A 57,671-nucleotide genomic window follows, 5' to 3' on the forward strand; every position below is an offset into this window, starting at 1 on the left:
CGGCTTGAGGCCGAGCTGCGTGCAATTCCCTGGCATGTGGTGGTTCTGGATGAAGCCCACAAGCTTCGTAATGCACATCGTCAGAGCAACCGCACCGGCCAGGCCCTGCGCCGGGCGCTGGAGGGCCGCAAGAAGTTGCTGCTTACAGCGACGCCGATGCAGAACTCACTTATGGAGTTGTACGGCCTGTCCACGCTCATCGATGAGCATCTGTTTGGTGATGAAAAAGCCTTTCGAAAGCAATACCTGAACAATCCCGCGGGATTGGAGGAGTTGCGAGGACGCCTTAAAGGTTTCACTCAACGCACTTTGCGAAAGGATGTGTTGGAGTACATCCAGTACACCGAACGCAAGGCTATAACCCAACCATTCAGCCCCACAGATGACGAGCAAGCGCTTTATGACCAGGTCTCAACCTTCCTGCTGCGCGAGCATTCTTTTGCCTTGCCCAAAAGTCAGCGCCATCTCACTGGTCTGATTCTGCGCAAACTGCTCGCCTCCAGTACTCCGGCCATTGTCGCCACGCTGATTACTGTCCGGGCTCGGCTGGAGCAGATGCTGGTAGACGAGGCCTCGGCAGAGCAGATCAACCTGCTGGAGCAATGGGTAGAAGAGGATGACCTCGAAACGGACTATCTGGAAGAAGAGCCCGGCTCGGATGACCTGCCGCCTTCAGAGCTGGTTGTTCAAAAACCGGAGCATAAAAAACAGTTTATCCAGACAGAGATAGATGAGCTGACCGGCATCATTGATCGCGCACATGGGCTGCGTAGTGATACCAAAGCTCAGTCCCTGCTCACTGCTTTGCAACTGGGCTTTACCAGCATGGCTGAGCTTGGGGCCTCGCGTAAGGCGATCATATTCACCGAATCAAAACGTACTCAGGAGTATCTGCATCAGTTTCTGTCTGCCAACGGTTATGACGGCAGGCTGGTGTTGTTCAGTGGCACGAATAATCATCCCGATTCCACTGTTATCTACCAGCAGTGGCTGGCTACACATAAAGGTACTGATCGGGTAACCGGCTCCCCCCAGGTGGACCGCCGTACCGCGCTGATCGACCACTTTCGCCAGGGTGATGGCAGTGGTGCAGAAATCATGATTGCCACAGAGGCTGCTGCTGAAGGTGTGAACCTGCAGTTCTGTGCTTTGCTGATTAACTACGATCTCCCGTGGAATCCTCAGCGAGTCGAGCAGCGCATAGGCCGTTGCCATCGCTATGGCCAAAAGTTTGATGTGGTGGTGATCAACTTCCTCAATACCCGCAATCAGGCAGACCAGCGCGTACTGGAATTGCTGACTGAAAAATTCAGCCTGTTTTCCGGTGTGTTCGGTGCAAGTGATGAAGTGCTGGGCAGCATCGAAGGTGGCCTGGATTTCGAGAAACGCATTCTGCAGATCTACAACACGTGTCGTCAGCCGGAACAGATTGAAGCCGCCTTCAATGCGCTGCAAATGGAGCTGGAAGAAGCGATCAATGACCGCATCAAAGACACGCAGTCCCAGCTACTGGAGAACTTTGATGAGGATGTTCACGACCGGCTCAAGTTACGACTGGATGAAGCCGAAGCCCGGCTCGACAGGGTTGGGCGCTGGTTCTGGGGCGTGACCCGCTATGCCTTGAACGACCGCGCGCAATTCGACGAGCAGTCCTACGCCTTCTCCCTGAACCGCCCGCCGAATAGTATTGCGACAGGCCGCTACCAACTCATTCGTGGCGCTGCGCAGCCGGACATGCTGGCGCACGCCTACCGTCTCAGCCACCCGCTAGGGGAATGGAGCATTGATGCCAGCCTGAGCGCTGCTACGCCCATCGCTACATTGACGCTGGACTACGGCAAACATGGTTTACGCGTTTCCGTAGTGGAGAATCTGTGCGGCAAATCCGGCTGGCTCATGCTGACGCGGCTACAAGTCACTGCCTTTGAAACCACAGAGGTGCTGTTGCTCTCTGGCCTTACGGACGATGGCCAAGTGTTGGATCAGGAAATTTGCGAAAAGCTGTTAAGCATCCCCGCGGCGGGTAAGCCTTCCTTGCTGCACGCAGCTGTGCCAGAAGCTCTAGCTGCCAACAATCAGCGCGCAGTCGAAGCTACCATTGTCCATATGCTGGAAGCCAACCAAAGTCTGTTCAACGAGGAGCGCGACAAGCTCGAACGGTGGGCCGACGACAAGCTGCTGGCCGCCGAGGAAGCCTTGAAAAACACCAAGGCGCGCATTGCACAGTTGAAGCGTGACGCCCGCAAGGCTGCCACCTTGCAGGAACAGGACGACATTCAGCGTGAACTGTCAGAGCTGGAGCGTAAGCAGCGCCGTCTGCGGCAGGAGATATTTGCTGTCGAAGACGAAATCATCGCCAAGCGCGATGAGCTGATAGCAGCACTCCAGACAAGATTAAATAGTAAGTCAAGTCATGAAGTTCTTTTTGCATTTCACTGGCAAATGTCATCTAGTATTTGAGAGGGGTTCCCGTAATGGCGGATTTTTTTGCTAAAGCAATAAGTAAGGATGAAACTTCCGATGCTATCGTGGTTTCATTTGGACGTCAGTGGTTAAAAAAAATAAAGGAAAAAGAAGTTTCGTTGGTGCTTAGGAGGAGAGCTCCGGTTAAAATTGAGCCGCGCTTGATGTACATGCATTTCAATTATCCATACGGTGCTATATGTGCACGAGCAAAAATAGATTCTTTAGAAAAAATATCGTTAAATACGGCTCTAGAAAATGCAGAGCAATTATCTTTGACCAAAGAAGAAATATCCCAATATTTTGGGGCTCTTGATGATATGTACTGCTATAAGGTTTCTGATATTGTCTTTTCTGAGAAGCCAATAACTTCTAGTGATTTTAACTTGCGACTTAAATACCATCCCCCGCAAAGTTTTATAGTCCTTTCCATTAAGGCGACGATGATTTTAAATGAAATGTGGGCGGGTGTAGACGCCAAAGCCGACCTTTAGAGAGATTGATGTATATATGCGATATTTCATAGCGTTTTCTGAAAAGATAAAAGAAATTTTTCAAATTAACAAGCCGGAGCTCGACTTCGGAGTTTACCGTATCCTCAATGCCCGGGCAGGGGAGATCAAAAACTACCTGGAGCACCGGCTATTAGAAAAAATGCAGTCGGCTCTAGCGTTAGATGCGGCTGCCAGCGTCCAACAGTTACAAACAGACCTGCAAGAGGCCGAGAAAAATGCCAGAGCGCTCGGCGTAAGCCCAGATGGCGTGCCTAAAGTGCAAGAGTTACGGGCCAAACTGGTAGAAGCTACAGCCGGTAACTCCGAGCAGGAAAATGCGGTATTTTCACATTTACTGACATTCTTCTCCCGCTATTACGATAGTGGCGATTTCATCAGTCAGCGCCGCTACAAGGGCGATACCTACGCTATCCCCTACGCGGGCGAGGAGGTAATGCTGCACTGGGCCAACAAGGATCAGTATTACACTAAGAGCGGCGAGAATTTCAGCAATTACAGCTTTAAGCTGGAGGACGGTCGTACAGTCCATATCCGCCTCTCCACTGCCGACACCGCTAAGGATAACCGCAAGGACAACGACAAGGAGCGCCGCTTTGCGTTGTCCCAACCGAAGACCGTTAACCGTGTGGACGAGAACGGCGAGGAGTACGAAGAGGACATCCTGCCGGTGAGTGAAGTGGACGGCACAGACGGTACGAAGGAACTCATCGTCCGCTTCGAATACACCGCACAGCCGAAAGGCACCAAGCAGGAGACGCTGGTCACGAAGGCGGTTGAGGCCGTGCTGGCAGACGCCGCCGTCAAAGGACGGTGGCTGGCGCTTGGTAACCGTGCACCGACAGAGAAGAGCCCGCAGCGCACGCTGCTGGAAAAACACCTGACGGATTACACAACCAAAAACACGGCAGACTACTTTATCCACAAGGACCTGGGCGGGTTCCTGCGTCGTGAGCTGGACTTCTACATCAAGAACGAAGTTATGCATCTGGACGATGTGCAGAACGCTGGCGTGTTCGCGGATATCGAGAAGAACCTGCGCATGATCCAATGTCTACGTGCCATCGCGCTAGAGCTGATCGCCTTCCTCGCGCAGTTGGAGGACTTTCAGAAGAAGCTGTGGCTGAAGAAGAAGTTCGTGGTCTCCAGTCACTACTGCATCACGATGGATCGGGTACCTGAAGCTTTATATACCGACATTGTTGCCAATAAACTGCAGTGGGCGCAGTGGAAAACGCTGGGTGTGTGGTCGGGCGATACGCCGGGGACGGTGGAGGACTTGAAAGCCGCGCCGTATCGGATGGTGGATACCAGTCTGTTCGATGTTGAGGTCGTGCATAAGCTGGTGGCGAGCATCGAGGACATTGATACAAGCGTGAATGGCTTGCTCATTAATGGCGACAATTTTCAGGGACTTTCTTTGTTGCAGGAGAAGTATCGTGACCGTGTGAATTGTATTTACATTGATCCGCCGTATAACACGGATGCTTCCGCCATTATTTACAAGAATGGATACAAAGACTCCTCCTGGCTTTCTTTGATTCAGACTAGGCTTGATCCAGCAAAACGTCTTATGCAAGAAGATGCGCTGATTAGCGTCGCCATTGATGACCAAGAAGCGTCTCCGCTAGTTCAAATTCTTAACTCGACATTTGAGAAGCAAATTGGTGTTGCTGTTGTTAAGTCAAACCCTCAAAGTCGAAAGACGAAGGGTAAATTTTCCCCTGTTCATGAATATGCGTTCTTTTATGGGAAAAGTGGTAAGTCTCTGCCGTATACAATTGGATATAGCGCAAGTAAGGCTGCTCGATACCCGTTGGAAGACGAACAAGGACGATACTCATGGATGAATTTTATTCGTGCCGGAAGCAATGATAGGCGTATTGATCGCCCTAAACTTTATTATCCAATCGCTGTTAATAAACAAAATGAAATAAGAATTTTGGGTATGGAGTGGAGTGACGAGGCGCAAGAATATCTATTGCTTGAGTCGCCATTAGAGGACGAGGTCCTAGTTTACCCAAATAAAAATATAGACGGCCGGATTGTCGAAAAAAACTGGCAAAGAGGACATAAGCGAGTATCCGGAGAGTACGCGGAGCACAGGGTTCGTCGAGGGAGTAATGGTGAAATTTCTGTTGACTTTAAGACGCGGATGGATGATGAGGCACCGCCAGTCACCTGGTGGGATAAGGGCGAATACGCTTCTGCTAACTATGGTACTTCTGAATTAAAGGATTTCTTTGGCGAAAAGCCATTTGACTTCCCGAAAGCAAAGAAGCTTGTCGAGGACGCTATTCGCTCATGTGGTGCAGCAGAACCTGAAAGTATCACGTTGGACTTCTTTGCAGGTTCAGGTACCACTGGGGAAGCCGTACTTCGAATTGGGCGAGAAACAAAAGCAGCGCATCGCTTTATTCTTGTTGAGCAAGGAAGCTATTTTGATACGGTCGTCAAACCGCGAATGCTGAAGGTTGTGTATTCCGCCGATTGGAAAGACGGCAAGCCGACTGCGCCTGATACCGGGGTTTCTCACTGCTTCAAGGTTATCAAACTCGAAAGCTACGAAGACACGCTGAACAACCTGCAACTGCGCCGGGGCGCCAAGCAGGGCGAAACGCTGTCCCTGTTGAATCAGCAGGCCCAGGACGACTATTTGCTGAACTATATGCTGGATGTGGAGAGCCGCGACTCATTGCTTTCCGTGCAGGATTTCAACAAGCCCTTCGACTACACCCTGAACGTGGCGGTCGATTCGGCGGGCGCGTTTGAGCCGAGCAAGATCGATTTGGTCGAAACCTTCAACTATCTGATCGGGCTGCGAGTCAGGCATATCGATGCGCAACCAGCGCGTGGATTTGTCACCGTCACTGGCACGCTGCCCAGCGGCGAGAGCTGCCTGGTGCTGTGGCGTGACTGCGAGATGCTGAATTACGAAGGCGTGAGCAAACTCTGCGACCGGCTTGCCATTAACCCGGCAGATAACGAGTTCGATGTTGTCTACATCAACGGCGACCACAACATCCCGACCGTATTGATGCAGAATGTCGAGGAAGGCGGCGCTATTCGCAGGCTCAAGCTGCTCCAGATAGAACCGGAGTTTCTGCAGCGCATGTTCTCGGTGGAGGACATCTGATGGCGCGTCCCCGTAAGACCATGGCCACTGCAAGCGCAAGAAATGGCGGTAAAAAGCGCAGCTTTCACCAGGAGCTGGTACTCAATCGCTGGATGATGGGGTTCTTCAAGGGCGGTAACCTCGGTGCTTTAAAGTTGCGACTGATCGATGACCGACATGAAGGTATCGATGAGGACGGCCAAACTAAATTCTTCCACGAGCTGACTCGCAATCTGTTCGAGGTAGATCGAGTATCGGAAGCTGACTTGCGGCGATATGACCTGAGCATTGTTGGTCACTGGCAAGCCATTACCGCTCAGCGTAATAAGCTGGAAGGCCATGAATTGCAGATGAAGTACTTTCAGTATCTGTCGCTGCTGTTCACCGAGATCTATCTGGACTGGTATTTCAACAAACGTCAAGCCCTGCTGGATGGCCTGAATGAGGAGATGCTGCGCTACCGTGCGGAGTCGGGTGCGGAACAATTCAAAGCATTCGAGGCGGACGATCTAAACAAGATCGCCTTCTGGAACGCTACAGGTAGTGGTAAGACGCTGCTGCTGCACGTCAACATCAGGCAATACCTGCACTATTTTCAGGCTGGCCAGCGTGAGCACTATCCGAGCAAGATCATTCTGCTTACGCCCAATGAGGGCTTGTCACGTCAGCATCTGGAAGAGCTGCACCTGTCAGGCTTCGGTTTTGCGCAGTTCTTCAATAAGGCGCAGAGCCCTGCACGTGGAACCATTGAGATCATCGACATCAACAAGCTTGGTGACGAGATGGGGGATAAGGTTGTTGCTGTGGATGCATTCGAAGGCAACAACCTGGTACTGGTGGACGAAGGCCATTCCGGGACAGGTAAGGCAGGTGGCGCTTGGATGAGCCGGCGCGATGCGCTGGTGCGCGGAGGCTTTGCCTTCGAGTACTCGGCTACTTTCGGGCAGGCTGTAGCCAAAGGAATGACCGTGGCTGCGGCGGAAGAAGACGTCCAGAAAAAGAAATCCAAGATGCTGTTCGAGACAACCAGCTTGAAGAAGTTGGACGACAGCCAGTTGGCGCAGATTGCTCTGAGCGGCGAGGAAAAACGCCAGGCACGTATCTCTGCCACCCGTGAAATCTATGCCAAGTGCATCCTGTTTGATTACTCCTACAAGTTCTTCTACGAAGACGGCTACGGCAAGGAGTCGTTGATTCTGAATATGAGCGGCGAGGCCTACGAGCAGGCGGACTACGCCCAAAAATACTTCACTGCCTGCCTGTTAGCGTTCTATCAGCAGCTCTGGCTGTGGAATACACACCGCGACAAGCTGACCGATTTCAACATCGAAAAGCCGCTGTGGGTGTTCGTGGGCAACAGGGTATCCGGTGAGGAGTCGGACATTCTGGAGGTAGTGAATTTTCTTGCCTACTTCCTGAACAACGATGCGCAGATCAAGACCTGGTTGGCCGATCTGATTGCTGACCGGGCGCAAATTCTTGATGCGAAGGGCAACAATATCTTCAAGGGGCGTTTTACTCCGCTCATGAGCTTCGTTGGAAAGCCAGAAGATTTGTATGCCGAAATTTTGCAGCGAGTGTTCAATGCGCAGGCCAAGCAGCGGCTGAAGCTGGTCAATATCAAGAGCAGCAAAGGTGAGCTGGCCTTGCGGGTGGGTGATGCTGAACCTTTCGGCCTTATCAATATCGGTGACGATGCGGGTTTTTTTGGCCTAGCAGAGAATGTCGATGATTTCGATACTGAACGCGACGATTTCGGCGGCGCACTCTTTGGCACTCTGAACAACAAGGACAGTCAGCTCAACATGCTGATTGGCTCGCGTAAGTTCACAGAAGGCTGGAGCAGTTGGCGTGTCTCCACCATGGGCCTGCTCAATATGGGGCAGGGGGAAGGCTCGCAGATCATTCAGTTGTTCGGGCGCGGCGTGCGCCTTAAGGGCATGGGCTTTTCGCTCAAGCGGAGCTTGCCAAACGAGCGGCCAAAAGGTGTGCATTTGGACAAGCTTGAAACGCTGAATATTTTCGGAGTGCGCGCCAGCTATATGGCTACCTTCAAAGATTATCTGCGCGAAGAAGGTATTACCCCCAGTGACGAAATCCTGCACCTGGAGTTCGAAACCAGGCCGAACCTGCCCGCTTGTACGCTCAAGACGCTGACATTGAAGGATGGCTACAAGGACAACCAAAAGTTGGGATTCAAGCGTACTCACTTCCCTCTGCTGTACGAGATTCCCGAAGCGTTTAAGGACAAGATCAAAGATCCGCATGTGGTACTTGATCTATATCCACGAGTTGAAGCGCTGTCCACGCAGGATAAAGCTGTGGTGGCCACCGCTGAAGCACGCCATAAGGGCAAGATAAACGCGTCGCTATTCACGCTCTTCGACTGGGATCGCATCTATCTAGCCTTACAGGATTACAAGCTGCAACGCAGTTGGAGCAATCTGCGGCTGGATCGACATAAACTGATCGATTTCTGCGCGAGCTCATCTGACTGGTACACGCTATACATTCCTGCGGCGGAGTTGTCGGTGGCGGGATTCAATGACATTCGTAAGCAGGAGGACATCCTGATTCGTCTGCTTACGGATTACACTGATCGCTTTTACAAGGCGCTGAAAACCGGTTATGAGGGGCAGTTTTACGATGTGATCCGTATGGATGAAGACCACGGATCAATGCTGAAACTCTACCAGTTCGAGATCGAGAACACGGATGACGGTCTGGAATACCAGGAAAGGCTGGAAGTGCTGAAAAAGCTGGTTGCTGACGGCAAGATTGGTGAGGCCAGCAAGTGGAATGCCCCGCACATGGTTGCTATTAGTTTTGATCGCCATCTGTACTATCCGCTGTTATCACTGGAGGATAAAGACGCGGTACCGTTGAAGATGCGCCCTCTGGCTTTTGATGCGCCAAGCGAATGGGATTTTGTTCGGGATCTGGAGGAGTTTTACAGTTCGCCCAAGGGCCAAGCTGCCATCGGAGCACGCAGTCTTTATTTGCTGCGCAATGCTGATAGTGAAGCGAAGGGGCTGGGCTTTGCGCTGGCTGGCAACTTCTATCCGGACTTCTTACTTTGGCTGGTGGACGATGACACGGGCAAGCAATGGCTGAGCTTTGTAGATCCTAAAGGCCTACGTAACCTTGACCTGTCGCATCCAAAGCTTGGACTTTACAAGGAAGTGAAGAAGCTTGAGGCGACCCTGGCGGCCCAGGCTAAACCGGGTGAACCTCCCTTGGTCTTGAATGCTTTTGTTCTGTCTCCAACGAAGTTCTCTGATCTGCTTAATGTCGCTGACCCAACGAAGAAGGCTGAACTGGAGGATCGCCACGTGTTGTTCATGGAAGACGGGCGTGACAGCTATTTGAGTAGCATGTTTGCACGAATTGTCTGAAATGACCGATAGCTCACTGGCTTTCAGGAATTACAGCCAGTGAGCAGGGGGCTCAATCGCATAGTTTTTTGCAACCGTGTTCAGCGTGGCGATGATCTCGGCATGCCGTGCCAGGTCGGCAGACTGCCAGTTAGCACGGCGTTCCAGTAGACCCTTCAGCTCGCTCAAATTGTACATGCCAAGGCGGTGGAAATTACCCCAGCTCGGAATGCCGAACAGGTTATAGATAACTACAGTGGCATCACGCTCACTGGCGAGGCGCTTCTCGCCTGTTAGCTTCTCGGCGGCTTCTTCAGCTTCGTCGCGGTCGTCGTAGGTGTTGAGTAGTTTCATCGTCGTACAAAATGGTTTGCGGGTGTGTATGTTACCAAAGCCAGAGCGTCAAGCATTCTATCGTTACCGATTTTAGGTTTACCCTGACACGAGACGTAGTTCAAAGTTTTTGCTCCGTGATTGTAAGCTGCGGTTATAGATGAACGGCCTTGTGGAGGATTAGGTAGTGAGGTGGTGAAAAAAGAAGAAGGCTATTCCCGGCGTGAGCAGCCATTCGGCCGCCCACGCTGGTTTATGTCGTCCATTGGGATGGTTGATCTGTGCGGCTTTGTAGCCACCAGTAAATCCAGCATGCCACCACCACCGCAATCAGCAGCGGCGGAAAGCGCACCATGAGGATCAACAGCAGTAGCGCTATCATGCAGCCGGCTAGGATGCTGGCGAAAATGAACACCGCAACGAGATCCGTAGCAGTTGCTTCAAACTCACTTCCTTATAGGTACCCCCGCTCAGCCCACGATACACAGCCCTCATCCCCCACGACAACATGATCCAATATCCGGGTGCCGATCATATTGAGGGCGTTCTTGAGAGTTCTGCTCAGCGTGTGATCGGCTTGGCTAGGCTCCGGCGACCCGGAGGGATGGTCATGTACCTTATGTACCAGGATCACGGCCGCAGCGTTGTGTTCCAGGGCAATCTTGACCACTTCCCGTGGGTACACGCTGGCCCCGTCCAGGGCGCCTCTGAATAACTCTCGGAAACCTATCACCCGGTGCTGGGTATCGAGCAGCAGCAATGCGAAGACTTCATGCTCGTGATACTGCATCAGTGTTTGCAGATGGCTGAATGCCTGCTGAGGGTCAGTCAGAGCCCGGCCTTTCGACAAACGACTCATCGCCAGTTGTTGCGCCATCTGCAGGATGTCAGCTTCGGTGACGGGTGATTCCATGATGTAGGTGCCAATCGTTTCACTGGCTATGAGCTTGTGATATTTCATGACGGTCTTCCTGTACGAATGCGTAAGAACGGAGGGGAATTGAGGCGGGCGGTTACTGGAAGCTGGGTCTAGCGTGCCGGCTGGCTTGGGATTCCAGTTTTTGGGCCAGTGACGTTTTTGCAGGCGTTGCCGGTTGGAGTTCTCCGTGGCTATGTATGGTCTCAGTGGCGGGAAGGAACTCTTCGACAATGACGCCGGTGTCTTCCTCACTGTCTTCAAACGCGCCGTTGTTGAAGCCCTGCCGCGCGGCGTTATCCAGGGCGGTTTGGTCAAAGCCAGCGGCCTGCCGTGTTACATCTAGGCGCTTGGCTTCCTGTAAGGCGTCTTCTAGGCTCAGACCACTGCGTACCGTGATGTCTACGTAAAAAATCGGTGTGCCATGGCTCTGCCGGGTGGATTTTCCGCGCAGGCGCAACTCCAATGGCAGGCAGGCCAGACGGTTGCCTGAGATGGCTCGGAAGTACTGCAAACGTGCCGCGAGGGTCCGGATGCTGTTGAACCCGTTGGAACGGAAGACAAAGCTGCCCAGCGGGTCATCCTCGCCAATCACCACGTTCAACCGACCATAGGGCTTGCAGGCATTACCCTGAGCCAGTGAACAGCCATCGGGTGAAGGGCAAGGCAATGTCTTGATACCGTCTTCACACTGTCGCTTGCAGGTCTCTCCATTGCCGACGCACAGCGGCCTGCCGGTGGTGCGGTTGAACAGGCTGTAGTCGGCACGAAAATTTAGATCGGGCTCGTTGAATAGCAAACGGACCGGAATGCTGCGCAATTTGCCGTCCTGGCCATTACGCAGTTCCTCATTGAGCGGGTGCAGCAGCCAGCCATCGCGGTTTTGTACCTGCGAGGTGATGGTGAATTGATCGTTTTTTTCCGGCAGGCGTTTGCCGTTTTTCTCGACGACCTTGCCGATGGAAATACGCCCGAGCATCGGTGGGGTTATGGCTAAACCTTTGAGCATGGCGGTTCTCCTTGATCTGAAAATAAAAAAGCCACCGGGACGAGAGGAGTCCGGGTGGCTTGGGGGGAGGGGGATGATTCAGCCGATTAGAAATCGGCGACTGCCTTCGCGGGTCTTGCTGTAGCGGGCCTGCAGGTAAGGTTTGTCCTTGAGCATCCGTTCGACATCCAGCCCGGTGCTGTCCTTGGACTTCTTCCAGCTGATGTAGCCCTCGGCAAACTCAGCGCGGCTGGCTGCGCCCATGGCCTGTTGCAGGACTTGCTTGAGCTGCGCCTCGCGCGTCTCTTGCTGAGCAATGCTCTGGCGAACAGCCTTGAGCTCCAGATAGGTGGCGGCCAGCTCCGTGTGCTGGCTGAGGTCCAGGGTCTGACCGTTGTGCTCGGGGTAGAGGCAGCGCAACGCGGCTTCCGCTGAGTCCGTACCATCGGCCGGTGGCGGGGTATCACTGACCACGTAATCCCAGAACAGCCGCTCAAGGTCGACCAGCCGAGCAATCATCGATTCGTCCCGTTCGATGCGATGGATCTCTAGGTGCTGGCCGCCCAGCAGTACCGCCACAACCGCCGCCTGCTTACCGGTCACGGCCAACTGGTGCATCACTTGCAACTGCACGTACTCGGGCACGCCCTCTTTCCAGAGGCGGGCACCGTTTATGCCGGCAGTTTTGCATTCAAGGATCTGTACATCGTTGACGCCGATGACCTCACGGTCGATGTTGGCCAGCATCCAAGGCAGTTTAGGATCCGGATGCTGCAACACGGCATTGACCCGCCGTACCCGATTGCCGGTGCGCTGGCTGTAATGCGCCGCGACAATTGGCTCGAGGATGTTGCCCCAGTAAGCAGGGCTTTCCTCGTCATGTGGATCGAGCTTGGGCAGTGACGTATCACGGCCGGTTTTCTCCAGCCATAGCTCCAACTGGGATTTGTAAGGGTTAAGGCCTATGGCAGCGGCGGCATCCGAGCTGCCGATGCCTTGTTTACGCACAGCCAGCCAGTCTTCTCGGGGAAGTTGTTTGGTCCCCACCAGGCGCAAGGCAGGGCGGGGTTTACTGCAGGATTGGTGCAGCGTTTGCGTTTCCATGATGTTTTCCTATGTGGCATAAAAAACGCCCGGCCAGCAGGAGCTGACCAGGCGTTTTAATAGTTGAGGGGGGAGTGGGGCTAGGCGGCGAGTTGCAGCGCTGCGTTCAGTGCGCGCTCTTTGAGGCTTGCACCGGCTCCGAACCACGCAGAGTCCATTCGGTATTCGGTACTCCTGGCGCGTCGCTCGTGATCGACATACTCCGTCACGGCGTTGAGCAAGCCCCAAGCAGTTCCTTGGGCTGATTCAAGCGTCGCTCCACGACCTTGGCCTTCGTACAGCCCTTGGACTTTGCGCAGTGCTCGCTCATTCGGAAGTATTTCCGGCAGCTTGCTGTTGGGGGCCACATCACACAGCACATTCATGAAGAAGCCCATCGCCTCATGCCACTGCACCTTGCGCTCCGCCAGTGCGCGCATGCGGTACATAAATTCATCCCATTGCGAGACGGCGATGCCCAGTTGTTTCTTCACGGCCTGCGGATCAAAGCGCGTGTTGTGCGGCACCTTGATTGCGCGGGTAGCGCCGTTCAGGGAGATGGTCAGGGTGTTGTTGCAAACTACACGCACGGTGGTCGGGGTCGCGGTGGTGGCCAGCGTGCCATCACAGGAGGTGGCTAACAGAAGATAGCCATTCACCTGATCGTTCCCCTTCAGCACGGTTGTCTGCTCGGTCCTGGCCAGAGCCCAGAACTTACGGCCACCTTTGAGTATCCCAGCTGTTTCCAACTCATAGCCGGAGACTTCAGTCAGATCTCTGTAGAACTCCAGCACCTCACGAGGCTGCACGACCTGATAGCGGTTGGAAACCACCGACAAGGGGGCCTTGGTGTCAGAGCGGTAGAGAACCTTTTGTTCCGGAAAGGAGTGAATCGTGCCTAGGTTGCCGACAGTGTCGGCCTTGAAGTGAACTGGACTTTCCTGAATCTGCCAGTTCATGCCGGCTTCGCGCTGCCAAACTTCCAGCGGTTGTTTTTGCGTCAGGCGGTTACCCAAACCATGCCAAGGGGTAGCGCCAACGTATGCCATTTGTTCGACGAGATGAGCCATGGGAGTAATTCCTTTGGGGGCGTGCCGGCATAAATGCTGCGCACGCGCAGCATTTACCGAAGAATGTTGTAAAAGGATTAGGCTGGTAGGTTGAAGCGATGATTGCAGGCGAGACAAAGGTTGTTGGCGAACACGTGGCGATCGAGTTTTTCGCCAAGCTGAGCACCGAGGGCGCAGCCGCCTGCACCTCCAGCGAGCCCGCCGAGGATGGCACCAGAAACTGTGCCGAGGGTGGTGCCAAGAGGGCCGGCAATAGCGCCGACAGAGGCGCCCATCTGGCCTGCTGCCAGAGCGGCGCTCGCACCACGAGCGGCTCCGCCGACGGTTCCAACAGCTGCGCCAATCTTCATGGCTGTTTGTAAAGATGCGATCTTGGGGGAGTTACACAGAGGACAATGCAATGACATGGGTCTGAGCTCCATGGGGTAGATGTCATGGCAGTGATGTAGGACTGAATTTTTTTTGAGTCGAATCGTAATCGGCCTCCATGACGATTAAGTGCAGCAATCGGCCGATTCTGTTGAAAAGTCGGTTTGCCCAAAATGCTCGAATATTGATGGGTGAAAACATCTCTTTCGCACGCTACAACGTGAAATCCGAGTCCGGAAGCCTCTGCTCAAAGCTAGGGTCTCAATTTCAGGCACGTACTTTTCTGCCGTGAAAACCAAGTCGGATTTATTCAATAGAATCGGCCAGAAGTAGTCATGGAATGACTACAAATTTGAGCGCGATTCAAGGCAGGTACAGCAGACCTTAGTCGGCAGCACCAACTGGAGCTACCGTCTCACGAGCCCTGGGAGATGCAAGGTTGAGGTGGGAGGCTTAATGCCACCGCTGTAGGATGTCCCAGCTGAGGACTTATCGGGAATTGTGAAGGGAATGGCCAAGCCACATGCATCACTGTATACGAGATTCAAGCGCTGGTTCCGCAGGCCTAGTAACTCTGCAGGTAACGTCTATTACGCACGGCTAACCACTCCACAGGGTCTTTTTTACAAAATTGGCTTCACGACCAAGGCTAGCCTGGTCGATCGCATGGCGTATGGTGGTCACGGCGATGAAAAACTTATCGATAAAGTGTTTTTCTTCACGCAGCTCGAGGATGCATGGGATGTTGAGCAAACACTGCTGGACCACCTCAGTAAGCATCGCGCTTTTGGAAAGTACAGCAATAACCCGTCCCAGCCTCTAGGCGGAAGGGGGCAGTCTGAGCTCTTCGCGTCCGACATTCTCGGGCTCGATGCTGCTCTTTATGCTCCTCAGGAAGTGACGACACTTGAGGCATGCGAGTACGACTCAGATCAAGCGGCGGACGGATGTTTGGGAATATTCATCGGAATAGTGCTGGCCCCATTTACGCTGGGGTTTTCACTGTTCTTTATCTTTGGCGGGCTCATGGAGTTCATTGCAGCTACTAAAAAACGAACGGTAGCTGAGAAGAAGGAAATTGTGCGCAGACCCCGGCCTAAGCATCCTGAGGAAATCCAAGTCCTTATTGATTCGCTGAGTGAGTTGAATATTCCAGCTAGCGCACAGGAGAAAACAGAAGCTTGATCCGCTTCCATGCTGCATCGCGGCCTTCGAGAGTGACCGATATTGGCCGATTCTGTTGAAAAAGTAATTACTTCCAGACTGCCCGCATGCTGACGGCTGAAAACGCCTTTTTAGCGCGCAGTTACGCGAAATCTGAGCCGGAGTACTCTGCTCAAAGTAAAAATTTCAATTTCAAGTGCGTACTTTTCTGCCGTGGAGACTATGGCCGACTGTTTTCAACAGAATCGGCCGATTGCTGCCTGTCAGGAAGGGCAGCAAATGGCCAGAAGCAGCAGTTCGCGACGAGCAGCTCTGGTAACCCATAACTACAACAACCCTAACGCTGCGCGCCGAGTGACCCAGGCACCTCCCAGAGCCGATTCCGCCGGTAGGATACAGGTTGGCCCCTATCAACCGTGGCGGACGAGTCGAAGAGTGCGAGCGACTGATTCGGACCGAGAAAATACCGGTCCAACACCGGCACCGCTGAGCAACTGCCCTACTAACGGAACGAGCTCGAACAGATCAGGAGAACAACTCGATGGACCACACACTTTTCGAGCGCTACTCACCTGCCATCTGCAGGCTCGGCACGGCGGGCGTCAACAGTCCCGAGCTCGTGATTGAAAACACAGGCAGAGACATCCTCAGGTACATCCCTTTCGAACAGGTCAACGCTGATGCCAAGTTGGTCATCGTGGGCATCACCCCAGGCCCTAACCAGCTGCGATTGGCGTACGGCGAAGTTCAACGACTAATGGCCGTTGGCATCCCGACTGCAACGCTGCTTCATGATGTGAAAAAACTTGGTGCATTCGGTGGCAGCGCCATGCGCCCAAACTTGCTGCGCTATCTGCGGCACTTCAAGTTCGACAAGATCCTGCGCATTCCAGATGTAGAGTCCCTGTGGGACGAAAACGCCGGCTTGTTCCACGGAACCTCGGTCATACCTCACGCGGCCTTTACAACAACGCCTGAGGGCGGCGAATCCATGTTTGCGGGCTCATTTGCCTACCTGATGGCTTCCCCTTTATTTCGAGGGTGCTTCATGGACTGCTTCGTCTCCACACTCCGCGAAATTAACCCAGACGCCCTGTATATCGGCCTGGGCGATTGTCCCGAAGACGCCTTGCAATGGTGCGTCGATAACGGGTATCTGCACGCCCGGCAGTTTCTGGGTTCTTTTTGCCATCCTTCAACCAGTGGCGGCAGCGCACCGAGTGTGTATATCAGAGATAAAACACTCAGTGACCTGAAGCCAACAGACCCTGTACGTCACAGAGTTGCGAAACTCGATCGGGCCTATGCGCGAATGGCTTACGCAACTGCGTTGCTTCTGGGCGACGCTGCGCCAATGTCGGAACCGCCATGCGCCGTCCCTATACCGGACAGTATCCAAGCTGCCCTTGCCCCACCGCCTCCGGCCAAGCCAGCCCGCAAGACCGTAGCTGTCCTATGCGATGAATTCACCAAAAAGGTGATCAAGCAGATTGAACAGAGCGGATATGTGCTCGTCAGGGAGAGCAAATACCTCGCAGAGTTTTGCGCTGCCGGCCAGACGGTTTATTTATTGAAAGCAAGGACCCGCATCAACAACATCTGTCTGATGGTTCACCCCAATATCATCAGGGGGCACTTGGTAGTTCTGCTGGCGGAAATCGCCGTCAGCACAGGCCATCGACACCACTCAAGCATGTCGAAGTTTCCATCGAAATTGCATAATGGCAAGCAACCCATCACTTATGGCTGGCTTGTGAGCATTGGCGGCCTGGCAGACGTCAGTGCTGTGGTGGAAGGCCTGCTTGAAATTAAACCGGCTACAAGCTGAATTGTCGTTGTCCAAATGAGCCGAAGTTTGCGCTCGGCAGACCCTCAATCTGTTATGGAAGAACACAATGAGCGAACACATCTGCGCGCGTTTCCCTACCCCGAATTTCGACCGACTGCTGGAAATCTTGCGACTCAAAGGCGCGAAGGTATTCAAGACCGGTTCCAGTTCAACTATCTTCGAGACGGGTGACAGTTTGCTGAGGCTAACCCTGCAAGGCAGTGGCCATAACTTCCTGGCGCAACAATCGGCTGCGGGTAACCCAAACGTTGTCAGGGTACTGCACAACTATGGTGCGGTGGCGTTATCGGACACCTACGAGTCTGGTCCTGAGGCAGAGTTCTACTGGCTTGCGCAGGTCGAGCGCCTGGTTGATATTGAAGTGGGCAGCGAGCCTATTATTGAGGCTTGGCTTGCGCGATTCGATGAAGAGGGGCAGCCTGGCTCGAGGGACTTACCCGTTGTTGCACAGCAATGTCGTGAACTGGCGCGCGCTCACAGGCAGTATGCTGGGTTGATGGAAACGCTGGCGCTGGCGGCTGAGTTTCGGGGGATTGAGTCGATGGACCTGCGGCTGAGTAACTGCATGCGACGGCCTTTGACCGGGGAGTTGGTTTGGACGGATCCGTTAGATGATTGTTTCTACGAACCAGACACCAATGTGGAAATTTCACTGGATGTACTCTTCGCGCTTCTCAAATGACGGGTGATCTAATCCATACACACGTTTTCGGGCCACTTCTTGCCAGACCTATGTGACCAACTTTTTAATGAATTTTGGCTCTTCTCAGTGAACATATGCTCAGCTCCATCTGGCACGCTGAATCTCCTCTGATTTTCTAGCTGCTGCGACAGGGAGCTTTGGGTCGTCATTAGCCGGTCGTGGCAGATTGAGATCGACCCAAATGGACGGTAGTTAGGGATTGGGCACCAAGCTTTGCGGGAGCGGGCTTGCACGCGATGGCATCATCCCAGTGGTTCGCAGTGTAATCCTGCTCATGCCGTAGATGCTGAACCGTCGCTCCTGGCTGTGGATTCATCGGGCGACATCGCTGCAGGGTTATCACCCGTCGTTGCGCTTAATGGATAGCGCAGATAACGCTTGCTTCACCGTCACCCTAGTCGATGGTGAAAACCCTTTGATAATGGCATTGCAGTGCCGCCAGCATAGCAGCCTGATGAGCATCGGCCGCGACCTCTCCCCACGTTTCCTTCGAATAGATCAAGTCCATTTTCAGGGAGTCAGGCCGCTTCTCGTACGCCCGCTTGTTGAGGAATCGCTGGCGCTTTTCGTTGTAGGGCAGATTACCGTACTCCGAGTTGATACTGCGCGAGACAAGCGCAAGATTGCCAAAGCGGTCCAGCCAATCCCGCGAGACCGTGTTGGTATCGATCGCCTGTGGGGTCTGCGGCGAAATATGCTCCACCGAGTTCTTCGCGGTGAAACGGAAATTGCCCCAGAACTCATGATCACGTTGCTGTTCATACCAAAGCACGAAGTCCAGTTTATAGAACCAGTAATGCGCAAATCTGACGCCATGGTCCTCCGTCAGCACAGCGTCGAACTGCAGCGCCGAAGCGGTACGCCAGGGATCGTCCATGAACCGGCGGCTACGTACGACCAGCGAAGCATCCGTCACTTCTCCAAGCAGCTGGTTATCCAGATGGCATAGGAAGCCATAGTACCGCTCGATTTCACCGCCACCACCCCGCACGGTGTGCGCATGCTTGTGGATAAAATACAGGAAGGGGGTCAGCCAGTAATGGGTGGTGATTTCCTGCGAGTGATACAGCATGCTCTGCAGCAACGATAGGCCCTGGTGCACGGCATTGTCGCGACTGCGATTGATGTAACGCTTGTCTTCACTGGCGGAAATCGATGTGTGGCAGACCTGATGGATTTCGTCATCGCCCTGATCGACCCACTTGATCACATACTCGTCCCACAGCACACGCATGCGCCAGAGCAGATCAATGAACCCTTGCGCCCTTGCCACACGCTGCGCCGAATCCGCTGGTGTTAGCAAGTGAGCTTCAAACAGGGCGAGCAGCTGCCGATCTAGCACACGCGGCAGATCTGCCTGCCCTTGCTCCTTCAGCCAGATACGCAACACATGCAGCAAGAAGAGTGGAAAGCCGATGATGCTCCGCGCCCAGGGGGCTTCTCCGTCATCCTCGGTGATGGCTGCCGGAGCCGCACCGATATCGGTAACAGAGCAGTCAACGATGGCTTGCAAGGTCAGGCGGTCGTAGCCATCCGTTTGCGCGGAGTTGGTCTTTCGATCGAGCAACCCGTGTACGGCGCCTGCATGGAGCAGTTGCCCCTTGTTATAGAGATCCCCCAGTCGGTGCGCCTCCAGCTGGGTTTCCAGACACAGATTGCGCTCGACAAAGCCACTCATGTCGGCACAGGCATTCCACAATGCCGCGAAACGGAAACGGCTTTCCGCGGGGATGTCCTGCAGCAACCTAGCCTTGAGGATCTCGTGGTGCTGTAGCTGGATACCACGGTTGTTGATGACTTCGAACAGCTTGTTCAGGTCCATCCCCTCAGGCACTTGCGTGAGCACGAGCGATACATTGCGATACACAAAGCTGGCCAGCGCCTTGAGATATTCATCATCAACAGGCCCGCCGTCCGCACGCTTGTAGGTCTGCGCGAAGGAGGCCATCAGTTGCTGAGCCTCTCTCATGCTCTGAGTGTCGATGATTTCGCTGCTCGTCGCTTTCCCCCCCGGCATCATGCTGGCAAGGAAGTCGTTCACCTGCTCCCGGATTGAGAAGTGCAGACGCGGAATCGTCCCTTCCTTCAGCACAACCCTACTGAAGTCCTCCATCACCTGGCTCCATACCGGCACCGTGCTGAGCATCCACAACGTGGTGAAACGCTGCTGGCCGTCGATCAGGTCGAAGCGGCGCATGCCCTGATTGCGATCTTCATCGGTGGTTTTTTCCACCAACAGCGTGCCGCCCAGGAAGAACTGCGTGTCGCCTCGATCGAAAGCATTGGCGATGTCTGTCAGCAGTGTTTTGATCTGCTCATCACCCCACACATACAGGCGCTGGTAGATCGGCACATTGAAACACCACGCAGCGTCTTTCCTGTTGGCCAGCTGTTGCAGAGTGCAGAGGCTGGAATCAATGCTCATGGCGACCTCCATGGGAGGCTTTAAGAAACACCTCAAGCCATTGCGATTTGTCCGCAAGGTTGCGGCATTCAGGATCCGCCTGCACCTTGTAGAACGCCAGAACAGCCCGTTTGTATCGACCTTGCACACCATTCCCCACTTCAATCGTTTCATCGGCATACAACGATGCCACTGCGTGTTGGCGCTTTTGAAGAAAGTCCAGCACCTGTTTAGGATGGTAGCTTTGTGCGATCACATCCAGCAGGTTTAGCTCGGCCAACCTGAAGAAGTTGGCGGCGGTTTCCTGCTTGACCTGTTTTTTCTCCAGGCGAATTGCGCCCAGCAGAAACTCCAGGCGTAAGGCAAACGCGGTCAGTTGCTCGACTTCGAACTGATCCATGTACACCAGGCTGCAGAGCATGAAAATTTCGCGCAGATACTCCTGGTTGTTGCACAGCAGCTGTCGATATATCGCGCGGAAAAAACTCACCTGCGCGCACGGCGCAGTATCGTTCATCAGCCTCTGCAACAGGGCGGCATACTTGTCTGCGTAGAGAAAGAAGCCCACGCCCTCATGAATGGGCTGGCGCAGTGCCATCGGCAAGTTCGCGGGGTTGTGGCTGACGCGCAGTTGACTGCCGTGCAGTACGTGCTCTCCGTCGCCCGTCAGCGTCAACGCAGTTGCCAGCCGATTGTGTCGGGTGGCGTAGAGCGGCACGCTGTCGACGCTGCTGCGGGTGTCCGCAACGTGGTTCCATGTGTCGCACTGGAACTCGGTCAGCAGCGTCTCGTGTCTGCCCGCTGGAGTTTGCGCACCGCGCCAACGCCGCGCACGCCAGAGAAAACGATTGAACAGGTTGGGGGCAAAATCCTGGCCGGGCGACAGTATCGCGGGTTGACGTTGCAGCGCCTCCCAGCGCTCGGCGCATTGCTGCTGCAGGGCTGTCTTCAGATCGCCCTCAGCGTCTGCGTGATCGATCGCACGCAGGTGATAGGCCTTGAGCAGGTCGGTGGCCCGCAGAGGCACGCCGCGATTGTTCTGGGTATCGAAAAAGGTGAAAGCAAGGTCGCTGCTGTCCACCTCGATCACCGTCAGACGAAGCTTTGCGATGATCTCCGGTGCAATCGGCTCTTGCTGCTTCAACGCCTGAATCCCTTCACGGATATGTCGTGCGGACTGCCCCGAATAGCTGAGCACCTGGCCCGCTGGCAGTGCACCGGTCGCTCGGTGATACAGCAGCGACAACGCCGTGATGCGCTGCTGACCATCGATGATGAACCTTCTCGATTGGTGCACATCGCGATGCAGCAATACCGCGCCAATGTAGTAAGGCAAGGTTTTGTCCGGCTGGCCTGCGAACTCTGCGAGATCACTGGTCAGTTGCAACAGCTTGTCCGGGCCCCACACGAAGCCGCGCTGATAACTGTCCAGTGCCAATGGCCAACCTACCTTTAGCAGATCGTCGAATGCCAGGGTTCTGACCCGGACAGGAGATTCATGCGTCATTTATCGGCTCCCCTGCTCAGCTCTCTTCCCAGCGTTTGCGCAACGTCCTGATCCGGGCATCCCCCCGCAGCGCACGCCGATCCGGTCCACAGAGCGCGACCGAACCTTCCGGTAGACCAAAGACTTCCTCGATGGCTGCCCGAATGCTGCTGACCTTCGCATCCGAACGTGCGGCCCGATAGCGCGCCGCCCTTCGCTCGGCAGTGGCCACGGCCTGGTCTGCACCCTGCTCATCCTCGGCATCTGGTTCCTCGACATCCCAGTCCTCGTCCTCTTCATCCCCCTCAGTAAGTTCCGGATCATCATCGGCCTCTTCGGCCTCTTCGGCCTCTTCGGCCTCAGCGGTCAGGTCAGCCAGGCTCTGACCATTGGAATACCAAGTGCAGGCGTCCTCCTGCTCCCATACCAGCCCATCCTCGACATGAAATGTGCGCAGGGCTATGGAGGACGAAACGTAATCGCTGAACCGCGACTTCACCGCTGGCAACCGCTCGAAGCCAGCGCCCAAGGCCAGTAGAACCTTATTAGGGCCGGCAACCAACAGGAATTCAGACCAGCTCTGCTCACGGAAATTGACGCTGGCAGAAGCGTACATGTAAAGGGTTGCGCGAAGTGATGCGTCCTGTTCGGCCAACTGGGTCAGTACCTGCATCACAGTGCGGTAGATACTAAAGCCCGCATTTTCGACGGAGTGCGAGTCGACCTCGACAGTGGGCAATGGCGACCCTTTGTTGACGAACGAGAGCTCCGATACCGATTTCTTGATCATTGCATTCTTTCCTTGAACAGTTCGTGGGCGGGAACGGGCGCAGTTTGCGCCCAAAGTCCCCGCTTTTTCGCAGTCCCTCTGATCGAGGACGAAGATGTCATGCTCGACAGTGGCAAGTTAGGTGATGAGGATGAACAGCCAGCGGAATCACTTCGTTTGTGATCGCGTGATTGGAAAGTCCCACGACCTAAGAAACAACCGGATAACAAGCATCACCCCATAGCGTTTCCGGGTTATCCAGCATCAGCAAAATAATCACCGGCACCAACTTGCCGAGAAGGTTTGAGCAGTCGCGCAGCTGATCCCGGTTCACACTGCTGTTCCAGGTTGCGCCCCCATGCATGACCTGGTTTCGCAATGTATAAATTCGATTGAACAGAACGCCGAGCACTGCTGGGGTATTGCGGTTGGCCAAAGCTTGCTGCGCTGCTCGCCGACCGCTGGCAAAGCGCTCGGTCCACTGTTGCTCGCTGATCTTGCCGTTCTGGTAATCCCAGAAGCTCTGGAACACGTAGGGGTTGTCCAGCAACGCGCGAATGCTGCCGGAGAACGCGGACCAGACCAGATTCTCGATCAGGTTGGCCGTGTCGAGCGCGCAGAGTTTGTCCAGGAACGCCTTGAACGTGGATTGCTCGGAAAGGCGGTACTGCTCGTCAATATCGGTGGCGTAGGCCGAGTTGAAGGCGATCCACAGGAAGATAAAACGCCCATCGACATCGTCAGCTTGCTCGGCACGATTGAGCCAACTCAGCGCCCGATGAACACGCAAGGTGAGGTTGGGATGATGACTTTCACGTTCCTGTCGATGACGGGTCTTGAGTGCTTGATGGTCCATGGGGTGCCGATCCTTGAGGTCATGGGCAGTACGTCAACAGATTGGGAGCGTCTGAAAACTTTACATATTTTTGATTAAACCCAGGCATGGGTAGAGAAGTTTCAATCGAGGGCCAGAGAACCTGCGCCATTTGTTTACCTGTACGGACAAACAACATGGACGGGGGGTGTGGTTTTGCTTAGGGTATGGCCATTCGATATTACCTGCAAGGTGGTCTGCATGAAGCGCGAACAGTTCCTGGCGCAACCTGAAGTTGAGTCCTTCATCGCATGGCTCGCAACGAACTTGCCGACGTTGACGTTCAAGCTGCGCTTCAAGGCGAGCAAATTTGTGCCGGGCGGTTTAACCGCTGATGTCCAGGGTTTCGAGCAGATTCTTGAGCAATACCGCTGGAAAGCAAGCTGGCAAGATACCCATCAAAATTCGGTGGATTCACAAACCTGGGCTGAAACTCAACGCTCTCTCGGTCAACTTCGCGAGTGGCTGACGAGTGCGGTCAACCGGGGGGACGAACAACAAGCGCTTCAGGCGTGTTTGCAGATTCTTCGTTGGGGTGGTGTCCGGGGAGCCATTCCATTTTTGCACCGGCTGGCCGAAAAGGGCGAGCTGTCGAGCTATCTGCGGAAAATGGCCGGGCTCATGTCGCTCGATGGTGACAATGATCTGAATGATCTCGACGCGATCAGTGTCGAGCGTTTCGATGCTGGCCTGACCAAGATTCACGCCTTGCTTGATCCGTCGGGGTCACCCATCTATGACAGTCGCGTCGGCGCAGCGATAGGCATGCTGTATTCATTGTTTCGCCAGCAATGGACGGGGAGCGGCAAACCTCTGCTGGCGTTCCCGTCCGGAGCCGCTCGTGGCAACCAGATCCGCAACCCGGGAGCATTCTTGAACGGCTTGGCGGCGCCGCAATTTTCGGCGATTGATTATGCCGAATGGGCACGTTGGCAGGTGCGGTTGGGCTGGATTATCCGCGCCCTGCTCGAACGTACTGGCTGGTTTGCCGAACAAGGGGCGCTGCCCGCGCGATGCCACGCCTTCGAGGCCAGCCTGTTTATGCTCGGCTATGACCTGCGGTGCTTTGATGTGACGCTGGCGACTGATCCGAAGGCCGCAGTGCCAGCGAGTGATCCGCAGAAAAGTGAACTTGACAGCACTGGATGGGTGCCAACCGGGCATCCCTTCAGTCAGGTCCTAAAGGATTATCTGGCCTTCCGCCACAGCGGTTCGCTCGACAATAAAGCGTCCTTCATTGCCTGGCTGTTGGCCAACCCGCGCAACGAGAACCCGCTCACGCGTGCCACAGCGCAGGGCTACTGTTTCGCGTTTTCCATCGATGAATTCGACCTGTTTGGCCGGTCGCTCGAAGAACTCGAACGTATCGTCGTCGGTGGCAAGGATGGGTTGTGCGCTGCATTGGTGAGCGAGACATTGGAACCATTCACCCTGGGTGATGAACGGGCAAGCGTCTGTTTGGTGGATGTGTTGATCACGGGCAATGCGTATCTGCGGGCGACGACTGAAAAGGCACGCATCGGCTACCTCTTGAGCGCCGGATATGCAGGTACCGAGAACTCTGCCAAGACGCTGATGGCGTTGGGGCGCAACGTGGGCAAGCACTTCGGGCTGCTCGATGCAGAACATTTGCCGACGACGTTGTTCGAGCAGTTTTTCGGCGGATGCTCGCTCGACGCCTGACTCACACAGGATATTGAATCAGCGTGAAGCGTTCCTGGACGCTTCACCGTACTGGAAGCGACCATGCAAAGCCGAAACGGAATTCAGTTGTACTCTGCCTCAGATATCTGCGGTTTTCTTGAGTGCCAGCACCTCACGGCGCTGGACCTTCAGAACCTTGTAAGCCCTATGGAAAAAGCGGCGGCAAGCGAGCAGAACCGTTTGATCCAGGACAAAGGTCTGGCCCATGAAGCGGCCTTTTTCGAACGGCTGAAAAGCCAATACGCCAACGTTGTCGACATTGCCGAGGGCAATCCGAGTTTCGCGCGTCGGGTGGAACTGACCATCCAGGCCATGAAGGCCGGTGCCGATATCATCTTCCAGGCGTCGCTTCAGGAAGGCGCCTTTATTGGCCATGCCGACTTCCTGCGCAAAGTGCCGCGGGCGTCGGCGCTGGGCGACCACAGCTATGAGGTGATCGACACCAAGCTGGCGAAAATGGCGAAGGCCAAGTTCCTTGTGCAGGTTGCGCTTTATTCTCGAATGCTGATCTCGATCCAGGGCATACAACCGCAGTTCATGTACCTCGTACTCGGTGATGCTGCGCGTACCGAGCAGGCATTTCGGGTTGCCGACTACGCCGATTATCTGGAGCATGTGCTACAACGTTTCGAAGCGTTCGTGAACAGTGCCGAGCGACCCGTTACCTACCCGGAGCCATGCGGGCATTGTGGGTTCTGCGCCTGGCGTGATCGCTGCGACGAGCAACGACTGCATGACGATCACCTCTCGGCGGTAGCTGGTATCAGCCGTTCGCAAATCCAGAAGTTACAGAGTGCCGGCGTGACCACATTGCACCAGCTGGCGGACAGTACTGACGACCTGCACATTCCAAAACTGCAGACAGAGTCATTGAGCAAGTTGCGGCATCAGGCGCTTTTGCAGTTCCAGGGGCGTTCCAGCGATGTCCCGCTATTCGAACTGCTTCCCGTGTCGGGTGAGCGACGTGGCTTTTATCGGATGCCCAAGGCGGTCGAGGGCGACCTGTTCTTCGATATGGAGGGCAATCCGCTGGAAGAGGGTGGCCTGGAATACCTCTTCGGTCTTTACATAGACGAGGGTGGGCAGCAAATCTTCAAACCCTTTTGGGCGCATACCCGGGATGAAGAAAAGATCGCCTTCGAGCAGTTTATCGACTGGGTCATCGGCCATCTCAAGCGTTACCCCGACGCGCATATTTACCACTACGCCAGCTACGAAGAAACAGCTATTAAGCGACTGATGAGCCAACACGGGACGCGCGAAGCGCAAGTGGACTGGTTGCTGCGCAACGGCAAACTGATCGATCTGTACAAGGTTGTGCGCGAAGCTATCCGGGTGTCGGAGCCCAGCTACTCAATCAAGAATATCGAGCATTTTTACATGGGCCGGCGCGACGGCGACGTGACCAATGCTGGCGCGAGCATCGTGTTTTATGAGCGATGGAAAGAGACCGGCGAGTCGGCATTGCTTGAGCAAATCGAGCGTTATAACGAAGACGACGTGCTGTCCACTTACCTTTTGCGCAACTGGCTGCTGGAGATCAAGCCGTCAAATGCAGGCGCTTTTCTTGGGACTGAAGCCGAAAGCGAGAAGTCAGTCGTGGAGCAAAAGGAAATCGAGATTCTTCTGGAGAATTATCGCGTTCGTCTGCTGGGTGGTCTGCGAGCTGACGAAGAGGCCATGAGTGACGAGGATCAGGTCACGTTGCTCACCTTCCAGCTACTCGACTTCCACCGCCGTGCCGAGAAGCCAACGTGGTGGCAGCTGTTCAGTCGGCAGGACATGACAACCGAGGAGCTGCTGGAGGATATCGAGAGTCTGGCCGGTTTGCGGCGCACAAACACACCGCCTGAACCGAACAAGAAATCTTTTTTGTATGAGTACAGTTTCGACCCTCAAGAAACCAAAATGCGTACTGGTTCTCAGGGCGTCATTACCGAGTCCCTGGCCAGCGTACAGCTGGTTAATCTGGACCATGACAACGGTCTGGCGACATTCAAGGCTACCGAGAGAAATGCACCGCCTGATTACTTCGACATGATTCCCGGGAGGCCGATCCCGTCTACTTCGCTGCGCAAGGCGTTGTTCCGTTATGCCGACAGCCTCTTGGCCGACGAACAGCGCTTCCAGGCGGTTGCAGACTTTCTACATCGACGCGCTCCGCGGGTGAAGGGCGTCAAGCCGGGTGCGCCACTGCTTGATTCAAGCCTGCCGACGATTGATGCCATCAAGCAGGTGGTGCGAAACCTCGAGCACAGCGTGCTGTTTATTCAGGGGCCGCCAGGTGCAGGCAAGACCTACACCGGCTCGCACGTCATCGTTGATTTGCTCAAGGCGGGCAAGCGCATCGGCGTAACTTCCAATTCGCACCACGCCATCAATAACCTGCTGGCGGCGGTTGAATCTCGTGCGCAAGAAGAGGGATTCACTTTCGCGGGATTAAAAAAGTCCTCGGAGGGCGAAGGCACGGAGTTCACCGGCCGCTGCATCCGTTCCATCGAGGAAAAAAAGGAGTTCATCGATGCCTGGGGGCCGAACATTAACTTGACCGCCGGCACCGCCTGGCTATTTGCCGACCCCGTCTTCACTCAGCAACTGGACTACCTTTTCATCGACGAGGCTGGTCAGGTGAGTGTGGCGAATCTGGTCACGATGGGCCTGGCTGCGCGAAACATCGTCCTGATGGGCGACCAGATGCAATTGTCGCAGCCAGTGCAAGGCGTGCATCCGGGCCGCTCCGGCGATTCCATCCTCGACTATCTGTTGGATGGCACGCCCACAATCGCATCTGATCGTGGGGTGTTCCTGGCGCAAACCTGGCGGATGCACCCCAACGTTTGCTCGTTCATTTCGCAAGCCGTGTACGAAGGGCAGCTGTCTTCGGCACCCGGCACCGAGAGGCGGGTGTTGCTGCTGGATGGTCAGTGCCCGCATATTCCAGGCAGCGGGCTGATGTTTTGCCCTGTGGAACACGATGGCAACAGCCAGAGTTCGGACGAAGAGGCGGCGCAGGTCCAGGCGCTTTATGCGTATTTTTCGCAGCAGCGTTTTATCGATAGCGACGGTGAGGAACACGCGATCGGTGTCGACAACATCCTTGTGGTGGCGCCCTATAACTTGCAGGTTCAAGTGCTCAAACAAGTTCTGCCCGCAGGCGCTCGCGTGGGTACGGTGGATAAATTCCAGGGGCAGGAAGCAGAAATTGTCATCGTGTCGATGGCGACTTCCAACGAAAATTACCTTCCGCGCGACATCGGTTTTCTGTACTCGAAAAACCGTTTGAACGTGGCCGTCAGTCGCGCCAAATCCCTGGCTTGCATCGTCGCCAGTCCAGACCTGACCGCCGTGCGCTGCAAGACGCCACACGAGATGAGCCTGGTCAACGGCTTGTGCATGGCGGTCAGATATGGCACGGTCGATCGCCATGCTTGATCGCCTCGAAGACAGGGCTGAGCTTGGCCTCAGCGACTGGCACCTCTGTGTACTGCTCGATGATGTACAGCCTCTCGATCCGCAGGGGTTGAATCAGCGCGACCTGGCAGGTGACACGCCACTGGACATGGCCTACCGGCTGAACCGCAGCGGCCTGATCGACACGCTGGAGCTACTCGGCGCCCGGGGCAACCCGCAGATTCGAGGCTGGGCCGGCCGGGGCAGCTTTATGCCCCACGACAAGTACATCCACCTGCCTGCGCGATACGGCAATGTCAAAACCCTGCAAGCCCGCTACCGGCTGGGCGCCAGCCTCAATGACCGTGACGGGCTGGGGAACACGCCGCTGCATTGGCTGCTGGTCAACGGCCACTTGAAGGCCGCCCGGTACTTCATTGACCGCTACGTGACGTTCGGCCTTGATCTGGGCGCGAAGAACCACCAGGGCAATACCGTGCGCAATATCGCCCTGCTCAACGGCCATCACTCGCTGGCGCAGCAGCTACTCACGGCTGAAATCGACAACTACATCCGTGCGTTGCGTCTCTGGCGGGAAATGGGCCTCAATCATGCATGAGCCATGGCCTCAGTTCCTTGATGTTGCTGACCACGATCTGCTGAGCCTCAGGGTTGGTGGCCTGGTTTCTTGGGTCGACCTGATAGCGGCGCAATACATACTTAACCAGCGCCTTGCGGCTGGCGACTACCAGTTGTCCATCCGTCATACCGAAATCGGTTTCTATGATTGCCTGCTGCGCTGCGTTCAAGCGGCCATCGGGTGCAAAGATGATGGGCACTTCGGTATTCCAGTCTAGGTCCAGCTCACGTGTGTTCTGCGACTCGTCGAGCAAATCCGGCTCGCCCCGCAGGCGGCTCAACACAAAATCGCGGTACTCGCGGTTTTTCTCGCAATATGCTCGCACATGCCAGCGCATCCCGGTGTACACCAGGGTGTGAGGGGCAATCAGGCGGATTTCCACGTTCGGGGTGTTGAGCGAAACGTACTCGGTCTCCAGGCGCAAACCGTCGCGACAAGCCGCGAGCAGGGGCCGCAGGATTTCTGGCCGAATCGGCCGGTCGGGTACTTCGAGCACTTTGGTGTGGGCGTATGCCAGGGCTAGCCCGTCGATGTGCGGGGCCCGTTCATTGTTTTGGTAAAGCAGGTGCAGATAGGCACTGGCGCTGTCATCGATGAACAGCGGTTTGAACTGCTTGCTCGGTACATAGCCCTTGCGTTGCTTGTCATATGTCAAGTTTCGGGGCGCATGTTCATTGATGTAGGTATTGATGTCCTTAGAGGCTTGCTGCCGGCTGATGCCGAAGCTCTGGATCAAGTGTCCCGTGGTCAGTCGCCCTTCCCACCAGGCGACGGTCTCGATCAAACGATAGCGAAGTGCCAGGTCCCAGCGCACTTGTTCGATGGATTGCTTGCGTTTCATACCCGCTCCATGTGTTTGAATACTTTACCTGTATAAGTCTACATTCTAGACCTGTCGTGAATCACTACATATCGTGTGTCTGTCTTCGGAATACATCGAAGACATGAAAGGATGTGAGCATGACTATGCCGGACGTGGTTTCGACGGGTGCATTGGTGGTGATGGGCGTCATCCTGCTGGTGCTGGTACAGCAGTGTTTGAAGTTGAGCGAGCTTTGGAAAGTGGTCGCGCATTATCAGAAAGATTTGCACTGGGCGCAGATCTGGGAGGCGGAAAACCGCGAACTGCGTTCGGCGTTGCGGGCCGAGCGAGAGCACGTCGCGCAGTTGCAGCGAAAGCTGGAAATCCTGCAGGCGCTGATCCCGGTCGAAGAATAATCCGCAGCATTGCTCTATAGGAGAACCGATTCATGCCGATAAAACCCAGGCCCTTCACGTTTGTGTGTGAAGACTGCCACTGGAAGAAAACCATTGCACCGCGCAGCGATGCATTGATGCCCGGCGACTGGTTCGTCACCTGCCCGAAGTGCGGCAGCACCGCCCTGAAAATGCGTGCGGCGGGCTGGCTTGAGGCAGCCATAGCGGAGCTTATGGCACGACAGGGGCTTTAAGCCGCCGGCGGTAGGCATGAACAACGCGGCTGCGGTAGATCATGGCAATGTGGCATTATTTGTAGATATCTTGATATACCGCAGCCGCACAACGCGCTGTCGTTGGACGATGGCGCCCCAGGAGTTTCAGGTTTATGGATCAAGCAGTGCTGTACATCGATGCACTCGAGGCCGAGTGCAAACGCCTCCAGCTGCAACACACGGAGACTGCGTCACTCAAGCCGCGCATCGCTGCCTGGGGGTTGGTCAAGGCCGGCAAAAGCTCGTTGCTCAATATGCTGAGCGGCCATGTACACCAGGAATATTTCGCCACCGGCGCGGTGCGTACCACTCGCGAGAACCAGCATCTTGAGCTTGAGCACTATGTGCTGGTCGACACACCGGGCCTGGGCATCGACCAGAGCGACAGCGCGCAGGCCATGGAAGGGCTCGATATCGCCGATGTCGTGCTGTTCGTTCACGCGCCTCCGGGGGAGCTGGACGAGGAACAAGTCAACCTTCTGCTCAAACTGCGTGATGTCCATGGCGATGCGCTCGAAAAGCGGCTGGTGCTGGTGTTCAGTCTTCTGGACCTGGATCAGAACGACGCGATGGCGCAGGTGCGTGAGCGAATTGAAGGCCAGGTGCTGCGTTGTTTGGGGTTCCAGCCGACGTGCTTTGAAGTCTCCAGCCGCCGGTATCAGCGCGGTGTTGAGTTGGGCCGCGAAGGAATGCAGGCCAAAAGCGGCATTCCCCGCCTGGCCTTGCACCTTGACCAAATGTCGAACGAAATGGCCGCGTCACTCGCGGCGACTCGCCAGCAGCGCCTGGTGCAGCGCCGTGAGGATTTGAGCACAGCGCTTGACCAGGCCATTGAGCGTGAGCAAGTTCTGGCCCAGACACTCTGCGCACCCTACGCCCACACTGCCGGCGCCTTTATCGAGCTGATGAGCAGCGTTCAAAGCAGCTTTTCGGCCAAGACCGCCGAGATCCGCACAGCCCGCGAAAAGTTGAACCGCCTTTAAGTCAAGGAGACTTGTAATGCCTCTACCCTGGTTGATTGGTGCCGCTGCAGTGGCCGCCGTGACAGCGATCGTCAAGGCGGTGTCTGATGACAGCCCGTCTTCAAGCTCATCCAGCTCTTCAAGCTCCGGTGAGGCCGAGCGCCGCAAGCAGGAACTTGCCGCCAAACGCGAGCGCGAGCAGCAAGGCTTGAAGGATCGGATTTCAAATCTGGAAAAAGACCGCCGCGAGCAATTGAAATCCCAGCTCAACGGCGCCGCGCAAACCCTGGGTCAGCCCGTGAAGGCTATGGCCCCGGCAAAGACGGCGACTCAGCTGGAGCAAGTCGTCGCCAGCCAGCAATCTTCGGACTCAGCTTATGGCGATGCGATGAAGATCATTCTGCGCGCTGACTCGGCGTTCTCCGCGGTGAAAACCAAGCGCTTCCTATCTCAACTCAATGTGCTTGAGACACTGACCGCGCCGCTGGCTGCCCAACAGACGGAGCATCAGGCCCAGACTCAACTCCGGGAATCGGCGGCGCGAATCAAGCGTCTGCAGCAATTGAAAAACTCGGTGGAGCAGCTTGTATGAACGCCGCAACCCGCGACGAATTGATGGGGGCTTTCGAGCAACTCCAGGCCCAGTTTGAGCAGCAGAAAAGCGACATCCACGTTAAGGATCGTGCGTTCAATTTGCTGCGCCAGGAGTTTATCTCCAGCAACCTCGGGCACACCCAGGCGCTGCTCGGCGCTGTCAGCAGCGACAACCCGTTGCACAAGCTGGCGAAAGGTCTGTCGGAACGTTTGGCGGACCAGTTCGCCGTGTGGCAAAAACAAGTCAAGGTGCGCGCCAAGGGCGCGGAGTTTCGCGAAAACCTCAACGACTCTCTGTTGGTTTTCGTCTACGGCAAGGTCAAGTCCGGCAAGAGCTCACTGGGCAACTATGTCGCCTGGGGTCACAGCGAGCCGACGGCGCAGTTGAAGGCGCAGGCGAAGGTTCAACCGGTGTACTTCTCCGCCGAGCAGACGGCGGTGGATGGCGGCGACAAGCACAAGGAAGCCGAACATAACTTGCAGTTTCGCGTAGGCGCCACCGAAGCGACCAGCTCGATCCAGGGCTTTCGCTTGCCTGGCCTAACCTGGGTCGATTCGCCGGGCTTGCATTCCGTCAACCGGGCCAATGGTGACCTGGCCCGCGAGTATGTCGAACACGCCGATCTGATCCTTTACACCATGAGTTCACAGGCGCCCGGCCGGGCCTCCGATATGGGGGAAATCGGCGAGTTGCTGGCCGACAAGAAGTCATTGATGGTGGTGCTGACCGGCAGCGATACCACCGAGGAAGATGAGGACGACGACGGCACCGCGGTGTGTGAAATCGTCATGAAGTCGGCAAAGGATCGGCAGGCACAAGTCGATTATGTGAACAACGAGTTGCTGAGGCTGGACGACAATGCGCTGAAATACACGCATGTTTTGCCGCTGTCGACACGCTTCGCTGAAACGCACCCGGATCATTTGCCTTCCAGTGGTGTGGGCGACTTGTTCCGGACGCTGAAGACAATCTGTGACAGTGGTGCGCTGCAGCTCAAGCTGGCCACGCCGATGAAAAATCTGCGCAACGCCATCAAAGACACAGCGACGGATCTGGCCCTGGTGGCAGAGCTGGCCAACGACTTCGAGCAGCAGATCCGCGAGCAGGGCAAGGCCATCGAGCAGGAGGTGCGCAACCTGGGTCTGGCGGGCGCCGCGCAGATGAGCCGCTACGTCAACCAACTGTTCGATGCTGGCTACGACGAAAAGATCGAAGGCAAGCTGCGTAACCAACTGGCGTCCGTACTGGGTGACCGCGCTGAGGACGCGTTGAAGCACATCGACAAGACACAACAAGCCGGATTGCGCCGCGCCTTCGACGCGAGCCGCTTAAGCGCCTTGCCTGAATACCGTGAAGTGACTGTTGCCAAGGAATACCGGACCGGCACCGAATCGGGGACCAAGACGGCCTGGGGCACGGGCGGCTCACTGTTGGGCGCCGCGTTGGGGTTTGCCGTGGGAGGCATACCCGGAGCGCTCCTCGGTGCGTCCATTGGCAGTGCTTCCAGTCTTGCCGGTCGCAGTGCCAAGGCTCGCTACGAAACGCACCAAGTGGTGGTCGGCGACAACCTGGAGGAGCAGCGCCAAGCCGCCCTCGACGCCTATGCCAACGCCGTGCCGGCCTTGCTGGCCGAGCACGTCATGGGCCTGTACGAGCCGGTACGCGCCAGCATGCAGCGTTATTGCGAGGTGCTCGTCGCTGAGATTACCCGCTTGAACGACAGACTTGACACTCTCGTGGAGACTCCACAGTCATGACTCAACAACCCCCAATGTCCCACATCCTGTCGCTCTACGACGACGTGGACGAACTGTGTGCCGTGTACAACCCCTCGGCAACATCGGCCATCCGCAAGATGGTGGCGGCCCGGAAGGCCAGTGCTGCTGCGACCATTATGGTCTACGGGGTGTACAACGCCGGCAAAAGCACGCTGATCAATGCGTTGCTCGGCGCCGAGCAGGCGCAGGTTGCCGATACGCCGGAAACCTACAAAATTCAGGGCTACCGTTGGGGCGACTTCGAGATCCTCGATACGCCAGGTATCGACGCACCGCAAGCCCACGAGCAGGTGACGCGCGAGCAGCTGTATGGAGCTGACGTGGTGATATTTGTGGTCAACCCGTTGGGCGTTGTTGAAGAAGAAGCAACGCTTTCGGCGCTGCTGGAGTTGGTCGCGCGTAACAAACAGATCTTTCTGGTGCTCAACCGCAAGAACCCGCTGGAGCCGCTGGAAGCAGAGCGAATCAAGGATCAACTGCGCGAACGCATCCAACAGATGGCCCAGGCGCGTGGGTTGCCACCAGTGTTGCAGGCAATTCCGATCCTGGAGGTCAACGCCCGATCGGCGCTCAAGGCGAAACTTGAGCACAAGGGTAATTTGCTGCAGAACTCGGGCTTTCCGAAGTTCGAAAGTGAACTCAACCAGTTCTTTGCTTCGATAGAGCAGCGTCAGATTGTTGCAGGTGTCGCCACCGATCTGAGCGGTTTCCTGGGTGAGACGCTGGCGCTGTTGGACCAACAGCGCGATCAGGCCTCCAGCGCTCGCATCGACGAGTTCTACGCGCAAATCGCACGGCGTGAGATCGACCTGCGTTCGCTGCTTAAAGCGTCGGTACAAGCGAAGGCGGCCGGGGTGGCCAAGGGCGCGATGTTGGCAATGCACCAGGACGCCGAGGGTGCTCAAACCAAGATCGACGGGCTGATCCGGCGCGCCAACGAACAGGTGTGTGGCGAACTGGATGACGAGCTCAAACGTCTGGCGCTGGATGCGGCGCAACTTCTAGAAGAGATGCTCGATCAGGTCCGCGTGCAGCACCCAGACATGCCTTCTACGGGTGCGTTGAATATCCCCGGCGCCTCAGCTGGCGAACCCGCCGGGGCTACAGGTTCGGCCGTCGATATGAGCTTGCTGGAAGCAGGTGTGCGCCAGGCGGGCGGAGCGCTGAAGACCGAGCACGTGGTGACGGTGATGAAGTTGGGCAAGGAGTGGCTGCCCACTCTGTTCAAGGGTATTGGGCCGATCACCATGGGGAAAATGGCTGAGCAGGTTGTAGGCAAGGTGCTGCCTGCCATCGGTGTCGTCTACCAGGTCGGCAAATTGATCTACACAGCTTTTGCCGGCGACCCGGAACAGCAACGCCTCGAAGAACAGGCTCGCCAAGAGCAGCAGGAGCGTGAGCGGCGCGACCAGGCGATCAAGAGCCTGGGCGACGACATTGCCTGGGAATTTTCCCGCACTCTTACCGAGGTGGTGGAAGCCAATATCAAGAGCAACTTTGCGCTGGTCAATGACAAGCTCAAGGCTTTGCGCGGCAGCCTCAGCCAGACCGAGTGCAAGCTCAGCGAAGACCGCGAACTGCTGGTGCAGTGCCAGGTCACCTTGGACACCTATGTCTGATCACCGCAGGGCATTCCCCTGCAACCGCTGCATGCAGTGCTGCAAACGCGTCAATCTTTTGCCGCAAATAGCCGGGATGGATCGGGGTGATGGGGTATGTAGGCATCTGGATGAGACTGATGGTGGCTGCCGTATCTACGCAGACCGGCCGGATATCTGCCGCGTGGATCGGCAATTCGAACTGAATTATCAACGGACGATGACGTGGGATGCGTTCGTGGAAATAAATGCAGCGGCCTGCAAACAGCTGCAAACGATGTGATGTGTTGATCATTTGAATATTTAAGGAGGCTGTAATGGTGGAAGTAGCTGATCGGCAACAGGATGCGATTGATGACGTCATTCGTGACGCCGTGCGAGGTTCCGGTAAGGTCAATATCGTCGTCGCAGGCAAGACGGGCGTGGGTAAAAGTACCCTGATCAACACGGTGTTCCGTGGGCAGTTGGCGAAGACCGGCTCCGGTACCCCGGTGACGCAGCAGATCGAAGAGATCACCAAGGAAGGTCATCCAATCACGATCATCGACAGCAAAGGTCTGGAGTTGAAGGACTACGCGACCATTCTCAAGGATCTGGAGAGTTTCCTTGAGTTGCGTGCGGGGCATCACGATGAAAACAAGCACATCCATGCGGCATGGATTTGCATTCAGGAAGGCGGTGATCGGATTGAGCAGGCGGAAATCGATCTCTGCCGTGTGTTGATCGATCAATCCATTCCAGTGGTGGCGGTTGTCACCAAAAGCATGTTCGCTAAGGACGTTGACTTTCACCTCAAGGTCAAAAAGCTTTTGCCCGGCGCTTCAGCCGTAGTACGGGTGCGCGCAGAGGCGCAACAGATCGAAGACGACGAAGGCAACGTTTTCAAGTTCGGGGTCAAAGGTATCGACGAGCTGATCTATGAATCTGCGAGGCTGATCCCCGAAGCAAAAAAGCGTGCATTCGCGAATGCATTGAGCTCGCGGCATCAATCTTCCATGAAAATCAAAGTCGAGCAGGCTGAGAAGGAAGTATTGATCGCCAGCGGCCTGGCAGCGGCGGCTGGGGCTACGCCGATTCCATTTTCAGACTCTTTTGTATTGATACCGATTCAAGTCGGGATGCTGGCCAAGATTGGTGTGACGTTTGGAATGGAAGTCAGTACCAGTGCGTTGACGACCCTGGTGGCATCGGCGCTGGGTTCGAGTGCAGCAAGCTTATTGGGCCGGGCAGTCGTGACCGGTTTGCTCAAAATGATTCCAGGTGTGGGCAGTGCGGTAGGCGGCACTATCGCCGCGACAACGGCTGCGACGCTGACGAAAGGTTTGGGAGCGGCCTACATTTCGGTGTTGACGGATTTCTGCAATAACAACCCGGGCAAGGAGCTTAATATCAGTTTGATCGGTGATGAGTTGAAGAGAAAACTCTCACTCAAGTAGTGTGCGACTTATATGTCGACCTGTCAGGGATCTGACAGGTCGACAAGCGGTTCCGGAGTTTCAAAACTAATACTTTCTCTACGAAGATGCGTTTCGGATGGACACGGTGTTTTATGAAATCCCGGAGGGCCCATGTTCAACGGTGTTATCTCTGATCGAGTAGCACTGGTTTTCTCCAACGCTGAGCCGTGGGTCAGCGTATTGACACGACTTTTCTGTCTCTACTTTCTTTAATAGCTGCCATCGACAGGCTGCCAGTTGCCGCTTCTTGGATGTGCTCACTCCACCAGGCCATCATCGGGCGTCTACGCTCAATGTAGTCGGCTCGGTTGTAGGCGCTGCGTACCTCATCTTTATCGACGTGGGCTAGCGCGACCTCGATTAACTCAGGATCCCAACCGCGCTCATTAAGGATGGTACTCGCCATTGAGCGCATGCCATGACTTACTAGGCGCCCTTCGAAGCCCATGCGCTTCAGCGCCATGTTGGCTGTCTGGCTGTTGCAGTGGGTGCGAGGGTTCCGGTCTGCAGGGAAGACGTACTCCCGGTGTCCACTGTAGGGCTTGATTGCTTCCAAGAGCGCCAAAGCTTGTTCCGTAAGCGGAATGATGTGCACCCGACGTTTCTTCATGCGCTCCGCCGGTATAGTCCAGATCTTCTTTTCGAAGTCGATATCAACCCAGCGGGAAGTGGCAGCCTCGGCTGGCCGAGTCATGGTGTGAAGTTGCCACTCAATCAGGCAGCGCGTAGTTCTTTTTATGCTGGCATTGGCAATTGCCACCATGAGCTCTTTCAGCTCATCGGGCGCAAGGGCCGCCATGTTTTTCTTTTTGGGTTTTTTGAAAACGGAGCGGATTCCACTGAGCGGATTCGCGTGAATCAAACCCGAATTGACACCATAGGTCATGATCTCATTGAGGCGTTGGGTTAGACGTTTAACGGTTTCGAGACTGCCCTTCGTCTCGAGGGGGCGAAGCAAATTTATGACTTTAGGGGCAGTGATAGCAGAGATTGGGGTGGTGGCCAGATCAGGGAAGACATGCAGTGTGAGAGAGCGCCAAATATCCTCGGCGTACGCAGGGGTGACTGAATCCTTTTTGAGCTCGAACCACGCTGCCGAGATATTTTCGAAAGTGTGTTCCGTGGCTGCTTTTTTCGCGTGCCGCTCGGCGTCTCGTTTCTCTTTAGGGTCCAGCCCCTGGGCGACAAGCTCTCTCGCTTCAACGGTTCTCTTACGTGCTTGCGCCAGGCTCACCTCAGGAAAGGTGCCCAACCCCATGTTTATCCGCTTTTTCGTCACAGGTTGGATGTAATTGAAATTCCATAGTTTTGAGCCATTGATTCTCACTCGCATCTGCAGGCCGTTGCCATCGGTGAGTATATAGTCCTTTTCCTTTGGTTTCGCGGCTTTGACTTTTACGTCTGAAAGGCGCGTGGCTTGGGCTCCCATGGAGTATTCCGATGCTGTTTATGTATTCCAAAAAATAGCAGGTGAGGGCTTGGAATACCACTTGGAATACACGAAAGCCTAGATGGTCACGGATGCTGGTGAACGCTCGTGGACGCTAAATCCTTGTATTTACTGGATTTCAGGCACAAAAAAAGACGTCCGTGGACGTCTTTAGATGATTATTTGGTGGAGCCGGGGGGATTTGAACCCCCGTCCGCCAGTACTCCGCTGTCGGTACTACATGCGTAGCCGTTTCTATTAAGTTAACCCTCAGCGACCCGAAGGGCAGGGTGCTTTGGGCGAGTTGTGTAAGTTTTAGCCGCTTCGTCCACAACGTACTGCACGGCGATTCTGTTCTATATGACAATCACTTTGGGTTTACAGACATCCCCTGATGATTGCTGGACCCGAAGGTACCAGGAGGGAAGGGCTAAGGCTGCTTACGCAGCGAGAGCGTATTCCCCGTAGGTTTCGTCATTGGCAACTATAGAAAGTTGCAACAGTGGATTTACGAGTTCTGTTACCAACTCGGCATGCACCTAAAGTTTCGCGACCGGCGTCGAATCCTAAACGGCCCCGTGCCTGTTGCTCGGTGAATCATATGAGCGACAGGCGTGCGCAGTGTACGCCAACACAGCTCAGAAGGCCAACCCGAAGGTTGGCCTCAACTGATTATGGGTTGGGTTCGTTGGACAATTTGTCTGCACGCGACAGCGCTTGGGTCGCTTCGGTGATGCATTTCTTCTCGTCACCGGCGGCCTGCGAGGCTTGCGCGCTGGCGAGCATTCGATTGAGCTCCATCCGAGTGTTTTCGGAGGTTGCCGGCATTGAGGTCACTTTGTCCTTGAGCTCTTGCACTTTGACGGTACACAGGTTGTTGTCCGCAGCGAATACGGGGGAGGCCAACATTGCAGCGGAAATGAACAGACCAGCGAGTGCGGTACGTTTCATGGGTATCTCCTGAACGTTTGGTCTCGGTGCTGGGCGTTCAATGGCCGGCACGTCGAGTTGGTGGCAAGCCTCGTTAACGGGCTTATACAAATGACTACAGGCGTGTTCAGGAATTCGCTTTTCATAAATAAAGTTATGAAGAAAGCGTTTTTTACTCACGAACGCACTAAAAAGGGGCGGATTCGCCCCTTTTTGCAGGTGGAAATTGATCAGACTGAACGTGCGTGCGTCACCCGGTCCACCAGATAGACCAACCCGTGGTAGTCAATTCCGCCATGTTGCGTAAGACCAATCTCACACGTGCGGCTAGTCGACAGTCCCTCGCTGCAATGCTGCACCGCGTCCTTGAGCGAGCGCAGCGAATGCGCGTTCAACTCCGGCGTGGTGAAACCCTTGTCGCCGGCAAATCCGCAGCAATGAATGCCTTCCGGAATCACTACGTTGTTGCTGCATTTTCGCGCCAGATCGATCAACGCCTGGCTCTCGCCGAGGTGCTGGGTGCTGCACGTGACGTGCACCGCAATCGGCGCTTCCTGCGGGGTGAAATCCAGTCGATCCATCAAGTGCGTACGGATGAAACGGACGGGATCGTACAGATCGAGACGCACATCCCCCAAGTCCTCAACCAGTCTTAACGTACAAGGACTGGTGTCGCAGTAGATCGGATCGAGCCCGCCGCGACTGGCATGCAGCAATGCGCCGATCAGCTCCTGACGCTTGTGTTCGGCCTGCTCGGCGTAGCCCTTGGAGGCGAACGGCTGACCGCAGCAGAGGCTGTCGAGGTTATCCGGGAAGATCACTTGGTAACCGGCCTTTTCCAGCAGACCACGGGTTTTGTCGTACAACGACATCTGCTCTTTATCCCCTGCCGCCGGGCCCATTGCCCGCGAGACACAAGCCGCGAGGTACACCACGCGAGGGCGTTGGTCCGACACGGTCGGGCTGAAGCGAATGGCTTTTTCCGGCTGCGGCATGGCGCTGGTCCATTGTGGCACCTGACCTTTGGACAGCCGCGTCAGCGTTGCCGAGAGCTTGGCCAAACGCGGCGCCCCGAGCATCATTCGCGCACCGTTGGCGACGTGCAGGGTGAAGCGCGCACCTTGCAGCGCCTTGGCGAAATTTCCTTCAATCCAGTCGGCGCTTTTCGTGTGCTTTGCCTTACGACTGCGGAGCTTTTTCACCAGCTCGCCGGTATTGATTCCTACAGGGCAGCGCTGTGCGCAAAGACCGGTCGCGGCGCAGGTTTCGATGCCTTGATAGTCGTAGGCGGCTTCGAGTTCGGTGGTACTGACGCCGGCGCGTTTCTTCGCCTGAATGTCGCGCCAGATCACAATGCGCTGGCGCGGGCTCAGGGTCAGGCCTTTCGACGGGCACACCGGCTCGCAAAAACCGCACTCGATGCACTTGTCGACGATCTCGTCGGCGGCGGGTAGCGGCTTCAAATGTTTGAGGTGAATCTGCGGATCGTCGCTGAGCACCACGTCCGGATTGAGAATGCCGTTCGGGTCGAGCAGGCGTTTGAGTTGCCACATCAACTGATAGGCGTCGCTACCCCATTCCAGTTCGACGAAGGGCGCCATGTTACGACCGGTGCCGTGTTCTGCCTTCAGCGAGCCGCCAAATTCCACGGCAACCAACTGCGCCACGTCGTCCATGAACGCCTGGTAGCGTGCGATTTCTTCCGGGTTGTTGAAGCCTTGGGTGAAGACAAAGTGCAGATTTCCTTCCAGCGCGTGTCCGAAAAGGATCGCTTCGTCGTAGGAATGTTTGTCGAACAACGCGATCAGCCGATTGACGCCGATTGCCAGTTGTTCGACCGGGAACGTCACGTCTTCGATGATCACCGTAGTGCCGGTTTTACGCACGGCGCCGACAGCGGGGAAGGTGTCTTTGCGGATCGCCCAGAGGCGGGCGTTTTCCAGCGGATCTTCGGTGAAGTCGACTTGTTTCTCGACCGGGAATGAAGTCAGCGACGCCATGATCTGCGCCAGTTGTTCGTGGAGCAAAGTGGACGATGCGGCGCGGGATTCTATGAGCAAGGCGCAGGCATTATTCGACAGTTGTTGTACGAAAGAAGGCATGCCGGGTTTGTCCTGCACCGAGCGCAAGCTGCGGCGGTCGAGCAATTCGACAGCCGCGACCGGTTGGCTTTTCAGTACGGTCACCGCGTTGCAGCAGGTTTCCACGTCGGGAAACACGATCAGCGCCGAGGCTTTGTGCGGGTGGTCGATCACCGTGTCGTAGGTCACCGCGCTGATGAAGCCCAGCGTACCTTCCGAGCCCACCAGCAAGTGGCTCAAGATATCCACAGGTTCGTCGAAATCCACCAAGGCATTCAGCGACAACCCGGTGGTATTTTTCAGACGGTATTTGTGGCGAATTCTGGCGGCCAGTTCGGCATTGGCGCGGGTCTCGCGGCTCAACGTCGCCAAGCGTTCCAGCAACGGCGCATGACTCTCGCGAAACGCCGCGACACTGGCCGGGTCTTCGGTATCGAGGCGGCTGCCATCGGCCAATACCAGGCGGATTCCGGCCAGTGTGTGATAGGTGTTTTGCGCCGTGCCACAGCACATTCCGCTGGCGTTATTGGCGACGATGCCACCGATTTTGCAGGCGTTGATCGACGCCGGGTCCGGGCCGATCTTGCGCCCGAACGGCGCCAGCCACGCATTGGCCTGAGCGCCAATCACCCCCGGTTGCAGGCGAATTTGCGTGCCTTGGCCGCGAATCTCGCGCGCGTTCCAGTTATCCCCCAGCACAATCAGCACCGAATCGCTGATCGCCTGCCCGGAAAGGCTGGTGCCGGCCGCGCGGAAAGTCACCGGCACCTGATCGCGTTGCGCCAGTTTGAGCAGGGCGACCACTTCGTCCTCGGATTCGACGCGGATCACCAACTGCGGAATCAGCCGATAAAAACTCGCGTCAGTGCCGAACGCCAGCGTCGATAACGGATCATCGAAACGCCGGTCTTGTGGAATCAGTTGCTGCGCGTCACGCAGAAAAGCGGCCGGTAACGTCATTGGTCCTCCAGGATCAACACCACCAAATCTTTCGGACCGTGGGCGCCGTAGGCCAGCACTTGCTCGATGTCGGCGGTTTTTGACGGGCCGGACACCAGCAAGGCATTGGTCGGCATGCCTTGGGCCCACTCGAATTCCTCTTGCACCTGATAGAAGTTGTCGCGGATTTCACTGGCCTTCAGCAAAGCGAAATGCACCGGCGGCACCAGGCTCATCAAACGCGGTTCTTCCCGCGTTGGCCAGAGAATCAGACTACCTGTCGCGGCGATTGCTCCGAGCGTAGTGGTGAGGCTGGCCGGGGTGTCGTTAAACAGTTCGGCTTTCCACGCTTCTACCGGGCGGTCGTAGGATTTGAGTGTCGGCAGGTGCGGATTGTTCGACCAGTGTTGTGTGACGCGCTGCCCATGCGCTGTAGTCGGTGCGATCAACAGGCTCGGCAACTGCCGGTCGTGCAGTAATTGCGCGAGCAACTCTGGCCAGTCTTCGCCGGTGGTCAGATGGATTTCGGTGTGCACCGCTTCCATCAGTTTGCGCAGTTGCGGGATGCGTTGCTCCGGGGTGTAGGTGTACGGCGCGGTCACCAGTTCGACGTCGAACTCGTCAGGCACGGGTGTCGTGCCTGTCAGACTATTGCGCAATTTGCCGAGGATATTTTGCCTGGCGCTCATCAACGATCTCCCTGTTTGGCCAAGTGCTCGCGGGCCATGTCATGCAGCGAGCGGGCAGCGGGTTTTGGCGCGCTGTGGTTTTGCGTCCATGGCCCGACGTTGGCTGGCGCCAGTGCGCGCAGGCGCGTGGCGAAGAATGCGAACCAGCGATAGAGCGTCGGCGAACTGTTGAGTCTGGCCCAGGCGTTCCAGATAAAACGCTCCTTGCGCGAGTACTTGCTGCCCTGGCCGCGCATGACTTGGTGCGGTGAGTCCGGGGCTTTGACGTTCTCTTCGCGCAGGCGCCGCAGCAATGCCGGGATAGGAATTTTTACCGGGCAGACTTCACCGCAGGCGCCGCACAGCGACGATGCACTCGGATGGTCCGGGACTTTCGCCAGGCCGACCATGTGCGGTGTGATGATTTTGCCGATCGGTCCTGGGTAAACCTCGCCATAGGCGTGGCCGCCGATTCGGGTGTAGACCGGGCAATGATTCATGCACGCGCCGCAGCGTATGCAGTTCAGGGTCTGGCGTAATTCGCTGTCGGCGAAGGCCTGGCTGCGACCGTTGTCGAGCAACACCAGATGCACTTCTTGCGGACCGTCGAGTTCATGTTCCTTGCGCGGGCCGGAGATCATGTTGACGTAAGTAGTGATGGGTTGGCCAAGGGCCGAGCGGGTCAGCAGCGACAACAGCGGCACCACGTCGCGCAAGTTTTCAACGACTTTTTCGATGCCGGTAACGGCGATGTGTACCGGCGGCACGGTGGTGGTCATGCGGCCGTTGCCTTCGTTTTCGACCAGCAGCAAAGTGCCGGTTTCGGCCACGGCGAAGTTGACGCCGGAGACGCCGATGTCCGCTTCGAAGAATTTCTGTCGCAAGACTTTGCGACCGATCTGAATGAGTTGGTCAACGTCCTTGGTGTATTCCACGCCAAGTTTGTCGTGGAACAAGGACGCGACCTGACCGGCGTTCTTGTGGATCGCCGGCATAATTATGTGTGAAGGCTTCTCGTGGTCGAGCTGGACGATGTACTCGCCCATGTCCGATTCCAGGCATTCAATGCCTTGATCAGCGAGGAAATGATTCATTTCCATTTCTTCACTGACCATCGATTTACCCTTGATCACTTGCCGCGCCTCGTGAGTGCGGATGATCGACAAGACGATGCCATTGGCTTCGTCCACCGTTTCCGCCCAGTGCACTGTCACACCGTTGCGGGTCAGGTTCTGTTCAAGCTGCTCGAGCAAATCGGGCAACTTGGATAACGCTCGGGCCCGAACAGTATTGCCCAGCGCTCGCAGATGTTCTCTTTCATGGGCATCGCTGAAGGACGCTGCCCGTTTGGTCATCAGTGAATCCATCGCCGTGCGAAAGTTATTTCGCAATTGCATGTCGGCCAAAGCCTCGTGAGCCCTGGTTCTGAAATCTTCTTCTACGGCAACCGTAGGAATAATCACCGAGGCGTTCATCGGACACCGCCGGTACGTTGCCAAAGGAAACTGGCCAGATGTTGGCCGCGCAACGCTTCCTGCTGTTTCTCCAGCGAGCCGTTGATGTTCATCAAACAGCCGCAATCGGCACTCAGCACTTGATGCGCGCCGGATTCTTTCAGCGATCGGGTCTTGTCGGCCACCATCGCTCCGGAAATGTCTGGCATACGGACGCTGAAAGTCCCACCAAAGCCACAGCATTCACTTTCGTGGCTGTGCTCGACCCGTTCGACGTTGCCCAACTGCGCCAATAATTCGCGGCCATGCAGGTGCGTGTTCATCTCGCGGCGTGCCGAGCAAGAGGTGTGCAGCGCGACTTTCACCGGTTTGCCGCTGTCCTTGAGTTGCACTTTGCAGACAAACAGCAGGAATTCGGCCAGTTCATAGGTTCGGGCGGCGAGCGCCTGGACCTGTTTCAACGTCTGCGGCTCATCTTTGAACAAGTCGGCGTAGTGCTCGCGCATCATGCCAGCGCAAGAACCCGACGGCACCACCACCGGAAAATCCCCGGCAAACAGCGCCAGTTGCGAACGCGCCACGGTCCGCGCCTGCTCGGTGTAACCGGAGGTGTACGCCGGTTGCCCGCAGCAGCTTTGCCCTTGCGGGTATTCGACGCGAATGCCTTCGCGTTCCAGCAGGTGAATCGCGTCCATCCCGGCTTCCGGGTAGAACAAATCCACCACGCATGTCCCGAACAGGTAGACCCGCGACGGTTTTTCGCTGGGGTATTGCCGAGGCTCGGGCAGTGGCGGGGCGACGCGGGTCGCGTTCGGCACGGCGTTGTAAAAAAGCTCGCTCATCAGGCGTCTCCGGGTGGTCCCGGTTATCCGTCCGTTGAGGCTGCTGAATATAGAGCGGCAAGCTTTCAGCAGCCTTACAGACCGGGTGGTGAATAGCTGACGGCGGAATCGTGGTCCGCCGTCGGTTTTTTCCGTGTTGCTTGTAGGTTTAGTGCACCAGCATGCCGGTCAGCCAGTAGGCCTGGACGTAGGTGATCAGGCCGACGATGGTGGCGAAAAACAGGCTGTGCTTGAGGGTGAAACGGAACAGGTCCGACTCCTTGCCGACCAGCCCGGTCGCGGCGCACGCCACGGCGATCGATTGTGGCGAGATCATCTTGCCGGTGACGCCGCCGCTGGTGTTAGCCGCCACCAGCAACACATCACTGACGCCGATCTGGTGCGCGGTGGTCGCTTGCAACGAACTGAACAGCGCGTTCGACGAGGTGTCGGAACCGGTCAGGAACACGCCGAGCCAGCCGAGGAATGGCGAGAAGAACGGGAAAGCTGCGCCGGTGCCGGCCAATACCAGCGCCATGGTCGAGGACATGCCCGAATAGTTGGTGACGAAGGCAAACGCCAGCACCATGCCGATCGACAGAATTGGCCAGCGCAGTTCGTAGAAGGTCTCTTTCAAAGTGGTAAGACCAGTTTTGAAATTGATCTTCAGCACCAGCATCGAGATCAGCGCCGAGAAGAAAATCGCCGTGCCGGTCGCCGAAATCGGATCAAGTTTGAACACCGCCGGCAAGGCGGTTGGCGCGGTGACGATTGGCGCGACTTTGATCACCAGTTGGTCGAGGTGCGGGATGGCAAAGTTGAACACCCAGCTGTACATCGAACCGCCGGCGGCGAACATCGCTTTGAATGGTTTCAACGTCCAGATGGTGACCAGCACGGTGAGAATCAGGAATGGCGACCAGGCTTTGAAAATTTCCACAAAGCTGTAAGGCGAGGCGACGGTCGAACGTGGCTGGCCGAAACCACCGGCGCTGGCAGTCACCACCGAAGCGGACACGGCACCGGCGATGTGCTGGCCGGCGGCGCGTTTTGGCTGCCAGACTTTCAGGAACAGCGTCAGCGAGATCAGGCTGGCCAGGGCCGAGGTGATGTCCGGCAGTTCCGGGCCGATGAAGTTCGAGGTGAAGTATTGGGTGATCGCAAAACTCAAACCGGCGACCAGCGCGGCCGGCCAGGTTTCGCGAACGCCGCGCAGGCCATCCATCATGAACACCAGCCAGAACGGCACAAACAGCGACAGCAATGGCAGTTGGCGCCCGGTCATGGCGCCGATTTTGAACGCGTCGATGCCGGTGACTTGCCCGGCAACAATGATCGGAATACCCAGCGCGCCGAAAGCGACGGGCGCGGTGTTGGCGATCAGGCACAGGCCGGCGGCGTACAGTGGATTGAAGCCGAGTCCTACAAGGAGTGCGGCGGTAATCGCAACCGGCGCGCCGAAACCGGCGGCACCTTCAAGGAATGCGCCGAAGCAGAAACCGATCAGCAACACCTGCAAACGCTGGTCGTCGGTGATCGACAGCACCGAGCTGCGGATCACTTCGAACTGGCCGCTCTTGACCGTCAGTTTGTACAGGAACACCGCGGCGACGATGATCCAGGCGATTGGCCACAAGCCATACGCGAAGCCATACCCGGCGGCGGCGAAGGCCATGTCGACCGGCATCTGGAACGCGAAGATCGCTACGGCGATCGATAACGCCAACGTGATGCTGCCGGCCACATGGCCCTTGAGCCGGAACACGGCCAACGCGAGGAAGAAGAATACGATGGGAATAACCGCCGCGAGCGCGGACACGCCGAGACTGCCGAGTGGGCTGTAAAGCTGTTGCCAGGTTTGCATATGGGGTGGCCCCTAATTGTTGTTGGTCAGGCACTGTCAGCGTTCTTGGTTAATTGGTAATACCAATTTACAATCGCTGTTGGCTAGGGTAAAAGCCTTCTGGGCGGTGTGTCAATTTGTCGCCCTAAAACTTTTGTCGAATAAGCGGTGCAGAAGGCATCTGATCTGTTTTGTCAGAAGCCGTCTGGTAGGTGCCGTCACAACGCTGATAGGCCAGAATAGAGAGCCCGGCGAGCGGCCGGGATCGTGGAGAATTGAGTTATGGGGTTTGATCAGATTCGTCAGCGCCGTTTGTCTGACGATATTGTCGAGCGGCTCGAGGGGATGATTCTCGAGGGCACGCTGAAGTCCGGCGAGCGCTTGCCGGCCGAGCGCGCACTGGCCGAGCAGTTCGGCGTGTCACGCCCGTCGTTGCGCGAAGCGATTCAAAAACTGGCGGCCAAGGGTTTGCTGGTGAGTCGCCAGGGCGGCGGCAATTATGTGGTGGATTCGCTCGGCTCGACATTCAGTGATCCGCTGCTGCATCTGCTGGAAAGCAACCCCGAAGCTCAGCGCGACCTGTTGGAATTTCGCCATACGCTGGAAGCGTCCTGCGCTTATTACGCGGCGATGCGCGCCACTGATGTCGATCGGGAGCGGCTGACCGCTTCATTCAACGAATTGCAGGACTGCTACACGCGTCACGATGAAGTGAGCCGGGTGGAAGAGGGCGCGGCGGACGCGAAATTTCATTTGGCGATTGCTGAGGCGAGCCACAACGCCGTGCTGCTGCATACCATTCGTGGGTTGTTCGATCTGTTGAAGCGCAACGTCGTGACCAACATTGGCGGCATGTACAAACAGCGCACGGAAACCCGCGACATGCTGATCAGTCAGCACCGGGAGTTGTACCTGGCGATTATCGAGGGGCGGGCGGAGCAGGCGCGAGAAGTGTCCAGCCGTCACATTTTGTATGTGCAGGAAGTGCTGGAAGAAGTGCGTCAGGAAGTACAGCGCGTGGCTCGGGCGGAGCGGCGCAAGGGGATTTAGTCATGATCGTTCCCACGCTCTGCGTGGGAACGATCAGGCAGGAAGATTACTCTTCCTTGCCCTTGTTCCGCACTGCGCGCTGCAGTTCGCGGCCGGCATCGCGCTCGCGTTCGGTATCGCGCTTGTCGTATTCCTTCTTGCCTTTGCCCAAAGCAATTTCGCACTTGACCATGTGCTTGCTCCAGTACCAGGACAGGCATACGCAGGCGTAACCCTTTTGCTGTACGGCAGTGGCCAGCTTTTCCAGCTCGCGCCGGTTGAGCAGCAGTTTGCGGGTGCGGGTCGGATCAGCGATGACGTGCGTGCTCGCAGTCATCAGCGGCGTGATGTGACTGCCAAGCAGCCACGCTTCGCCATCCTTGAGCAGCACATAACTGTCAACCAGTTGCAGCTTGCTTGCCCGCAGACTTTTTACTTCCCAGCCGGCCAGGACCAGACCAGCCTCGAACTTGTGTTCGATGAAGTAATCGTGTCGCGCCTTTTTATTCTGCGCGATGGTCCCTGTTGGGTGTTTCTTCGTTTTAGCCATAGGGGCGGCATTATAGGGAGTTGCAAGCAAGTCGGCTACGGTATCGCTACGTGCTTGAGCAGGTTGATTGAATCCCGGACAATGCGGCCTCTTTTTTGAACGCTTGGGCGTGATAACGATGTCGACAGACAAGGTTTCTGTCCACGGCAGTTGGGCTAGCCGCTGGGTCTTCATACTCGCCGCGACCGGTTCGGCCGTGGGCCTGGGTAGCATCTGGAAATTCCCGTACATGGTCGGCGTCTATGGTGGCGGCGCCTTTGTGCTGATGTTTCTGGCGTGCATTGCGCTGATCGGCGTGCCGGTGATGCTGGCGGAAACCCTGATTGGCCGCCGCGCGCGGCAAAGTCCGGCGAATGCCCTGAAGGTGTTGGCGCAAGAGGCCGGGCACTCGGGCAAGTGGTCGTGGGGCGCATTTGCCGGGATGATCACGGCGTTGCTGATCCTGTCTTTCTATAGTGTGGTCGGCGGCTGGTCGCTGGATTACATCATCGACATGGGCCGTGGCGACTTTCAGGGCGTTACGGCGGATCAGGTCGGCGCGTATTTCGGCAATGTGATCGCCGATCCTTGGCGCCTGACACTTTGGCACACGATTTTTATGCTGCTGTCGGCCATTGTCATCGCCAAAGGCGTGGTGGCCGGGCTCGAACGCAGCTTGCGGATCATGATGCCGCTGCTGTTCGTGATGGTTCTGGTGCTGCTGGGTTACAGCATGACCACCGGACATTTCATGGAAGGCGTGCATTTCATGTTCGACTTCCACCCGGAAAAAGTCCTCGACGGCTTGCTGCCAGCGATGGGCCACGCGTTTTTCTCGCTCAGCGTCGGTGTCGGCTCGATCATGATCTACGGCGCCTATATGCCGAAGAACTCGTCGATCTCAGGCACCGTGGTCGGCGTGGCGATCCTCGATACCTTCGTGTCGCTGGTTGCCGGCCTGGCATTGTTTCCGATTGTGTTCGCCGCCGGTTTGAACCCGAGCGAAGGCCCTGGCCTGATGTTCGTCAGCCTGCCATTTGCCTTCGGCAACGTGGCGTTCGGTCAGGTGATGGGCGTAGTGTTCTTCGTGCTGGTAGCGATTGCAGCGTGGAGTTCGGCAATTTCCCTGCTCGAACCCATGGTCGCGTATCTGGTTGAACGGACCAAAGTCAGCCGTGCCTGGGTGACTTTCTGGCTGGCGTTCATCTGCTGGTTCGTCGGGCTGGGCACGGTGTTTTCCTTCAATATCTGGAAGGAAGCGAAATTTTTCGTGAACGAAGGCGGGATGTTCCATCTCTACCAATGGGGCGCGGCCGGCGGCCTGGATTTCTTTGGAGTGATCGATTTCTTCACCTCGCGGATCATGTTGCCACTCGGTGGTTTGTGTTTCGTGGTGTTTGCAGGCTGGGTGATGGGGCGGGAAGCGGTACGCGACGAATTGTCGATCCGCAGCCCGATCCTGTTTGCCCTGTCCCTGTTTTTGATGCGCTATGTGGCGCCCATCGGCATTCTCGTAGTGTTTGCCGCCCAGCTGTGGAAGTGACGCTGACATGACGACACACATTCAACGCTCGGCCCTGCTGCCGTATCCGGCGCAAGCCTTGTATGACCTGGTCAACGACGTGGCACGTTACCCGGAATTTCTGCCGTGGTGCTCGGCGGCCGAAGTCCTTGAAAGCTCCCCTGAGCACATGCGCGCCAGCGTGGGCGTGGCCAAGGGTGGCTTGAGTCAGCATTTCGTCACGCGTAATACGCTGGTGCCCGGGCGTTCGATCGAGATGAATCTCGAGGAAGGCCCGTTCAATCAGTTGCATGGTGTGTGGGTGTTCAAGCCATTGGGCGAGAAGGCCTGCAAAATCAGCCTCGACCTGTCGTTCGATTACGCCGGGCCGATTGTCCGTGCGACGTTGGGGCCGTTGTTCAATCAGGCTGCCAACACGCTGGTCGACGCCTTTTGTCAGCGTGCCAAGCAAATGCATGGTTGAGTCGGTGATCGAGATTGAGGTGGTGTATGCCGCCGCGGATCGTCAGGCATTGCTCAGTGCTGCGGTGCCTGAAGGCTCGACAGTCCGGGCGGCTTTGCTGGCGTCCGGCATCGGTGCCGAGTTCGCCGAGCTGGATCTGGCGACTTGTCCGGTAGGGATTTTCGGCAAGGTGATCGCCGATGCTGATACGCGGGTGGTTCAGGCCGGTGATCGCATCGAGATTTACCGCCCTTTGCTCGCCGATCCGAAAGAAGTCCGGCGCTTGCGTGCGGCCAAGGCTGCCGAGACTAAAGCGCGAAATCAGTGAATCGCTGATCGGCAGACAATAAAAAACCCGGACATGCCGGGTTTTTTATTGCGTCGCAAATTATTGCGGAGTGGTGTCCAGCGGTTCTGGAGTCGGGACTGGAACGGTTTCTACACCGTCGACGTCCTTCTGAATCTGATCCAGCAACGAACCTGGTTTCACCGGTTTTTCCGCTTCTGGCTTCTCGGCGTTTTCTGCAGGAGCGGTCACGTTAGTGCCGGGTTCCTTGCCGAGAATGGCTTCGTCGCGGCTCACGCCAGGCATGAAATCACCCGACAGGCTGACGAGTTGGTCGTTAGGGTTAAAGATAACGCTTACGCGTTCCTGTTGGCGTTCTCCACCACCCGGTTGCAGGCTATACAGGTAATCCCAGCGATCGGCATGGAACGTGTCGGTCAGCAGAGGGTTGCCCATGATAAACCGTACTTGCCGACGGGTCATTCCCGGGCGTAACTGGTCTATCATGTCCTGCGTGACGACATTGCCCTGCTGGATGTCGATTTTGTAAACCCCGGGGAATGAACAACCGGCGAGTGCGAGCAGTCCCACGAAGGTGAAACTGGTTAGCAAGAGCTTGGTGTTTTGCATCGGTGGGCGACTTCCACTATCTTGGCTGGGACAACGTAAACGCCGATCATACCCGCATTAAGAGAAGCTGCGAAGCAGCATCGCGAGAAAGCTGACCATGGTTGAAAATAGCGAACTACGCAAAGCCGGCCTCAAAGTGACCCTGCCACGGGTCAAAATTCTGCAAATGCTCGATTCTGCCGAGCAGCGCCACATGAGTGCCGAGGATGTCTACAAGGCTCTGATGGAGGCTGGTGAGGACGTCGGTCTGGCCACGGTTTACCGTGTACTGACTCAGTTCGAGGCAGCTGGGCTTGTGGTGCGACACAACTTCGACGGCGGTCACGCAGTCTTCGAACTGGACGACGGCAAGCATCACGACCATATGGTCAACGTCGAAACCAGTGAAGTGATCGAATTCTTCGACGAAGAAATCGAGCGTCTTCAGAAGGCGATCGTCGATAAGTACGGTTTCGAGATGGTGGATCACAATCTCGTACTGTACGTACGCAAGAAAAAGTAAGCATGTCGCGCGGACATGATGTTCGCGAAACGAGCGAAGGCGACCCCAGGGTCGCCTTCGTGCTTTCTACCGTTCCTGTATTTCTGCAGTGCTTGGATTTCTGCAGTGCTCAGATTTCCGCAGCGCTTAGATTTTTGCGGTGATGACCATTTTCTTCGCGTGAGCCAGGGATTCTTTGGTCAGATCGATCCCACCGAGCATTCGCGCGACTTCTTCTACGCGATCATTCTTGCTCAACTTCGACACCGCCGTGTGTGTCGCATCGGCACCGCGCACTTTATGCACAAACAGATGCTGGTGACCCTGCGCCGCCACTTGAGGCAAGTGCGTGACGGTCAGCACTTGGCCGCGCTCGCCGAGCCGGCGTAGCAACTGGCCGACAATCTCGGCGGTCGGACCACCGATGCCCACGTCCACTTCGTCGAACACCAGCGTCGGCACGCGCGATGTCTGCGCGGTGATGACCTGGATCGCCAGGCTAATGCGCGACAGCTCACCGCCCGACGCCACTTTCGCCAGCGCTTTCATCGGCTGCCCAGGGTTGGCGCTGACCAGCAGTTCGACTTGCTCAAGCCCGTTCGGCAGCAGTTCGTCACTACTATTAGGGCGCAGTTCGATGGTGAAGCGCCCGCCGGGCATGCCCAGACGCTGGATTTCCTGCTCAACGGCGCTGGCCAGAGTGCCCGAGGCCTGATGGCGCAAGTCGCTGAGGTCGCGTGCCTTCTCTTGATAATGGCGAGCGAAAGAGGCCAGCTCTTCGCCCAGACGTTCGATGGATTCGTCATTGGCATTCAGCGTTTCAATTTCATCCAGCAATTTTTGCTGCATCTCGGCGACTTCGGTCGGCTGGATCCGGTGTTTGCGCGCCAAGGTGTAGATCGCATCGAGGCGTTCTTCCAGATATTGCAGGCGCGCCGGGTCGGCGTCGAAGTTATCCAGGAAGCGGTTCAGTTCGCCGACGGCTTCCTCGACTTGAATCTGCGCACTGGTCAGCAAACTGCTGGCCTCGCCCAAGGCGCCAACCGAATTGTTGACGCTCGACAAGCGATTGAGGCTTGCGGTCAGTGCATTCAAGACATTGCCGGAATCACTCTCGCTGCATTGCTCAACCACTTGTCGGCAGATGCCCAGCAGGGTCTCGGCGTTGGTCAGGTTTTTGTGTTCCTGCTCCAGTTGCTCCAGCTCGTTTTCGCCGAGGCCGAGGTTTTCCAGCTCTTCGAGTTGATAGCTGAGCAATTGATGGCGGGCGCGCTGCTCGTCGCCGGAGTTGGACAGGCGATCCAGCTCATGGCGGGTCTGGCGCCAGCGCTGCGCGGCCAATTGCACTTGGCGGGCGAGGTCGGTGGCACCGGCATATTCGTCGAGCAAGCGGCGGTGGGTATCGGTTTTGAGCAGGGATTGGTGTTCGTGCTGGCTGTGGATATCGATTACCAGCTCGCCCAACGCCTTGAGGTCGCCGAGTGGGCAGGGTGTGCCGTTGATGTAGCCGCGCGAACGACCTTCGGCGGTAATCACCCGGCGCAGAATGCATGGGCCGTCGCATTCGAGGTCGCGTTCGGCCAGCCAGGCACTGGCTTCGGGAATGTCGACCAGGTCGAAGGTCGCAAGAATATCGGCCTTGTCGGCGCCGGGGCGAACCACGCCGCTGTCGGCGCGATCACCGAGGGTCAGGCCCAGCGCGTCGAGCATGATCGACTTGCCGGCGCCGGTTTCCCCTGTGATCACGCTCATCCCGCGATCGAGTTCGAGATCGAGATGTTCGACGATGGCGTAGTTGTGTACAGACAGGTGAACCAGCATAAAGGCCGCTCCCAGGCTTTAGGTCTGGTTATTTATACAGTGTTTTATTCGGGGCTGACAATGGCCTCGCTTAGCTCGATTTGCTTGATCCGACGAAATCGTTAGCACGCTTGGGAATGACAATGCTGTGCTTTTTTGTAGGGTTAAACCTTGCGCGCCCCTTGAAGCGCGATTTTGCGGCCCCATATAGCTGGACAGAAGCGCGAGTTGAGCTCGCGGACGATATTGAAAGGAGAAATTCTATGGCTGACGAACAGACAGTGGATCCGCAAAATCTCGACGCCGATCAGGCTGCCCAAGGTTCGGGCGATGAGCTGGCGACCCGTGTACAAGTGCTCGAGGAGCAATTGGCTGGCGCTCAGGATCAGGCTTTGCGTGTAGCAGCTGATCTGCAGAACGTCCGCCGTCGCGCCGAGCAGGATGTCGAAAAGGCGCACAAATTCGCGCTGGAAAAATTTGCCGGCGACTTGCTGCCGATCATCGACAGCCTGGAGCGTGGTCTGGAGTTGTCCAACCCGGACGACGATAGCATCCGCCCGATGCGCGAAGGCATCGAGCTGACCCTGAAAATGTTCCAGGACACCCTGAAGCGTTATCAGCTGGAAGCCATTGACCCGCATGGCGAACCGTTCAACGCCGTTCATCATCAGGCGATGGCCATGCAGGAAAGCGCCGATGTCGAGCCGAACAGCGTGCTCAAGGTGTTCCAGAAAGGCTACCAACTGAACGGTCGCTTGCTGCGCCCGGCGATGGTTGTGGTCAGCAAGGCGCCTGCGCCAGTTTCGCCTTCTATTGATGAGCAGGCTTGAAATCAGCCGCAAGGCCCCCATTTAGAAGTCAAGCGTTTAAGTGCTACCGCAGTTAGCCACCACTGCTGCGGCAACCAAATCCAAAAGTTTCGGGAGAGTTAACATGGGCAAAATTATCGGTATCGACCTGGGGACTACCAACTCCTGCGTCTCCGTGCTGGAAAACGGCGTAGCTAAAGTAATTGAAAACGCTGAAGGCGCGCGTACTACGCCGTCGATCATCGCGTATGCCAACGACGGCGAAATCCTCGTTGGCCAGTCGGCCAAGCGTCAGGCTGTGACCAATCCGCATAACACCCTGTACGCGGTGAAGCGTCTGATCGGTCGCAAGTTCGACGAAGAAGTCGTGCAGAAAGACATCAAGATGGTCCCGTACAAAATCGCCAAGGCTGACAACGGCGACGCATGGGTTGAAGTGAACGGCCAGAAAATGTCGCCGCCACAGATCTCGGCTGAAATCCTGAAGAAAATGAAGAAGACCGCCGAAGACTACCTCGGCGAGCCAGTGACCGAGGCGGTGATCACCGTTCCGGCCTACTTCAACGACAGCCAGCGTCAGGCGACCAAAGACGCCGGCCGTATCGCGGGCCTGGACGTTAAACGCATCATCAACGAACCAACCGCAGCTGCTCTGGCTTACGGTATGGACAAGGCGAAAGGCGATCACACCGTGATCGTTTACGACTTGGGCGGCGGTACTTTCGACGTTTCCGTGATCGAAATCGCTGAAGTTGATGGCGAGCACCAGTTCGAAGTATTGGCCACCAACGGCGATACGTTCCTGGGCGGTGAAGACTTCGACATTCGTCTGATCGACTACCTCGTTGACGAATTCAAGAAAGAAAGCGGCATGAACCTCAAAGGTGACCCGCTGGCGATGCAGCGCCTGAAAGAAGCCGCTGAAAAAGCCAAGATCGAACTGTCTTCGAGCAATTCGACCGACGTCAACCTCCCGTACATCACTGCAGACGCGACCGGTCCTAAGCACTTGAACGTGAAAATCTCCCGCGCCAAGCTTGAAGCGCTGGTAGAAGACCTGGTTCAACGCACTATTGAACCATGCCGCATCGCTCTGAAAGACTCCGGTATCGACGTTGGCGCCATCAACGACGTGATCCTGGTTGGCGGTCAGACCCGTATGCCATTGGTTCAGAAGCTGGTCACCGAGTTCTTCGGTAAAGAAGCGCGTAAAGACGTGAACCCGGACGAAGCCGTTGCCATGGGTGCTGCTATCCAGGGCGCAGTATTGGCCGGCGACGTTAAAGACGTTCTGCTGCTGGACGTCAGCCCGCTGACCCTGGGTATCGAAACCATGGGTGGCGTGATGACCGCGCTGATCGAGAAAAACACCACGATTCCTACCAAGAAATCGCAAGTGTTCTCGACTGCCGACGACAACCAGGGCGCTGTGACCATTCACGTGCTGCAAGGTGAGCGTAAGCAAGCGGCGCAGAACAAGTCTTTGGGCAAGTTCGACCTGGCCGAGATTCCACCAGCACCACGTGGTGTGCCACAAATTGAAGTGACCTTCGACATCGACGCCAACGGCATTCTGCACGTAGGCGCCAAAGACAAGGCCACCGGCAAGACTCAGTCGATCGTGATCAAGGCCAACTCCGGTCTGTCCGAGGAAGAGATTCAGCAGATGATTCGCGATGCTGAAACCAACGCCGACGAAGACCGCAAGTTCGAAGAACTGGCCGCTGCCCGTAACCAGGGTGATGCACTGGTTCACTCGACGCGCAAAATGGTCTCGGACGCTGGCGACAAGGTCAGCGCTGAAGAGAAGACTGCAATCGAAGCTGCTGTTGTTGCTCTGGAAGCCGCCGTCAAAGGTGACGACAAAGCTGCAATCGACGCCAAGGTTGAAGAACTGTCGAAAGTCTCCGCGCCAGTCGCTCAGAAAATGTACGCCGAGCAGGCTCAGCCAGCTGAAGGCGCTGCACCGCAGGGCGAATCGGCTGAGAAGGCTGACGACGTTGTCGACGCTGAGTTCGAAGAAGTAAAAGACCAGAAGTAAGTTGTTGGTCGCCCGGTTGACTGCCTTCTGGCGGTGACTGGTAGGATGTCGCCGCGCGGGAGCTTGCTCCCGCGTTGGCGTGTCTGGAGTTAGCGAATTTTTACAGCATGCGACAGCGCTCGCGTGTTGGCGGTATGGCCGAGGATGCTCCTGCTTTTCGCGCAGCAAGTACCGCATCGAATCAAAGACCAGGATCGTTGAATTGACGTGAGTTGGGTCCGGGCCTGTATTGGGGCTCAACGAGTTTGGCAGAGCTCAGGAGGGGTTTGCCGAACGTCCTTAAGAGTGCAAAGACTTATGGCAAAGCGTGACTATTACGAAGTATTGGGTGTTGAGCGTGGCTCAAGCGAAGCAGACCTGAAGAAGGCCTACCGCCGCCTGGCGATGAAGCATCACCCGGATCGTAATCCCGATGACAAAGCGTCGGAAGAGATGTTCAAAGAGGCCAACGAGGCCTACGAAGTACTGTCCGATTCCAGCAAGCGCGCGGCATACGACCAGTACGGTCATGCCGGTGTCGACCCGAGCATGGGCGGCGGCGGTGCCGGTTTTGGCGGTCAGAACTTCTCCGATATCTTTGGTGATGTCTTCAGTGATTTCTTCGGTGGTGGTCGCGGCGGTTCCCGTGGCGGTGCTCAGCGCGGCAGCGACTTGCGCTACACGCTGGAGCTGAATCTGGAAGAAGCGGTGCGCGGCACGTCGGTGAATATCCGCGTTCCGACGCTGGTCAACTGCAAGCCGTGCGACGGTTCGGGCGCCAAGAAAGGCTCCGCGCCGATCACCTGCCCGACCTGCGGCGGTATTGGCCAGGTCCGCATGCAGCAAGGTTTCTTCTCGGTGCAGCAGACCTGCCCGCGCTGCCATGGCCA

At 56.4% G+C, this 57,671-nt stretch carries 47 protein-coding genes and 1 other RNA gene (2 of these 48 cut by a window edge); 26 read left to right on the top strand and 22 right to left on the bottom strand.

Annotation, left to right across the window (positions count from 1 at the left end; all coding sequences use genetic code 11):
* The 4 genes in view from FBY12_RS07175 to FBY12_RS07190 are tightly spaced (at most 16 nt apart) and all read left to right on the top strand, a layout consistent with a single transcriptional unit that may run on beyond the window.
* Positions 1–2,460, top strand: the 3' portion of a protein-coding gene (locus tag FBY12_RS07175) for an SNF2-related protein (RefSeq protein ID WP_145252437.1). The gene continues 441 nt to the left of window position 1, outside the view; only the last 2,460 of its 2,901 coding nucleotides appear in the window; its start codon lies off the left edge, out of view; it ends in the stop codon at positions 2,458–2,460.
* Between the two features lie 14 nt (positions 2,461–2,474).
* Positions 2,475–2,957, top strand: coding sequence for a hypothetical protein (locus FBY12_RS07180; RefSeq protein WP_145252439.1), 483 nt, complete (start codon positions 2,475–2,477; stop codon positions 2,955–2,957).
* A gap of 16 nt (positions 2,958–2,973) precedes the next feature.
* Complete coding sequence (locus tag FBY12_RS07185; RefSeq protein ID WP_145252441.1) at positions 2,974–6,111, top strand: site-specific DNA-methyltransferase; 3,138 nt, start codon at positions 2,974–2,976, stop codon at positions 6,109–6,111.
* A complete protein-coding gene (locus tag FBY12_RS07190; protein ID WP_145252444.1) occupies positions 6,111–9,485 on the top strand; it encodes a DEAD/DEAH box helicase family protein in 3,375 nt (1,124 codons plus the stop codon). Before FBY12_RS07185 ends, FBY12_RS07190 begins: the two co-directional genes overlap by 1 nt.
* Positions 9,486–9,515: 30 nt before the next feature.
* Here FBY12_RS07190 and FBY12_RS07195 read toward each other — a convergent pair whose 3' ends face one another.
* The 6 genes from FBY12_RS07195 to FBY12_RS07220 form a co-directional block, all read right to left on the bottom strand.
* Positions 9,516–9,818, bottom strand: a complete 303-nt coding sequence (locus FBY12_RS07195) for a hypothetical protein (protein WP_145252446.1) — start codon at positions 9,816–9,818, stop codon at positions 9,516–9,518.
* A 433-nt stretch (positions 9,819–10,251) separates the two neighbouring features.
* Positions 10,252–10,758, bottom strand: coding sequence for a JAB domain-containing protein (locus tag FBY12_RS07200; RefSeq protein ID WP_145252448.1), 507 nt, complete (start codon positions 10,756–10,758; stop codon positions 10,252–10,254).
* Between the two features lie 52 nt (positions 10,759–10,810).
* The gene (locus tag FBY12_RS07205; RefSeq protein ID WP_145252450.1) at positions 10,811–11,722 is read right to left on the bottom strand and encodes a hydrolase or metal-binding protein; all 912 of its coding nucleotides are present in this window, start codon (positions 11,720–11,722) and stop codon (positions 10,811–10,813) included.
* A gap of 78 nt (positions 11,723–11,800) precedes the next feature.
* Positions 11,801–12,805 carry a YqaJ viral recombinase family protein gene (locus FBY12_RS07210; protein WP_145252452.1) on the bottom strand — a complete coding sequence of 335 codons (1,005 nt, stop codon included), beginning with the start codon at positions 12,803–12,805 and terminating at the stop codon, positions 11,801–11,803.
* Positions 12,806–12,885: 80 nt separating this feature from the next.
* Positions 12,886–13,854, bottom strand: a complete 969-nt coding sequence (locus tag FBY12_RS07215) for a DUF932 domain-containing protein (RefSeq protein WP_145252454.1) — start codon at positions 13,852–13,854, stop codon at positions 12,886–12,888.
* A 77-nt stretch (positions 13,855–13,931) separates the two neighbouring features.
* On the bottom strand, positions 13,932–14,261 hold the full coding sequence (locus tag FBY12_RS07220; protein WP_103438646.1) for a hypothetical protein: 330 nt from the start codon (positions 14,259–14,261) through the stop codon (positions 13,932–13,934).
* A 472-nt stretch (positions 14,262–14,733) separates the two neighbouring features.
* Here FBY12_RS07220 and FBY12_RS27640 point away from each other — a divergent pair, with 472 nt between their 5' ends.
* The 3 genes from FBY12_RS27640 (at position 14,734) to FBY12_RS07235 (ending at position 17,918) form a co-directional block, all read left to right on the top strand.
* Positions 14,734–15,408, top strand: coding sequence for a hypothetical protein (locus tag FBY12_RS27640; protein WP_178111735.1), 675 nt, complete (start codon positions 14,734–14,736; stop codon positions 15,406–15,408).
* 520 nt (positions 15,409–15,928) lie between these two features.
* On the top strand, positions 15,929–17,215 hold the full coding sequence (locus tag FBY12_RS07230) for a hypothetical protein (protein WP_145252458.1): 1,287 nt from the start codon (positions 15,929–15,931) through the stop codon (positions 17,213–17,215).
* A 67-nt stretch (positions 17,216–17,282) separates the two neighbouring features.
* Entirely contained in the window at positions 17,283–17,918 is a 636-nt protein-coding gene (locus tag FBY12_RS07235; RefSeq protein WP_145252460.1) for a hypothetical protein, read from the top strand.
* 415 nt (positions 17,919–18,333) lie between these two features.
* Here the strand turns inward: FBY12_RS07235 and FBY12_RS07240 are convergent, their stop codons facing one another.
* The 4 genes from FBY12_RS07240 to FBY12_RS07255 form a co-directional block, all read right to left on the bottom strand.
* The gene (locus tag FBY12_RS07240; RefSeq protein ID WP_145252462.1) at positions 18,334–20,364 is read right to left on the bottom strand and encodes a DUF262 domain-containing protein; all 2,031 of its coding nucleotides are present in this window, start codon (positions 20,362–20,364) and stop codon (positions 18,334–18,336) included.
* Complete coding sequence (locus FBY12_RS07245) at positions 20,354–21,850, bottom strand: DUF262 domain-containing protein (protein WP_145252464.1); 1,497 nt, start codon at positions 21,848–21,850, stop codon at positions 20,354–20,356. The genes FBY12_RS07240 and FBY12_RS07245 overlap by 11 nt, the downstream gene beginning before the upstream one ends.
* Positions 21,851–21,866: 16 nt before the next feature.
* A complete protein-coding gene (locus FBY12_RS07250) occupies positions 21,867–22,619 on the bottom strand; it encodes a hypothetical protein (protein ID WP_145252466.1) in 753 nt (250 codons plus the stop codon).
* 187 nt (positions 22,620–22,806) lie between these two features.
* Entirely contained in the window at positions 22,807–23,454 is a 648-nt protein-coding gene (locus FBY12_RS07255) for a HEPN domain-containing protein (RefSeq protein WP_057025050.1), read from the bottom strand.
* 219 nt (positions 23,455–23,673) lie between these two features.
* On the opposite strand from FBY12_RS07255, the gene FBY12_RS07260 reads away from it, so the two are divergent.
* From FBY12_RS07260 to FBY12_RS07270, 3 genes are all read left to right on the top strand, one after another.
* Positions 23,674–25,155, top strand: coding sequence for a hypothetical protein (locus FBY12_RS07260; RefSeq protein WP_145252468.1), 1,482 nt, complete (start codon positions 23,674–23,676; stop codon positions 25,153–25,155).
* 63 nt (positions 25,156–25,218) lie between these two features.
* Positions 25,219–28,608, top strand: a complete 3,390-nt coding sequence (locus FBY12_RS07265) for a TM0106 family RecB-like putative nuclease (protein WP_145252470.1) — start codon at positions 25,219–25,221, stop codon at positions 28,606–28,608.
* Positions 28,583–29,185 (top strand): ankyrin repeat domain-containing protein, encoded by a 603-nt coding sequence (locus FBY12_RS07270; protein WP_103438639.1) that lies wholly within the window; start codon positions 28,583–28,585, stop codon positions 29,183–29,185. The genes FBY12_RS07265 and FBY12_RS07270 overlap by 26 nt, the downstream gene beginning before the upstream one ends.
* Here the strand turns inward: FBY12_RS07270 and FBY12_RS07275 are convergent.
* The gene (locus tag FBY12_RS07275; RefSeq protein WP_145252472.1) at positions 29,172–30,047 is read right to left on the bottom strand and encodes a WYL domain-containing protein; all 876 of its coding nucleotides are present in this window, start codon (positions 30,045–30,047) and stop codon (positions 29,172–29,174) included. The two genes, FBY12_RS07270 and FBY12_RS07275, sit on opposite strands and share 14 nt — an antisense overlap.
* A 119-nt stretch (positions 30,048–30,166) precedes the next feature.
* On the opposite strand from FBY12_RS07275, the gene FBY12_RS07280 reads away from it, so the two are divergent.
* The 8 genes from FBY12_RS07280 (at position 30,167) to FBY12_RS07315 (ending at position 37,047) form a co-directional block, all read left to right on the top strand.
* Positions 30,167–30,424 carry a hypothetical protein gene (locus FBY12_RS07280; RefSeq protein WP_103438637.1) on the top strand — a complete coding sequence of 86 codons (258 nt, stop codon included), beginning with the start codon at positions 30,167–30,169 and terminating at the stop codon, positions 30,422–30,424.
* A 32-nt stretch (positions 30,425–30,456) separates the two neighbouring features.
* On the top strand, positions 30,457–30,657 hold the full coding sequence (locus FBY12_RS07285) for a hypothetical protein (RefSeq protein WP_103438636.1): 201 nt from the start codon (positions 30,457–30,459) through the stop codon (positions 30,655–30,657).
* A 134-nt stretch (positions 30,658–30,791) separates the two neighbouring features.
* On the top strand, positions 30,792–31,661 hold the full coding sequence (locus tag FBY12_RS07290; RefSeq protein WP_145252474.1) for a GTPase: 870 nt from the start codon (positions 30,792–30,794) through the stop codon (positions 31,659–31,661).
* A 16-nt stretch (positions 31,662–31,677) separates the two neighbouring features.
* Positions 31,678–32,232 carry a hypothetical protein gene (locus tag FBY12_RS07295; protein WP_145252477.1) on the top strand — a complete coding sequence of 185 codons (555 nt, stop codon included), beginning with the start codon at positions 31,678–31,680 and terminating at the stop codon, positions 32,230–32,232.
* Positions 32,229–33,992, top strand: coding sequence for a dynamin family protein (locus tag FBY12_RS07300; protein WP_145252478.1), 1,764 nt, complete (start codon positions 32,229–32,231; stop codon positions 33,990–33,992). Before FBY12_RS07295 ends, FBY12_RS07300 begins: the two co-directional genes overlap by 4 nt.
* Entirely contained in the window at positions 33,989–35,632 is a 1,644-nt protein-coding gene (locus FBY12_RS07305) for a GTPase (RefSeq protein WP_256663286.1), read from the top strand. The genes FBY12_RS07300 and FBY12_RS07305 overlap by 4 nt, the downstream gene beginning before the upstream one ends.
* The gene (locus FBY12_RS07310) at positions 35,625–35,894 is read left to right on the top strand and encodes a YkgJ family cysteine cluster protein (RefSeq protein WP_145252479.1); all 270 of its coding nucleotides are present in this window, start codon (positions 35,625–35,627) and stop codon (positions 35,892–35,894) included. The genes FBY12_RS07305 and FBY12_RS07310 overlap by 8 nt, the downstream gene beginning before the upstream one ends.
* A 34-nt stretch (positions 35,895–35,928) precedes the next feature.
* Complete coding sequence (locus FBY12_RS07315) at positions 35,929–37,047, top strand: GTPase (protein WP_103438630.1); 1,119 nt, start codon at positions 35,929–35,931, stop codon at positions 37,045–37,047.
* 193 nt (positions 37,048–37,240) lie between these two features.
* On the opposite strand, the gene FBY12_RS07320 is transcribed toward FBY12_RS07315, so the two are convergent.
* The 8 genes from FBY12_RS07320 to FBY12_RS07355 all read right to left on the bottom strand — a co-directional run bounded on the left by FBY12_RS07320 (position 37,241) and on the right by FBY12_RS07355 (position 47,254).
* Positions 37,241–38,497 (bottom strand): integrase domain-containing protein, encoded by a 1,257-nt coding sequence (locus FBY12_RS07320; protein ID WP_145252480.1) that lies wholly within the window; start codon positions 38,495–38,497, stop codon positions 37,241–37,243.
* Between the two features lie 184 nt (positions 38,498–38,681).
* Positions 38,682–39,075: a transfer-messenger RNA gene (ssrA, locus tag FBY12_RS07325) on the bottom strand.
* 94 nt (positions 39,076–39,169) lie between these two features.
* Positions 39,170–39,448, bottom strand: a complete 279-nt coding sequence (locus FBY12_RS07330) for a hypothetical protein (protein ID WP_121731737.1) — start codon at positions 39,446–39,448, stop codon at positions 39,170–39,172.
* A gap of 209 nt (positions 39,449–39,657) precedes the next feature.
* Complete coding sequence (locus FBY12_RS07335) at positions 39,658–42,468, bottom strand: FAD-binding and (Fe-S)-binding domain-containing protein (protein ID WP_145252481.1); 2,811 nt, start codon at positions 42,466–42,468, stop codon at positions 39,658–39,660.
* Positions 42,465–43,136 carry a lactate utilization protein gene (locus FBY12_RS07340; RefSeq protein WP_101209841.1) on the bottom strand — a complete coding sequence of 224 codons (672 nt, stop codon included), beginning with the start codon at positions 43,134–43,136 and terminating at the stop codon, positions 42,465–42,467. The genes FBY12_RS07335 and FBY12_RS07340 overlap by 4 nt, the downstream gene beginning before the upstream one ends.
* Positions 43,136–44,590: a LutB/LldF family L-lactate oxidation iron-sulfur protein gene (locus FBY12_RS07345; RefSeq protein ID WP_145252482.1), complete on the bottom strand. Its 1,455-nt coding sequence runs from the start codon at positions 44,588–44,590 to the stop codon at positions 43,136–43,138. Before FBY12_RS07345 ends, FBY12_RS07340 begins: the two co-directional genes overlap by 1 nt.
* Positions 44,587–45,411, bottom strand: coding sequence for a (Fe-S)-binding protein (locus tag FBY12_RS07350; protein ID WP_145252483.1), 825 nt, complete (start codon positions 45,409–45,411; stop codon positions 44,587–44,589). The genes FBY12_RS07345 and FBY12_RS07350 overlap by 4 nt, the downstream gene beginning before the upstream one ends.
* 148 nt (positions 45,412–45,559) lie before the next feature.
* A complete protein-coding gene (locus FBY12_RS07355; RefSeq protein ID WP_145252484.1) occupies positions 45,560–47,254 on the bottom strand; it encodes a lactate permease LctP family transporter in 1,695 nt (564 codons plus the stop codon).
* Positions 47,255–47,515: 261 nt separating this feature from the next.
* Between FBY12_RS07355 and FBY12_RS07360 the strand changes: the two genes are divergently transcribed.
* Positions 47,516–48,283, top strand: coding sequence for a GntR family transcriptional regulator (locus FBY12_RS07360; protein WP_092273535.1), 768 nt, complete (start codon positions 47,516–47,518; stop codon positions 48,281–48,283).
* A gap of 46 nt (positions 48,284–48,329) precedes the next feature.
* Here the strand turns inward: FBY12_RS07360 and smpB are convergent, their stop codons facing one another.
* Entirely contained in the window at positions 48,330–48,812 is a 483-nt protein-coding gene (gene smpB / locus FBY12_RS07365) for an SsrA-binding protein SmpB (protein ID WP_092273532.1), read from the bottom strand.
* A gap of 118 nt (positions 48,813–48,930) precedes the next feature.
* Between smpB and FBY12_RS07370 the strand changes: the two genes are divergently transcribed.
* Genes FBY12_RS07370 through FBY12_RS07380 form a run of 3 tightly spaced genes read left to right on the top strand, consistent with a single transcriptional unit; the run spans position 48,931 to position 51,083 of the window.
* Positions 48,931–50,334 (top strand): sodium-dependent transporter, encoded by a 1,404-nt coding sequence (locus FBY12_RS07370; protein WP_121731732.1) that lies wholly within the window; start codon positions 48,931–48,933, stop codon positions 50,332–50,334.
* A gap of 7 nt (positions 50,335–50,341) precedes the next feature.
* Positions 50,342–50,776 (top strand): type II toxin-antitoxin system RatA family toxin, encoded by a 435-nt coding sequence (locus tag FBY12_RS07375; RefSeq protein WP_121731731.1) that lies wholly within the window; start codon positions 50,342–50,344, stop codon positions 50,774–50,776.
* Positions 50,769–51,083: an RnfH family protein gene (locus FBY12_RS07380; protein ID WP_145252485.1), complete on the top strand. Its 315-nt coding sequence runs from the start codon at positions 50,769–50,771 to the stop codon at positions 51,081–51,083. Before FBY12_RS07375 ends, FBY12_RS07380 begins: the two co-directional genes overlap by 8 nt.
* A 60-nt stretch (positions 51,084–51,143) precedes the next feature.
* On the opposite strand, the gene FBY12_RS07385 is transcribed toward FBY12_RS07380, so the two are convergent.
* Complete coding sequence (locus FBY12_RS07385; protein WP_145252486.1) at positions 51,144–51,671, bottom strand: outer membrane protein assembly factor BamE; 528 nt, start codon at positions 51,669–51,671, stop codon at positions 51,144–51,146.
* 97 nt (positions 51,672–51,768) lie between these two features.
* On the opposite strand from FBY12_RS07385, the gene fur reads away from it, so the two are divergent.
* Entirely contained in the window at positions 51,769–52,173 is a 405-nt protein-coding gene (fur, locus tag FBY12_RS07390) for a ferric iron uptake transcriptional regulator (RefSeq protein WP_003197684.1), read from the top strand.
* Positions 52,174–52,299: 126 nt separating this feature from the next.
* Here the strand turns inward: fur and recN are convergent, their stop codons facing one another.
* The gene (recN, locus tag FBY12_RS07395; RefSeq protein WP_145252487.1) at positions 52,300–53,973 is read right to left on the bottom strand and encodes a DNA repair protein RecN; all 1,674 of its coding nucleotides are present in this window, start codon (positions 53,971–53,973) and stop codon (positions 52,300–52,302) included.
* 242 nt (positions 53,974–54,215) lie between these two features.
* Here recN and grpE point away from each other — a divergent pair, with 242 nt between their 5' ends.
* From grpE to dnaJ, 3 genes are all read left to right on the top strand, one after another.
* Positions 54,216–54,782 (top strand): nucleotide exchange factor GrpE, encoded by a 567-nt coding sequence (gene grpE / locus FBY12_RS07400; RefSeq protein ID WP_145252488.1) that lies wholly within the window; start codon positions 54,216–54,218, stop codon positions 54,780–54,782.
* 103 nt (positions 54,783–54,885) lie between these two features.
* Positions 54,886–56,802: a molecular chaperone DnaK gene (gene dnaK / locus FBY12_RS07405; RefSeq protein ID WP_092273515.1), complete on the top strand. Its 1,917-nt coding sequence runs from the start codon at positions 54,886–54,888 to the stop codon at positions 56,800–56,802.
* 297 nt (positions 56,803–57,099) lie between these two features.
* Positions 57,100–57,671, top strand: partial view of a molecular chaperone DnaJ gene (dnaJ, locus tag FBY12_RS07410; protein WP_101209835.1) — the 5' portion only. The gene runs 553 nt beyond the window's last position; only the first 572 of its 1,125 coding nucleotides appear in the window; it begins with the start codon at positions 57,100–57,102; the stop codon falls past the right edge of the window.

The sequence above is a fragment of the Pseudomonas sp. SJZ131 genome (assembly GCF_007828705.1).
In the GTDB taxonomy this organism is placed as follows: Bacteria; Pseudomonadota; Gammaproteobacteria; order Pseudomonadales; family Pseudomonadaceae; genus Aquipseudomonas; species Aquipseudomonas prosekii.

Bases quoted from the DNA above. Each gene is read 5' to 3' on its own strand.
- dnaK (WP_092273515.1), top strand. From the start codon at position 54,886: ATGGGCAAAATTATCGGTATCGACCTGGGGACTACCAACTCCTGCGTC.
- FBY12_RS07380 (WP_145252485.1), top strand. From the start codon at position 50,769: ATGGTTGAGTCGGTGATCGAGATTGAGGTGGTGTATGCCGCCGCGGAT.
- FBY12_RS07215 (WP_145252454.1), bottom strand. From the start codon at position 13,854: ATGGCTCATCTCGTCGAACAAATGGCATACGTTGGCGCTACCCCTTGG.
- FBY12_RS07190 (WP_145252444.1), top strand. From the start codon at position 6,111: ATGGCGCGTCCCCGTAAGACCATGGCCACTGCAAGCGCAAGAAATGGC.
- FBY12_RS07230 (WP_145252458.1), top strand. From the start codon at position 15,929: ATGGACCACACACTTTTCGAGCGCTACTCACCTGCCATCTGCAGGCTC.
- FBY12_RS07385 (WP_145252486.1), bottom strand. From the start codon at position 51,671: ATGCAAAACACCAAGCTCTTGCTAACCAGTTTCACCTTCGTGGGACTG.
- FBY12_RS07195 (WP_145252446.1), bottom strand. From the start codon at position 9,818: ATGAAACTACTCAACACCTACGACGACCGCGACGAAGCTGAAGAAGCC.
- FBY12_RS07295 (WP_145252477.1), top strand. From the start codon at position 31,678: ATGCCTCTACCCTGGTTGATTGGTGCCGCTGCAGTGGCCGCCGTGACA.
- FBY12_RS07315 (WP_103438630.1), top strand. From the start codon at position 35,929: ATGGTGGAAGTAGCTGATCGGCAACAGGATGCGATTGATGACGTCATT.
- FBY12_RS07255 (WP_057025050.1), bottom strand. From the start codon at position 23,454: ATGGACCATCAAGCACTCAAGACCCGTCATCGACAGGAACGTGAAAGT.
- FBY12_RS07245 (WP_145252464.1), bottom strand. From the start codon at position 21,850: ATGACGCATGAATCTCCTGTCCGGGTCAGAACCCTGGCATTCGACGAT.
- FBY12_RS07250 (WP_145252466.1), bottom strand. From the start codon at position 22,619: ATGATCAAGAAATCGGTATCGGAGCTCTCGTTCGTCAACAAAGGGTCG.
- FBY12_RS07360 (WP_092273535.1), top strand. From the start codon at position 47,516: ATGGGGTTTGATCAGATTCGTCAGCGCCGTTTGTCTGACGATATTGTC.
- FBY12_RS07375 (WP_121731731.1), top strand. From the start codon at position 50,342: ATGACGACACACATTCAACGCTCGGCCCTGCTGCCGTATCCGGCGCAA.
- FBY12_RS07290 (WP_145252474.1), top strand. From the start codon at position 30,792: ATGGATCAAGCAGTGCTGTACATCGATGCACTCGAGGCCGAGTGCAAA.
- FBY12_RS07180 (WP_145252439.1), top strand. From the start codon at position 2,475: ATGGCGGATTTTTTTGCTAAAGCAATAAGTAAGGATGAAACTTCCGAT.
- FBY12_RS07210 (WP_145252452.1), bottom strand. From the start codon at position 12,805: ATGGAAACGCAAACGCTGCACCAATCCTGCAGTAAACCCCGCCCTGCC.
- fur (WP_003197684.1), top strand. From the start codon at position 51,769: ATGGTTGAAAATAGCGAACTACGCAAAGCCGGCCTCAAAGTGACCCTG.
- FBY12_RS07205 (WP_145252450.1), bottom strand. From the start codon at position 11,722: ATGCTCAAAGGTTTAGCCATAACCCCACCGATGCTCGGGCGTATTTCC.
- smpB (WP_092273532.1), bottom strand. From the start codon at position 48,812: ATGGCTAAAACGAAGAAACACCCAACAGGGACCATCGCGCAGAATAAA.
- FBY12_RS07305 (WP_256663286.1), top strand. From the start codon at position 33,989: ATGACTCAACAACCCCCAATGTCCCACATCCTGTCGCTCTACGACGAC.
- recN (WP_145252487.1), bottom strand. From the start codon at position 53,973: ATGCTGGTTCACCTGTCTGTACACAACTACGCCATCGTCGAACATCTC.
- grpE (WP_145252488.1), top strand. From the start codon at position 54,216: ATGGCTGACGAACAGACAGTGGATCCGCAAAATCTCGACGCCGATCAG.
- FBY12_RS07330 (WP_121731737.1), bottom strand. From the start codon at position 39,448: ATGAAACGTACCGCACTCGCTGGTCTGTTCATTTCCGCTGCAATGTTG.
- FBY12_RS07260 (WP_145252468.1), top strand. From the start codon at position 23,674: ATGAAGCGCGAACAGTTCCTGGCGCAACCTGAAGTTGAGTCCTTCATC.
- FBY12_RS07355 (WP_145252484.1), bottom strand. From the start codon at position 47,254: ATGCAAACCTGGCAACAGCTTTACAGCCCACTCGGCAGTCTCGGCGTG.
- FBY12_RS07270 (WP_103438639.1), top strand. From the start codon at position 28,583: ATGGCACGGTCGATCGCCATGCTTGATCGCCTCGAAGACAGGGCTGAG.
- FBY12_RS07185 (WP_145252441.1), top strand. From the start codon at position 2,974: ATGCGATATTTCATAGCGTTTTCTGAAAAGATAAAAGAAATTTTTCAA.
- FBY12_RS07220 (WP_103438646.1), bottom strand. From the start codon at position 14,261: ATGTCATTGCATTGTCCTCTGTGTAACTCCCCCAAGATCGCATCTTTA.
- FBY12_RS07370 (WP_121731732.1), top strand. From the start codon at position 48,931: ATGTCGACAGACAAGGTTTCTGTCCACGGCAGTTGGGCTAGCCGCTGG.
- FBY12_RS07345 (WP_145252482.1), bottom strand. From the start codon at position 44,590: ATGAACGCCTCGGTGATTATTCCTACGGTTGCCGTAGAAGAAGATTTC.
- FBY12_RS07235 (WP_145252460.1), top strand. From the start codon at position 17,283: ATGAGCGAACACATCTGCGCGCGTTTCCCTACCCCGAATTTCGACCGA.
- FBY12_RS07350 (WP_145252483.1), bottom strand. From the start codon at position 45,411: ATGAGCGAGCTTTTTTACAACGCCGTGCCGAACGCGACCCGCGTCGCC.
- FBY12_RS07280 (WP_103438637.1), top strand. From the start codon at position 30,167: ATGACTATGCCGGACGTGGTTTCGACGGGTGCATTGGTGGTGATGGGC.
- FBY12_RS07335 (WP_145252481.1), bottom strand. From the start codon at position 42,468: ATGACGTTACCGGCCGCTTTTCTGCGTGACGCGCAGCAACTGATTCCA.
- FBY12_RS07310 (WP_145252479.1), top strand. From the start codon at position 35,625: ATGTCTGATCACCGCAGGGCATTCCCCTGCAACCGCTGCATGCAGTGC.
- FBY12_RS07285 (WP_103438636.1), top strand. From the start codon at position 30,457: ATGCCGATAAAACCCAGGCCCTTCACGTTTGTGTGTGAAGACTGCCAC.
- FBY12_RS07300 (WP_145252478.1), top strand. From the start codon at position 32,229: ATGAACGCCGCAACCCGCGACGAATTGATGGGGGCTTTCGAGCAACTC.
- FBY12_RS07265 (WP_145252470.1), top strand. From the start codon at position 25,219: ATGCAAAGCCGAAACGGAATTCAGTTGTACTCTGCCTCAGATATCTGC.
- FBY12_RS07340 (WP_101209841.1), bottom strand. From the start codon at position 43,136: ATGAGCGCCAGGCAAAATATCCTCGGCAAATTGCGCAATAGTCTGACA.
- FBY12_RS07200 (WP_145252448.1), bottom strand. From the start codon at position 10,758: ATGAAATATCACAAGCTCATAGCCAGTGAAACGATTGGCACCTACATC.
- FBY12_RS07275 (WP_145252472.1), bottom strand. From the start codon at position 30,047: ATGAAACGCAAGCAATCCATCGAACAAGTGCGCTGGGACCTGGCACTT.
- FBY12_RS07240 (WP_145252462.1), bottom strand. From the start codon at position 20,364: ATGAGCATTGATTCCAGCCTCTGCACTCTGCAACAGCTGGCCAACAGG.
- FBY12_RS07320 (WP_145252480.1), bottom strand. From the start codon at position 38,497: ATGGGAGCCCAAGCCACGCGCCTTTCAGACGTAAAAGTCAAAGCCGCG.
- FBY12_RS27640 (WP_178111735.1), top strand. From the start codon at position 14,734: ATGGCCAAGCCACATGCATCACTGTATACGAGATTCAAGCGCTGGTTC.